Source organism: Luteimonas sp. TWI596, from assembly GCF_039674105.1.
Taxonomy (GTDB): domain Bacteria; phylum Pseudomonadota; class Gammaproteobacteria; order Xanthomonadales; family Xanthomonadaceae; genus Luteimonas.
The window spans coordinates 1-43,572 of sequence record NZ_JBDJMU010000024.1; the positions used below are offsets into that span (position 1 = coordinate 1).

The 43,572-nt window shown below is 64.6% G+C and carries 34 protein-coding genes and 2 pseudogenes; 12 read left to right on the top strand and 24 right to left on the bottom strand.

From position 1 onward, the window contains the following. Positions 1-379: 379 nt before the first annotated feature. The 3 genes from ABE487_RS15120 to ABE487_RS15130 are packed head-to-tail and all read right to left on the bottom strand — an operon-like array spanning position 380 to position 3,042. Entirely contained in the window at positions 380-790 is a 411-nt protein-coding gene (locus tag ABE487_RS15120) for a response regulator (RefSeq protein WP_346448762.1), read from the bottom strand. 6 nt (positions 791-796) lie between these two features. Beyond that, positions 797-1,237, bottom strand: coding sequence for a response regulator (locus tag ABE487_RS15125; RefSeq protein WP_241944399.1), 441 nt, complete (start codon positions 1,235-1,237; stop codon positions 797-799). Continuing rightward, the gene (locus ABE487_RS15130) at positions 1,234-3,042 is read right to left on the bottom strand and encodes an ATP-binding protein (protein ID WP_346448761.1); all 1,809 of its coding nucleotides are present in this window, start codon (positions 3,040-3,042) and stop codon (positions 1,234-1,236) included. The genes ABE487_RS15125 and ABE487_RS15130 overlap by 4 nt, the downstream gene beginning before the upstream one ends. Positions 3,043-3,318: 276 nt before the next feature. Between ABE487_RS15130 and aceE the strand changes: the two genes are divergently transcribed. The 3 genes from aceE (at position 3,319) to ABE487_RS15145 (ending at position 7,458) form a co-directional block, all read left to right on the top strand. Next, positions 3,319-6,084: a pyruvate dehydrogenase (acetyl-transferring), homodimeric type gene (gene aceE, locus ABE487_RS15135; protein ID WP_346452545.1), complete on the top strand. Its 2,766-nt coding sequence runs from the start codon at positions 3,319-3,321 to the stop codon at positions 6,082-6,084. A 21-nt stretch (positions 6,085-6,105) separates the two neighbouring features. Then, the gene (locus tag ABE487_RS15140) at positions 6,106-6,534 is read left to right on the top strand and encodes a hypothetical protein (protein ID WP_346452547.1); all 429 of its coding nucleotides are present in this window, start codon (positions 6,106-6,108) and stop codon (positions 6,532-6,534) included. 132 nt (positions 6,535-6,666) lie between these two features. Further along, positions 6,667-7,458: a hypothetical protein gene (locus ABE487_RS15145; RefSeq protein WP_346452548.1), complete on the top strand. Its 792-nt coding sequence runs from the start codon at positions 6,667-6,669 to the stop codon at positions 7,456-7,458. Here ABE487_RS15145 and ABE487_RS15150 read toward each other — a convergent pair. After that, positions 7,445-9,247, bottom strand: a complete 1,803-nt coding sequence (locus ABE487_RS15150; protein WP_346452550.1) for an N-6 DNA methylase — start codon at positions 9,245-9,247, stop codon at positions 7,445-7,447. The two genes, ABE487_RS15145 and ABE487_RS15150, sit on opposite strands and share 14 nt — an antisense overlap. 810 nt (positions 9,248-10,057) lie before the next feature. Further along, entirely contained in the window at positions 10,058-10,300 is a 243-nt protein-coding gene (locus ABE487_RS15155; RefSeq protein WP_346452915.1) for a helix-turn-helix transcriptional regulator, read from the bottom strand. A 720-nt stretch (positions 10,301-11,020) separates the two neighbouring features. Here ABE487_RS15155 and ABE487_RS15160 point away from each other — a divergent pair. After that, entirely contained in the window at positions 11,021-13,330 is a 2,310-nt protein-coding gene (locus ABE487_RS15160) for a TonB-dependent receptor (RefSeq protein ID WP_346452552.1), read from the top strand. A gap of 40 nt (positions 13,331-13,370) precedes the next feature. Then, complete coding sequence (locus tag ABE487_RS15165) at positions 13,371-15,488, top strand: Atxe2 family lasso peptide isopeptidase (protein ID WP_346452554.1); 2,118 nt, start codon at positions 13,371-13,373, stop codon at positions 15,486-15,488. Here the strand turns inward: ABE487_RS15165 and ABE487_RS15170 are convergent. From ABE487_RS15170 to ABE487_RS15195, 6 genes are all read right to left on the bottom strand, one after another. Further along, positions 15,485-17,224 carry an asparagine synthase-related protein gene (locus tag ABE487_RS15170; protein WP_346452555.1) on the bottom strand — a complete coding sequence of 580 codons (1,740 nt, stop codon included), beginning with the start codon at positions 17,222-17,224 and terminating at the stop codon, positions 15,485-15,487. The genes ABE487_RS15165 and ABE487_RS15170 overlap by 4 nt on opposite strands. Then, positions 17,224-17,904 carry a lasso peptide biosynthesis B2 protein gene (locus ABE487_RS15175; protein ID WP_346452556.1) on the bottom strand — a complete coding sequence of 227 codons (681 nt, stop codon included), beginning with the start codon at positions 17,902-17,904 and terminating at the stop codon, positions 17,224-17,226. The genes ABE487_RS15170 and ABE487_RS15175 overlap by 1 nt, the downstream gene beginning before the upstream one ends. 49 nt (positions 17,905-17,953) lie before the next feature. After that, complete coding sequence (locus tag ABE487_RS15180) at positions 17,954-18,097, bottom strand: benenodin family lasso peptide (RefSeq protein WP_337244683.1); 144 nt, start codon at positions 18,095-18,097, stop codon at positions 17,954-17,956. Between the two features lie 163 nt (positions 18,098-18,260). Beyond that, positions 18,261-18,881, bottom strand: a complete 621-nt coding sequence (locus ABE487_RS15185) for a GntR family transcriptional regulator (protein ID WP_346452557.1) — start codon at positions 18,879-18,881, stop codon at positions 18,261-18,263. Positions 18,882-19,033: 152 nt separating this feature from the next. After that, on the bottom strand, positions 19,034-19,321 hold the full coding sequence (locus tag ABE487_RS15190; RefSeq protein ID WP_346452558.1) for a helix-turn-helix transcriptional regulator: 288 nt from the start codon (positions 19,319-19,321) through the stop codon (positions 19,034-19,036). Positions 19,322-19,431: 110 nt separating this feature from the next. After that, positions 19,432-20,049, bottom strand: coding sequence for a GntR family transcriptional regulator (locus ABE487_RS15195; protein WP_346445500.1), 618 nt, complete (start codon positions 20,047-20,049; stop codon positions 19,432-19,434). A 430-nt stretch (positions 20,050-20,479) separates the two neighbouring features. Here ABE487_RS15195 and ABE487_RS15200 point away from each other — a divergent pair, with 430 nt between their 5' ends. Further along, positions 20,480-20,638, top strand: a complete 159-nt coding sequence (locus tag ABE487_RS15200) for a hypothetical protein (protein WP_346452559.1) — start codon at positions 20,480-20,482, stop codon at positions 20,636-20,638. Positions 20,639-20,703: 65 nt separating this feature from the next. Here ABE487_RS15200 and ABE487_RS15205 read toward each other — a convergent pair whose 3' ends face one another. Further along, positions 20,704-20,871 (bottom strand): hypothetical protein, encoded by a 168-nt coding sequence (locus ABE487_RS15205; protein WP_346452560.1) that lies wholly within the window; start codon positions 20,869-20,871, stop codon positions 20,704-20,706. A gap of 85 nt (positions 20,872-20,956) precedes the next feature. On the opposite strand from ABE487_RS15205, the pseudogene ABE487_RS15210 reads away from it, so the two are divergent. Beyond that, a pseudogene (locus ABE487_RS15210) lies at positions 20,957-22,071 on the top strand (IS3 family transposase). Between the two features lie 21 nt (positions 22,072-22,092). Here ABE487_RS15210 and ABE487_RS15215 read toward each other — a convergent pair. The 4 genes from ABE487_RS15215 to ABE487_RS15230 form a co-directional block, all read right to left on the bottom strand. Further along, positions 22,093-22,725: a TonB-dependent receptor plug domain-containing protein gene (locus ABE487_RS15215; RefSeq protein ID WP_346452561.1), complete on the bottom strand. Its 633-nt coding sequence runs from the start codon at positions 22,723-22,725 to the stop codon at positions 22,093-22,095. A 43-nt stretch (positions 22,726-22,768) separates the two neighbouring features. Then, a complete protein-coding gene (locus tag ABE487_RS15220) occupies positions 22,769-24,193 on the bottom strand; it encodes a PepSY domain-containing protein (protein ID WP_346452562.1) in 1,425 nt (474 codons plus the stop codon). 1 nt (position 24,194) lies between these two features. Then, the gene (locus tag ABE487_RS15225; RefSeq protein WP_346452563.1) at positions 24,195-26,234 is read right to left on the bottom strand and encodes a TonB-dependent receptor; all 2,040 of its coding nucleotides are present in this window, start codon (positions 26,232-26,234) and stop codon (positions 24,195-24,197) included. Positions 26,235-26,358: 124 nt separating this feature from the next. Beyond that, positions 26,359-26,826 (bottom strand): DUF2946 family protein, encoded by a 468-nt coding sequence (locus tag ABE487_RS15230; protein WP_346448718.1) that lies wholly within the window; start codon positions 26,824-26,826, stop codon positions 26,359-26,361. A gap of 268 nt (positions 26,827-27,094) precedes the next feature. Here ABE487_RS15230 and ABE487_RS15235 point away from each other — a divergent pair, with 268 nt between their 5' ends. Then, entirely contained in the window at positions 27,095-27,253 is a 159-nt protein-coding gene (locus ABE487_RS15235) for a hypothetical protein (RefSeq protein WP_346452559.1), read from the top strand. 65 nt (positions 27,254-27,318) lie between these two features. Here ABE487_RS15235 and ABE487_RS15240 read toward each other — a convergent pair whose 3' ends face one another. Continuing rightward, entirely contained in the window at positions 27,319-27,765 is a 447-nt protein-coding gene (locus ABE487_RS15240; RefSeq protein ID WP_346452564.1) for a hypothetical protein, read from the bottom strand. A 475-nt stretch (positions 27,766-28,240) separates the two neighbouring features. On the opposite strand from ABE487_RS15240, the gene ABE487_RS15245 reads away from it, so the two are divergent. Further along, positions 28,241-29,719, top strand: a complete 1,479-nt coding sequence (locus tag ABE487_RS15245; RefSeq protein ID WP_346452565.1) for a SulP family inorganic anion transporter — start codon at positions 28,241-28,243, stop codon at positions 29,717-29,719. Positions 29,720-29,755: 36 nt separating this feature from the next. On the opposite strand, the gene ABE487_RS15250 is transcribed toward ABE487_RS15245, so the two are convergent. The 6 genes from ABE487_RS15250 to ABE487_RS15275 all read right to left on the bottom strand — a co-directional run bounded on the left by ABE487_RS15250 (position 29,756) and on the right by ABE487_RS15275 (position 38,897). Continuing rightward, the gene (locus ABE487_RS15250; RefSeq protein ID WP_346452566.1) at positions 29,756-31,792 is read right to left on the bottom strand and encodes a TonB-dependent receptor; all 2,037 of its coding nucleotides are present in this window, start codon (positions 31,790-31,792) and stop codon (positions 29,756-29,758) included. A gap of 215 nt (positions 31,793-32,007) precedes the next feature. Next, a complete protein-coding gene (locus tag ABE487_RS15255; RefSeq protein ID WP_346452567.1) occupies positions 32,008-34,149 on the bottom strand; it encodes a TonB-dependent receptor in 2,142 nt (713 codons plus the stop codon). A 12-nt stretch (positions 34,150-34,161) separates the two neighbouring features. Continuing rightward, on the bottom strand, positions 34,162-34,698 hold the full coding sequence (locus ABE487_RS15260) for a copper chaperone PCu(A)C (protein ID WP_346452568.1): 537 nt from the start codon (positions 34,696-34,698) through the stop codon (positions 34,162-34,164). Between the two features lie 38 nt (positions 34,699-34,736). Further along, complete coding sequence (locus ABE487_RS15265) at positions 34,737-36,140, bottom strand: PepSY domain-containing protein (protein ID WP_346452569.1); 1,404 nt, start codon at positions 36,138-36,140, stop codon at positions 34,737-34,739. 8 nt (positions 36,141-36,148) lie between these two features. Further along, entirely contained in the window at positions 36,149-38,380 is a 2,232-nt protein-coding gene (locus tag ABE487_RS15270; RefSeq protein WP_346452570.1) for a TonB-dependent siderophore receptor, read from the bottom strand. Positions 38,381-38,495: 115 nt separating this feature from the next. After that, complete coding sequence (locus ABE487_RS15275; protein ID WP_346452572.1) at positions 38,496-38,897, bottom strand: DUF2946 family protein; 402 nt, start codon at positions 38,895-38,897, stop codon at positions 38,496-38,498. Positions 38,898-39,548: 651 nt separating this feature from the next. Between ABE487_RS15275 and ABE487_RS15280 the strand changes: the two genes are divergently transcribed. Both ABE487_RS15280 and ABE487_RS15285 read left to right on the top strand, forming a co-directional pair. Further along, positions 39,549-40,016: a hypothetical protein gene (locus ABE487_RS15280; RefSeq protein WP_346452573.1), complete on the top strand. Its 468-nt coding sequence runs from the start codon at positions 39,549-39,551 to the stop codon at positions 40,014-40,016. Between the two features lie 85 nt (positions 40,017-40,101). Further along, positions 40,102-40,443, top strand: coding sequence for a hypothetical protein (locus tag ABE487_RS15285; RefSeq protein WP_346452575.1), 342 nt, complete (start codon positions 40,102-40,104; stop codon positions 40,441-40,443). 2,663 nt (positions 40,444-43,106) lie between these two features. Here the strand turns inward: ABE487_RS15285 and ABE487_RS15290 are convergent. Further along, positions 43,107-43,283: a hypothetical protein gene (locus ABE487_RS15290; protein WP_346452578.1), complete on the bottom strand. Its 177-nt coding sequence runs from the start codon at positions 43,281-43,283 to the stop codon at positions 43,107-43,109. Positions 43,284-43,307: 24 nt separating this feature from the next. Between ABE487_RS15290 and ABE487_RS15295 the strand changes: the two are divergent. Beyond that, a pseudogene (locus tag ABE487_RS15295) lies at positions 43,308-43,566 on the top strand (transposase); the annotation flags it as partial. Positions 43,567-43,572: the final 6 nt, after the last annotated feature.

Consider the following 43,572-nt stretch of genomic DNA (forward strand, 5'->3'; position numbering starts at 1 on the left):
GATGCCGACCCAAGCTCCCCCACGATCTGATCGATCAAAGGTCGGACGGTCTGGCACGGGGCGATCCGAAAAATGCCAACTCCCGGACCGCAAAAGCAACTTACAAGGTCGGCACGCGCCGCGTGCCGGGTGGGGGTAGGGGCGGTCAGCGGAATGCTGCTAGACCAGCGTCAGCGCCAGAAGCGCCCCCATCCCAGCCTTCCCCCCGCAGGCGGGGGAAGGAGCTAACCGCGTCGCGCGATCAGTCACCTCTCCCACATCGCGGGGGAAGGCGCCAAGTGCGTCGCGCGATCAGTTGCCTCCCCCGCATCGCGGGGGAGGTCGGCACGCGCCGCGTGCCGGGTGGGGGCAAGGGGCGTTCGCCCCAATCCCACCGCCCTCATTCCGCCTCGCCGTCCCCCGCCGCCAGCACCTGGGCCAGCGTGGCCGGCAGGCGGTCGAGCTGGTCCTTGTGGACCAGCGCATCGCCCTCGGGCAATTCGTCGCCCGGCAGGCCGTAGGCCGAGCCGGTCATGAACACCACGGGCACGCCCGGGCGCAGCTGCCGGGTGAGCGCCAGCGCCTCGGCGCCCGAGAACCCGGGCAGGTTGACGTCCGACAGCACCACGCGCGGGGCGAAGGCCTCCAGCGCTTCCACCAGCGCCGCCTCGCCGTGGACCCGTCGGGTCTCGACCGCCAGCCCCGCGTCGCGCAGGGCCAGTTCGGCCAGTTCGGCATCGTCGCGCGAATCGTCGACGATCAGCACGCGCAGGCGTCCAGCCCGCGCGCCATGTCCCTCATCGTCCGCCATGCGGGCTCACTCTTCCTCGGGCACTTCGTTGAGCACGGCCCAGAACTTGCCCAGCGTGCGTACCGCGTCGAAGAACTGGTCGACATCGACCGGCTTGACCACGTACGCGTTCACGCCCAGGTCCCAGCTGCGGGCCAGGTCGCTTTCCTCGCGCGAGGACGACAGGATCACCACCGGCATGCGCTTGAGCGTCTCGTGGTCACGCAGCTGCTTGAGCACTTCCAGGCCGTCCATGCGCGGCATCTTGATGTCGAGCAGCAGCACCGCCGGGTCGCCCTCGGCGCGGTCGGCGAACTTGCCGCGGCGGAACAGGTAGTCCACCGCCTCGACGCCGTCCTCGACATGCACGATCGGGTTGGCGAGATTGGCCTCGCGCAGCGCATCGATCGCCATCTCGGCATCGTGCGGGCTGTCCTCGGCGAGAAGGATGGTGCGGATTTCGCTCATTGCTGTTTTCCTGGTGAGGACAGAAGGCCCGGCTCCTGGGCGGAGGCGGGAAGGGTGAAGAAGAACGAGGCGCCCTGGCCCGGGGCCGACTCGGCCCAGATCCGCCCGCCGTGGCGGCCGAGCACGCGCCGCACGCTGGCCAGCCCGACGCCGGTGCCGGGGAACTCGCTGGCCGAATGCAGGCGCTGGAACACGCCGAACAGCTTGCCCGCGTACTGCATGTCGAAGCCCGCGCCGTTATCGCGGACCGAGAACTCGTAGCCGCCGTCGTCCAGCCGCCGGCAGGTGACCTCGACCGTCGCAGGTTCGCTGCCGCTGCTGTACTTGACCGCATTGCCCAGCAGGTTCAACCACACCTGCCGCAGCATGTTCTCGTCGCCGACCACGATCGGCAGCGGCGCGATCGTCCACTCGATCCGGTGGTCGGGCTTCTCGGCCTTCGCGTTGCTGTCGAGCATCGCGCGCGCATCGGCCACCATCGTCTGCAGGTCCACGCTCTGCAGCCGCAATGCACTGCGACCCAGGCGCGAGTACACCAGCAGATCGTCGATCAGCGTGGACATGCGCCGCGCCGAACCGCCGATGACATTGAGGTAGTGGCTGCTCTTCTCGTCGATGTTCTCGCCCAGATGGCGGCCGAGCTTGTCGGCGAAGCCGGCGATGTGCCGCAGCGGCGCACGCAGATCGTGGGAGACCGAATAGCTGAAGGCCTCCAGCTCGCGGTTGACGTCGGAGACCTGCTCGATCTTGCCTTCCAACTGCTGGTTGAGCTCGCGGATCTGCCGCTCGCTGATGCTCTGCGCGGTCACGTCGGACGCAGTGATCAACGCCACCGCATCGTCGCGGTCGGGCAGCGGCATGCGCCGGGCATTGAGCAGCATCGTGCGCTCCACCCCGTCGACCGTCGCCTGGCTCAGCCGGTAATCCCACAGCTCGCGGTTGCGGGCCAGCACGTCGTGCAGCCGGCGTATGGTCTCGGCGTCCTGCCAGGCGCCGTCGCCGATCTCGGCCAGCGCATGGCCGCGGGCGTCGTCGTCCACGCCGTAGAGCTCGGCGAACGCGGCGTTGTGCATCACCACCCGCTGCTGCTTGTCGACCAGCACGATCGGCTCGCGCACGCTGTCGAGCACCGCCAGCGCCCGGCCGCTCGCGCTCAGCGCCTGCCGCTCGGCGGCCACGCGGCCGGTCTGCTGGCGCAGCGCGAAGTAAATGGCGGCGGCCAGCAGCAGCAACTGCACCACCATCGCCACCCAGCTCGACAGCTCGGCATCGCGGTTGGCGCGCGCGGCCGCGGCCTTGCGGTCCAGCAGCAGTACCTCTTCCTCGGCCACCGCCTCGGTCACCAGCCGCTGGATCGGGTAAAGCACGATCATCTCGTCGATCTGCCGATTGGTCGCCGCCTGCTCGGCATCGATCACCTTGTCGATCCGCGCCAGACGCTGCTCGAGCATGTTGCGCAGCGCGCCCAGCCGCGCCTGCTGCGCCGGGTTGTCCCGGGTCAGTTCCAGCACCGCGGCCACATTGGGCATGATCCGCTCGCGCGCATCGCGGATGCGCTCGCGCAGCAGCGGCGAATCGATGCCGCGGGTCAGCGCGATCGCCGCCGCCTCCAGGCTGCGCGCGTCGGCCGAGATCGCCTGCACCAGGGTCTGCACCTCGCGCGTGTGCACCACCTCGACCGTGGCGTCCTCGGCCTCGCCGATCGCCGCGCGCATGATCAGGAATGGGCCGACCACGATCAGCACGATCGCCACCCCGAGCGCAGGCAACTGCCAACGGCTGGAACGCGAGGCGGTATGGGGCATCGGGATGGGCTCGGGCGCGGGCGGGGGGCGCCATCATGCCGCATCCTCCCCTGAACACGGGATCATGGCGGACGGCCGGGCCGCCCGCAATCGGGCAATGGCTGCGCGGCCCGGCCGCCCGTCCGACCGGCCGCCCGGACCGGGCCAGGTGCACCGCTGGAACGCGCTGTCCCCCGCCTGCGGACCGGCCCGCCGGGCAGAACGCGCCTGTTAGAATCGACCGTTCGACAACGACCCCTTGCACGCGGCCGCGCGCGCCGCGCTGGAGCACATCTGATGAACTGGTTGAACGACGTCCTGCAGAACGACCCCGATCCGACCGAGACCCGCGAGTGGATCGAGTCGCTCAAGGCGGTCATCGACGTCGGCGGCCCCGAGCGCGCGCACCAACTGCTCGAGAACATGGTCGAGCTGACCCGCCGCGCCGGTGCCCACCTGCCGTTCGCGCCGACCACCGAATACGTCAACACCATCCCGGCCCACCTCGAGCCGAAGATGCCGGGCAACAGCGACCTGGAATGGCGCATCCGCTCGATCATCCGCTGGAACGCGATGGCGATGGTCGTGCGCGCCAACCGCAAGCCCGGCGACCTGGGCGGCCACCTGGCCAGCTTCGCCTCCAGCGCCACGCTCTACGACGTGGGCTTCAACCACTTCTTCCGCGCGCCTTCAGCCGATCACCCCGGGGATCTGATCTGCACCCAGGGCCACAGCTCGCCGGGCATCTACGCCCGCTCGTTCCTGGAAGGCCGCATCAGCGAAGAGCAGATCGACCACTTCCGCATGGAAGTCGACGGCAAGGGCGTCTCGTCCTACCCGCACCCCTGGCTGATGCCCGACTACTGGCAGCTGCCGACCGTCTCGATGGGTCTGGGCCCGATCGCGGCCATCTACCAGGCCCGCAACTGGAAGTACCTCGAAGCCCGCGGCCTGATGCCGCGCACCGACCGCAAGGTCTGGTGCTTCCTGGGCGACGGCGAGACCGACGAGCCCGAGAGCCTGGGCGCGATCTCGGTGGCCGGCCGCGAAGGCCTGGACAACCTGGTGTTCGTGATCAACTGCAACCTGCAGCGCCTCGACGGCCCGGTGCGCGGTAACGGCAAGATCATCCAGGAGCTGGAAGGCCAGTTCCGCGGCGCCGGTTGGAATGTCGTCAAAACGATCTGGGGTAGCTACTGGGACCCGCTGCTGGCCAAGGATAAGGACGGCATGCTCAAGAAGCTGATGATGGAGACCGTCGACGGCGAGTACCAGAACTGCAAGGCCTTCGGTGGCGCGTATACGCGCGAGCACTTCTTCGGCAAGTACCCCGAGACCGCCAACCTCGTCGCCAACCTCAGCGACGACGACATCTGGCGCCTCAACCGCGGCGGCCACGACCCGCACAAGGTCTTCGCCGCCTACCAGAACGCGATGGACACCAAGGGCCAGCCCACGGTGATCCTGGCCAAGACCGTCAAGGGCTACGGCCTGGGCAGCGCAGGCGAGGCGCTCAACCCGACCCACAACACCAAGAAGCTCGATGACGACGCGGTGCGCACGTTCCGCGACCGCTTCAAGATCCCGGTCTCCGACGCCGCACTCAAGGACGGCGACATCCCGTTCTTCCACCCCGGCAAGGACTCGGAGGAAGTGCAGTACCTGCTCGAGCGCCGCGAAAAGCTGGGCGGCTTCCTGCCCCAGCGCCGCCGCAAGAGCACCGAAAGCCTCAAGGCGCCCGAGCTCAAGGTGTTCGACCGCCTGATGCAGGACACCGGCGAACGCGAGATCAGCACCACGATGGCCTTCGTGCAGTCGCTCTCGGTGATCCTGCGCGACAAGCAGGTGGGCCCGCGCGTGGTGCCGATCGTCGCCGACGAAGCCCGCACCTTCGGCATGGAAGGCCTGTTCCGCCAGTTGGGCATCTACGCCCCGCAGGGCCAGAAGTACAAGCCGGTGGACCGCGACCAGCTGATGTACTACCGCGAAGACGCGGCCGGCCAGGTGCTGGAAGAGGGCATCACCGAAGCCGGCGCGTTCGCCAGCTGGATGGCCGCGGCCACCAGCTACAGCACCAACGACCTGCCGATGCTGCCGTTCTACATCTACTACTCGATGTTCGGCTTCCAGCGCATCGGCGACGCCGCCTGGCAGGCGGCCGACATGCGCGCCCGCGGCTTCCTGCTGGGCGCCACCGCGGGGCGCACCACACTCAACGGCGAAGGCCTGCAGCACGAAGACGGCCACAGCCACCTGCTCTCGGGCGCCATCCCCAACTGCCGCAGCTACGACCCCACCTTCGCCGGTGAGGTCGCGGTGATCCTGCAGTACGGCATGCAGCGCATGCTCGACGAACAGCAGGACGAGTACTTCTACATCACCCTGATGAACGAGAACTACCCGCACCCGGCCGTCACTCCCGAGGCCGCCGAGGGCATCATCAAGGGCATGTACCTGCTCTCCAGCACCGCGGACACCTCCCCCGCGAGCGGGGGAGGTCGAAGCGGCACCGCCGCTTCGGGTGGGGGTGCTTCGGCTGGGGGCAAGAAGAAAGCCTCCAACCTCCCCCACGTCCAACTCCTGGGCTCGGGCACCATCCTGCGCGAAGTCATCGCCGCCGCCGAACTGCTGGACAAAGACTTCGGCGTGACGGCCGACATCTGGTCCTGCCCCAGCTTCACCGAGCTGCGCCGCGACGGCTTCGACGCCGAGCGCTGGAACCGCTTCAACCCCGAAGCCAAGACCCGCCGCAAGCCCTACGTGACCGAACAGCTGGAAGCCCGCCAGGGCCCGGTGATCGCCGCGACCGACTACGTGCGTGCCTTCGCCGACCAGATCCGCGCCTTCGTGCCGCACACCTACACCGTGCTGGGCACCGACGGCTTCGGCCGCTCCGACACCCGCGCCAACCTCCGCCGCCACTTCGAAGTGGACCGCTACTACATCGCCCAGGCGGCGATCGACGCGCTGGCGAAGGACGGCAAGATGACCGGCAAGGATGTAGCGAGGGCGATCAAGCTGTATAAGATCGATCCGGAGAAGGCGAACCCGGTTGGGGTTTGACGGGATTTCTAGGGGGCAAGGATGAAGTATCGCTGGTACAAAACTATGAGCCATGCGGATGCTCAGCATCCGCGCGGTACCGGGACTAATCGGACAGGTCACCTGACGCTAGTACAAGCGAATCACAATATCGACTCTGCAGTTTGGTTTAGGGATATTTTGTTTGGCGGGCTTGCTTGGGCTGGTGGGCCGGAAAAGGAGCGAGTTGCTGTCTCGATGAAGGTAGAGATTCTGGGGCAGAAGTTCGGCTCAGTTGATCTCGATATTACGAACACGCCTTCATTTGAGTCGGATCAAGGGAATAGGGTTACAGTTCTTCACTGGGGTACATTGTCCAAGCATATGCAATCAACGGATTACTCCGGGAAGATCGTCACCATTGAGCGGAACGCCAATGGCTGTTTTTACTTGACGATAGACGACTCTCCAACCGGTCCTGCAATAGTCTGAATTAGCACGAAGCAAGCTGAGTCGAGGCTACTGTGAGGTTGGTTAATAGCATTCTGCCTGATGTATACATATCTATCGGAGAGAAGTAACTTTCCAGAGATTGCTAATAAACATGGAGTGGTGGATTAATAAATGACTTGGACACCTGCACAGCGCGCTGATGAGTTCCTAGCTGTACTGCGGCGAATGAAGGTAATTTTTGAGCTAAATCCAGAGGCTGCTGTTAGAAGCCAAGAGTTCATCAAAACGTTCCATAGTTTCATCGCTAGAGATTTAGGCTCGTTCATTACTCCTAAAGCGCGTCGGGCGGGTGTTAAAGTGCTTGAGGAGGCTCCTGTGTACGGCTCCTACAAGTCTAAGAATGTTGACGTTGCGGTTATTCATCCAACAAATGGACCCTTGATCTTGGTTGGAGTCCGGAGTCAGATGAGCTCAGTCGGAAAGAATGTCCTGACTTATTATCAGGATATCGTCGGCGAAGCTATTTCCTTGCAGGAAAGATTTCCGATGTGCACGACAGGCTACGCCTACCTTCATCCGCTTGAGGTGAGGCCGTGGCAGAAGCGAAATGGCGAATGGACTCGCGCAGAAAGGCCGAATCACCGGCGATATGCGCGTCTTTATGCTGCGATTGGGCAGCGAGACGATCGAATCTATAAGCATATGACGGGCGCTTATGACCATTTTGCGTATTGCGTCGCTGATTTCCACTCCGATCCAATTGCGGTTAGAGATGACATCGTTGCAAGTGCGGTTCCTGGCCTCGATCTTTCATTGCAGACGTTTGTGCCTAGGCTAATTGGTACGTTTCATTCTCGAAATCTGTGGGTTCAGGACATTTTTGAGCCCACAGAGACTGATGACTTCCCGGATGATGAGGCTGACGATGGAGGCCTTGACGAAACACTTGTTACGCGGGTGTGACTTGGGCCTTTCGCCAAGCGATAAGTGTCTCAATGCCCTTGTCTAGAGTGCTCGCGCCGTCGTGGCCAATGAGTTTGGCGATTGATTTGGAGCCTATGGCATAGGCATCCTCAATTTTTCCTGCCCGTAGTGCAGCATCCAACTGACGCCGGTTTGCTCTAGAGGTGAACTCCGATTTGAGCATTAAAACAGAATCCGCTTCTCGAGGTACTGCCACCATTACACCACCGCCTAACGAGTGAATCTCTATCTCTGCGCTAAGAAGTGTAAGAGGTGTATACCAAGAGTCGACAAAACCTTCGACGTCATTATCTGGTCGCAGGAATCCACCTAGGACGCTATTCGAGGCGGTCCAATCAGAGTCATTAAGGTGAAGGCGAGGTAGATCGCTAAAGGTCGTTAGAAATACGTCCGGTGTCTTCACGCCTGGAACAACGTACCACGGCTTTCTGATGCGGCATTTGAAACCCATGTCTACGCCATCTTGCTCACCTCTGGTGATGTAGGAGTGCTCGCCCTTGGTTAGCTTGCCGCGAGGAAGCCACAGGTGTGCGGACGCATCCATTTGGCTTGTGCGAAGTGGCTGGCGAGAGAAGCTCCGGGACGAAGCTGCAGTCGGGACCAAAGATCGCGATGGCAGCTTAAATTCTCGTACTACTTCGTCGCTTGGATGGAAGTATGTTTTATTGCCGGACACATAGCCGATATTAAATTTAACTCGATTGAGTGCGGGAGACGCATAAGGGGCAAGTAACGCAAGCGCACTTCTTGTTTCATCAGGAAGAAGAGCGTACTGAAAGATCCTCTCGCCTCTGATGACTGACTCAATGGGTATCCTAATCCCATCTTGATCAAGATTATTATCTAGATCTGCGAGTCGCTCCCGAGCGATTAGCTCAACGTAATCAGTATTCTTTCCCTTATCTTCCGCTAAAAGAATGAGTACATTCTGGAGTATGTCTGGAAAGACGCGCTCTCGGAAGCGTACGATGCGTAAGCGTCCAAAGAGCCTCGCAAGGTAATCCCAAAGTGGGCGAGCATATCGGACGTAGGTGAAGTCGAGTGGTAAGACAAGCGCCAATCGTCCATCTGCTTTCAGGTGCTTTGTCGCTTTAACGACAAAAGGCATCCAAACGCTGCCTGCAGGGTCAATCGCTTCGCCGAGAGCATCACTCGCGGCAGCGACTGCATTTTTCCGCAGACTGGCATCTAGCTCTCTCAGTCGGACGTATGGCGGGTTACCTATCACCGCATCAACCTGAGGGATGCGATCCTCTGCAAGAAAATCGCCAACGTGTAATAGATTTGCGCTTACGGCGCCAGAGGCTACAGCCTGCGCTGCTGTCTGAGGGTCGAGCTCGCATCCATGTAGTTGGAGCGACTTCCAATGATTAGCCGCAGCCAACGCATGAACGGCATGTGCGAACCGTCCATCGCCCACGCTAGGTTCAAGGATGACGTCCTGGGATCCCCTAACCGCCCAGGACACCATCATCTGAGCGGCGCTCTCTGGCGTGAAGTAAGCGCCCAGTCCACGCTCTCTAGTTCTTGGCGGCCGTCGGCTCATAGCCAGAAGCCGGCCGAACTCTTCGATTTCAGCCGCTAGATAGATTTGCCCGTGCATCTTAGCTACCGGTTTGGGCATTGCCGCTGCGACTCCACCTTTCCCCTCTTGGGATCGGTTCGCCCACACCTTGAAGACGTTAACTGATACGCCCAGCATCGCGGCCGCGCGGCGCGCGTCTACCAAGCCATTGATTGGGGCCATGTCGTCGGGATGATCGTTCATGAGCGTAGTGTAACAATAAATTACACTCCGTCTCGAGTTATGACCAATTGCGTACTTCGTTCAGGGAAGGAGCTGCCCCAAGCAAATGGATGGCAGCAGCTGCGGGGCCGCCTAAGAGATTTGTCATCGTTGAATCTGCGCCAAGGGTCCCGAAGCGCAGCACCTGCTTGCGTAGTGCGCTGCGGCTGAACCTAGGTGTCCAGAGGAGCTTGGGTGGCCTCGAGGCTGCGGCTGAAGAGGAAATCCTCCGTCCCGCATCTGTCTTTCGCGGAATCTCCGTGGCCTAGCTCGACTTCGCCGGAAGCCCATAGGGTGCCATGATCATAATGCAGGCCCGGATGAAGCGAACGAGCGGGTCATGGGGCCTGCCGGCGGCCAGTACCGAGCACGCACTCTTGGGACGCGCCCCGCCTTCAGATATCAGCATTCATACCACCGCATCATGCCGTCGTTTGGTGAGCGCGTGAGTGCCTTGGACAGGCAACGCGCCGTAGCGAAACGGTTGGCTGCGCCTTATGGTCAAACTCCGGGCAGCCATTATGGCAGGGTACGACAAGCCGAAGCTTTCGCGTGGTTACCAGATGCCCGGCTCACCGGGGCAACGGTATGAGAATGTGGGCGCCAGCGGCCGGGGTGCTCCGTTCCCTGGCCCGCGTGTCTGGCGACCCGCCCGTAGACGGGGATCACGCGTTGCTGGCGTGATGGAAGAGTGCGCTCTTCCTCCAACCCTTGGTATCAGCGCCTTCCGCTGATGCATGTCAGGAATTTCCTACAGCTGGGGCCCGGCTCGCTTCATACGCGGGGCTCCACTCAGTCTGGGGGCTGGAGCAAATCGACGATGTCCACGCCCAGCACATCAGCTAACCGCTCAAGCCCATCGATTGAGATGTTGGTGACACGCCGTTCAAGCTGCGAAACATAGGTCCGATGGAAATCGGCCACATCAGCGAGTTGCTCTTGGCTCAGACCCTGCGCCGTGCGCAGGCGGCGGATGTTCACTGCAACTCGCTCGCGCGCGCTCGGTTTCGCTGGGGATGACGGCTTGGAAGGCATGCCTCCCAGCCTGATCATCTACCGGCTTAGGTTCTACAGATTATATATCTACTCTTTATAACTCTACATTGCGACAGCTGCTGCGTTGAGCCCGCGTCCTGGGGCGGCTACGGCGGGGGCAGGAACAAGTCGGCGATATCCACGCCCAGGACCTGAGCGAACCGCTCAAGGCGGTCAACTGAGATGTTCGTCTTCGCTCGTTCTAACTGGGACACGTAGCTGCGATGGCACTCCGCCATCTCCCCGAGCTTCTCCTGGCTGACCTTCCCCTTCATTGCCTTGCGAAGGCGACGGATGTTCGCCCCGACACGGCTGCGGGCACTCGGGAGTGATGCGGATGAGGGCTTGGAAGTCATGCCCCAGCCTGACCCTCTACCGCATTGCAATCTACAGAATATAAGTCTACTGTTTATTACTCTCGTTTTGGTCGGGCCGGGTGGGCGGGAGCTTCCGGCCGGCGTGACCAAGGCGGTCGTACCTGTTGCGGGCTGACCTAGTTGCGTCGGCCGTTCATGGAGGCAGTGCATGTCTAGCCACACGCTGTATGTATCTACCAATCCGTGCGCTTCCGAGAGCGTCACGCGTGCCTCGAAGGCGAACGGTGAGCTTGATTTAGCCGAACAACAAAGTGCGCTGATGTGTGGCGCTACGGGGCAGTCGTTAAAGGTCTCGATCCCTGGCATCGCAGCCCACATGTTGGGTGCGGCAGTGATCGCCTTCTTGCCTCTGACTTGTGCCGTTGCGCAGGAGGCGGGTCCGGCCCATAAGCCCGATTCACATACGCCCGCCCAGGACACCGACGCCGCCGCCACCCAACTCGACACCATCCAGGTCACCGGCACCCGCATCCGTGGCGGCACCACGCCGTCGCCGGTGATCGCCTTCGGTGCCGAGCGGATCCGGGAAGAGGGCTTCCGCGATCTGGGCGAGGTGATCCGCAGCGTGCCGCAGAACTTTGGGGGTGGGCAGAATCCGGGGGCGGGCAGCGGTGGCTTCTCCGGTGCCGGGTTTGCCAACCAGAACGTCACCGGCGGCTCAGCGCTGAACCTCCGGGGCCTGGGGCCGGACGCCACGCTGACGCTGCTCAACGGGCGGCGCATGGCCTACAGCGGCTTCGCGCAGGCGGTGGACATCAGCGCGATCCCCGTCGATGCGGTCGAACGCATCGACATCGTGGCCGATGGCGCCTCGGCCATCTACGGCTCAGATGCGGTGGGCGGCGTGGGCAATGTGGTCCTGCGCCGAGACTACGACGGTGCAACGCTCGGCGCCCGCTATGGCGCTGCCAAGGGCGGCGGTCTGGAGACACGCGAGTACACGGCCACGGCCGGTACGTACTGGGCCAGCGGTGGCGTCATCGCCACGTTCAAGGAGGCTTCTGTCGACCCGATCTATGCGGCCGATCGCGCTTACACCCGGCACCTGGGTCCGCCGACCACGCTCTATCCCGGCAGTGACCTGCGCAGCGGCCTGCTCAGTGCGTATCAGGGGCTGGGAGACGCGCTGGAACTGCGCCTGGATGTGCTGCGGAGTTGGCGCCACCAGCAGACCTTCTACGAGTACATGGGCATCAACCGCCTGACGCCGGTCACCACTACATCGCTGGTGTCGCCCGGGGTCGAGTTCCGGCTGCCGCGCGATTGGTCGCTGTCCCTGAGCGGGGCTTGGGCCAAGGACGAACACCACGAGCGCCAGACGCGGGAAGCCCCGGCAACCGGCGCCGTCACCCCGGTTGTCGACGATTGCTTCTGCAACGCAAGCCGCAGCTTTGAAGCGAGCGTGGAAGGGCCATTGCTGGCACTGCCTGCCGGCGAGGTGCGGCTTGCGGCGGGGGTGGGCTACCGGAGCAATGAGTTCCGGCAGTCCGCGTGGGGCACAGGCGTGGTGGCGACGCAGGGCGAGGAGCGTGCGCGCTTTGGCTATGCGGAAGTCAGCGTGCCGGTGGCCGGCGCAGGGCAGGGCGTGCCGGGCGTGCACCGGCTTGAGGTCACCGCGGCCGTGCGCAGCGAGGACTACAGTAGCTTCGGCGGCGTCACCACGCCCAAGCTTGGGCTGATCTACAGCCCCAATGCCGACTTCACGGCCAAGGCCTCGTGGGGCCGCTCGTTCAAGGCGCCGACGTTGTTGCAGGTCAATCAGGGCCAGTTCGGGCAGTTGGGCTTTGCGCGCGATTACGGCGGCACGCCGGAGGGTGGGCGCGACATGGCGCTGCGGGTGGGTGGCGGCAATCCGGACCTGCAGCCCGAACGTGCGCGCACGCTCTCCGCTTCGCTGGCGTACCACCCGGAGGCGTTGTCCGGGATGCAGTTGGAGCTCACCGCGTTCCGTATCGACTACACCGACCGCGTGGTGCAGCCGATCACCGACTACTCGCAGGTGCTGGCCAATCCCGCGTTCGCCCAGGTGATCGACCGGCAACCCACGCTGGAAGAGCTGACGCGCATTGCCAGCCTGGCGCGATTCTTCAACTTCACTGGCCAGTCCTTCGATCCGGACCGCATCGGTGCAGTGATCTACGGCAACTACGTCAACGTCGCCCGGCAAGAGATCACCGGAGCGGATCTTTCGGGCTCGTATCGACTGGCGTTGGGGGACCACACGCTGACGTTGCGTGGTTCGGCCGCGTGGCTGGACAGCAGGCAGCAGAACACCGGCGCTCAGGACTTCTTCGATCTCTCGGGCACGCTGTTCAACCCACCCAAGCTGTCCGGCCGGGCAGGGGTAGTTTGGGAGCGGGGCGCCTTCACCACGTCCGCGTTCACCAACTACCGTGGCGGCGTGACCAACCCCGTGGATGGCCGGAAGACGGCCTCGTTCACCACCTTCGATGCGACGTTGCGCTATCAGCATGCGCGCAGCGACGGGCCGTGGGCCGGCGTGGAGGTCTCGCTCTCGGCGCAGAACCTGTTCGACCGTGCGCCGCCGTTGTACACGCCGACCTCGTTTGCCGAGTACGCGCCGCCCTACGACGGCACCAACTATTCGGCCATCGGGCGCTTCATCAGCCTCGCCGTCTCCAAGCGCTTCTGAGGTGGCCATGCATAGCCTGGGTCGATTTGGATGGTGGGGCGTGCCTGCGGTACGGCGTTCGGGCGTTGCCGCGGGGTGGCTGCGTGCGTTGGTGATGGGCGCGCTGCTGATGCAGGCCGGCATCGCTGCGCATGCGCATGCCATTCCGCCGCGTCTGTTGCTGAAGGTCGTGGATTTCGGTCCGCCGGTGGTCTCGCCCGACGGCCGGTATGTGGCCTTCCGGATGGAGCAGGCGTCCATCGAACGCAACAGCTATGACTCGGCATGGTACGTGCAAGCGATGGACGGCGCCGAGCCGCCGCGCCGCGTGGCGGACGGCGGTGTGCCGTTGCGCGATGCGGCCGGGGTTGCGGTGCCGGTGGCCGCCAGTTGGTCGCCGGATGGGCGCTGGCTGTACTACACGGCGTTGCTGGATGGCAGGGTCGATGTCTGGCGTGCGGCGGCGGACGGGTCTCGCGCCGAACCGGTGGCCCGCGACGCGGCCGATGTGCGCGGTTTCGTGCTGGATGCGGATGGACGCCGGCTGTTCTACCGCGTCGGCGCGACGCGCGAGGCGGTCGCCGAAGCCGAGCAGCTCGAGTACGACCGCGGTATTCGCATCGATGGCGACGTGCCCATCGGCCAGGGGTTGTTCCGCTCGATCAACGTCGAGGGGCGATGGGCGACGCAGCGCTATGCCGGCATGTGGTTCGGCCGCGCGCCGCTGCTGGCCGATGCGCCGGACCGCTGGAAGGTGGTGGACCTCGCCAGCCTGCAGGTTCGCGACGCGTTGGCGGCCGAGCGGCCGCCGGTCCCGCCTGCGATCGCCGACCTCGACGCTGCGTTGCCGCGGCCCTGGGCCTTGGTCGCCGAGCGTGATGGCAGTCGCCTGGCGATGCTGACGCGCTCGGCCCCGCCGCCCGGCTTCCGCCATGGGCTCGACAGCACCTTGGCGATGTTGCCCGGAACGACGGCGCGCCGGCCCGTGCCATGTACGGCCAGTGCGTGTGTGGGCAAGGCCCTTGGCGCGCCGCAGTGGCGACCGCAGAGCGACGAGGTGGTGTTCACCGTCACCGACCCACTGCAGGGATTGGCGCAGTCCATCCATCGATGGAACGTGCGCAGCGGCGTTGTTCATCCCATCGTGGCGACACGCGGCACCATCGGCGGCGGTCGTGGTGGCGGCCCTTGCGGCGTGTCGGCTCACGCGATGGCCTGCGTCGTCGCCGAGCCCGATCGCCCGCCGCGGCTGGAACGGGTCGACCTGGAGAGCGGCCGACGGGAGGTGCTGTTCGATCCGAATACGGCCCTGGCCCGTGCGTTGTCCGCGGTGGCGCCGGCCGAACTGCTGCGCTGGGAGAACCCGGACGGGCAGACGTATACGGGTCAGTTTCTACCGGCCCGCGCCGTCGACGGGGCACCGCCACCGCTGTTCGTCACCTACTACAACTGCGCCGGGTTTCTGCGCGGTGGCGTCGGGGACGAGTGGCCGCTGGCCAGCCTGGCGGAGCAGGGGATTGCCGCGCTGTGCATCAACGATCCGCCGGGATACGTGTTCGACGCGATGCAGCGGTACGGCCGCGGCGTCGCCGGTGTGACCGCGGCGGTGGCGCAGCTTGCCGCGGCGGGGCGCATCGATCCAGCCAAGGTGGGCATGGGCGGCTTGAGCTTCGGCAGCGAGGTCGCGCTGTGGGCGGCCATCCAGACCGATGTGCTGGCGGCGATCTCGGTGACGTCGCCGACGGTGGAGCCCAACTACTACCTGTTCAATACGCTGCGCAGCGATGCGTTCTTCGAGGAAATGAAGAACGCCTGGGGCCTGGGCGCGCCCGACCAGACGCCCGAGCGCTGGCGCTTGCTGTCGCCGGCTTATCAGGTCGAGCGCATCCGGGCGCCGGTACTGTTCCAGATGCCTGAGCAGGAGTACCTCTACGCCTTGGGCGTCTCGCTGCCGCTGGTCAGAGAGCGGCGCGCGGACCTGTATGTGTTCCCCAACGAAACACATCAGAAATTCCAGCCGCGGCACAAGCTGGCGGCCTATGAGCGCAATCTCGACTGGTTCCGCTTCTGGCTGCAGGGGCACGAGGACACGCACCCGGCCAAGGTCGCGCAGTACACGCGTTGGCGGGCAATGCGTGCGGGTTTGGCTGGCACCGGAGGTGAGCGCGCGGCTCGTTAGCGTTGATGCCGCAGCCAGTTCTCGACCATGCACAGGTCGAAGATCCGCATGAACGCGGTGTCGCGCGGGTGCAGGTTCGTCGCGAAGAATGCCTCCAGGGCAGAGGCGTCCAACAGGCCTTGGCGCCGTAGCTGGCCGTCCATCAGGTAGGCGCGCATGTCGTGCTTCTTGCGCTGGTAGATGGCGCCCGAGTAGCTGACGAAGGTGCCTTTGCTGCGACGCTCCAGCACGGCACGTGGCAGCCGGTCGGCAAACGCATCGCGCGCGAGGGCGCGGTTCCGGCCCCCGGCGATCCACATCCATGTCGGTGCTTTGAGGCAGGCTTCGACGACTGGTTGGGAGAGCAGGGGGAGCCGGAGCCAGTGGGTTGCGCCACGGGGCGCGCCTTCGCGGAACACCTGGGTCCCCGCGAGCTCCGCGATGCGTTCCAGATCGCCGGGCAACACGCCTTCGGGTCGTGCAAACCACGGATGGGTAGGTGGCGACAGTGACGCTGCGGATGGGGCGAGGAACGCGGTACTCGGTTTGCACGGCGTGCGTGCGCCATGCGCCAGCTTCTTGAGCGTCAATCGGCCGGCCTTCCAATAGGTGCAGTCGTGCAGGGCGGACAAGTCGTGGACGGCGCGCATGCCTGCACTGAAGCCGCGCTCCTTGAACGCATCGGCGGCGGGCACGGCGCCCGAGGAGTAGCAGAACACGGTGTCGCCGCCGCCACCGGAGAAGAAACTGTTGGTGCCGTGGATCGACGCCACCGCGGCCATGGCGGTGTTCGCTGCCTGCTGCAGGACCGAGACGCGGGGCCTTGTCGTCTGGACTGGCAGGTCGAAGTCGATCCCGACCGTGTCGATATCGAGCAGTGTCGAATGCAGGGGTGTGCCGAGCGCGTCCGCGACCGGTTGCGCGTAGCGGCGCTCGTCGGCGCCGGGCACCGGCGTCACCAGGGTGCTGCAGGTCACGTTCGCCGATGCGTCCTGCAGACACATCGCCACGACGGAAGAATCCAGCCCGCCCGACAATTCCATCAGCACGGTCTTGTCTGTGCGGGCCCAGGTCTCGACCACCGTGCGGAGGGCGGTACGGATGTCAGCGATGGCGCGCTCCGGGCTGCGGTGCCGATGCGGTGGCTGTGCGAACCGCCAGGGCGACCAGGCGGGCTCTACGATCTCGGTTCGGTCATGGAGTGTGTGCGTGCATCCGGGCAGTAGTTCCCTGACCCCATCGAGTGCCGTCGCCGCTGTGTTGACGTGAGTGTAGGCCAGCATCCAGGCGATGGCGTTCCAGTCGACCTGCCGGCGATACAGGCCGAGACCGATGGCGAGCGAAACATCGGATGTGACAACCGTGCCGCGTTCTCCGGCGAGGTAGAAGCAGGGCACGCCGCCGGATGGCTCGCGCAACAGCGCTACACTCTGCGCAGGCGGCGTGGCGCTGCGGATCAGCAAGTACTCGCCCCAGTACTCGCTCAACAGCTGCGCATCGAGTGCGTGCCGCCCGGCCATGCTGGCGAATGTGCTGGCATCGAGCGGAGTGCCTTCGCGCGAGAACACATGGCCGATCACGACACCGGCCGGCACAGCAAGCGCGGGCGTTTCCTCGCCGACGAAGAGTGTCATCGGCCAGGGCGCATCGACTGGGTGCATGCCTTGGGCGCGCAAGGAGGCAATCTGTGCGGGCGACAGCGCCACCCCGTCCTGCGAAGGCTCGATCGGCAGGAGGGCAAGGTAGCGATAGCCCATCAGATCACCCGGATCGGGGTGTGCGCCAGCGCATTGCCGACGGTGTCGTTGAGCATCCAATCGCCGTTCTGGACCCAGCAGTGGGCCGCGAACGGCCTGTTTGTCACGCCGAAGACGAGGGACGCCCAGAGGCCGTGCCGGGCGAGAAAGACGACAAGCGAGATCGAGTCAAGCAGGCAGCAGGTTTCGATCGGGACATACGGGCGAGCCCGGCGGAACTGGTGTATGGCCCGCACCATCTTTGGATCGGGCGCCTGGTCATGACGCTCGGGCGCTTTCTGGGCGCTGCGGCCTCGGTGGGTGGCCATGGCACCCAGCACGCGATCGAGCGTGCGCGTCTTGAGCTGCAGCTGCACGCTGCAGACAAGGGCGAGCACTTCCATCAGCGCGGTTTGCCTTTGGTGGGGCAGCACATAGGCGTGCTCGACAAGGCTATGCGAGGGGGCGGTCACGGATGTTTCAAGCGCGCCGACCGCGTCCGTGAGCGCGGGAACCAGAATGTTGCGCTGAAGAAGCGCCTCCAGATCGGCCGCGCAATGGCAATCACCCTGCTGGTGCTGGAGAAAGGCTTGTTCGAGCCGAGACCCCAACCGAAAGTAGCGATCGGCTTTGAGGTCCAGAAAGATGAGGCCGTCGTCGACACGGCAGAACGACAGGCCTTCGCGGAGTCCGTAGCGCATGGCGAGCACCTCGGGGTGCGAGGCGCGCCTTTCGGCGCGCCCCGGCTGCTCACTCCTCGGAGATCCCCGGCGTGATGTTCAGCCCCATTACTTCGCCGGGGTTGAACGCGCCGCCCTGCGTCTCGACGCTCGCAACGCCGAGCTCGATCACGTCGTCCTGCACCTGGGTGCGGGTGTTGTCGGTGGTGCTCATGACTTGCTCCTTTGCGATGCCATGGACATCCATGGCAGCACCAAGCTAGGAGCCGAATGCGTTGATTCTCAAATGATTTCTGTTGATCACGTGGTGATCATTTCGGGTCTGTGACCGCGGTCGCGAATGCCGGCGTGTTGGACCGGTGCGATGCCGCAGTCAGTCAGTGCAAGGCCGCCAGCTTCTGGCGCAGATGCGAGACGATCTTCGGCGCCATCACCACGCGGCGACGGTGGTAATCGCGCAAGCCGGCCTTGAGCGACGTGAGATCGCGCGCCGCCCAGCAGGCGTACAGCGCGGCCAGTTCGTCGTGTGCGTCGTTCAGCAGCGCTTGCTTGGCGTGCCGCACCGGCGCGAGCTGGTCGTTTGCCTGCTTGAGCGGTGCGCGCCGCTCGTCGTTGTCGGTGAGGTCGGCGATCGCATCGAACAGCCGCCAGGTCGCGTTCGGTGTGTCCTGGGGGTCTGGCACGGCGGGCAGTGCCGTGAGCGTATGCGCCGCGTTGCCTCGGTCGATGACATCGCGCAGAAGACTGCCCAGCCAGCGGTAGCGTGCGCCCAGGTGGAACTGGTCAAGCATCGGCACGTAGAAGCCGCGGCCGGGATTCCAATCGATCAGGCCAGCCCCCGACAGCCCGTGTAACGCGTATTGAACAGGCATGGTGCTGGTCTGGAATGCGCGCGCCAGCGCGAGCATCTTGAGGTGCTCGCCAGGCAGGAAGCGGCCTTCCCGCAGGCCGCCTTGGATGCCGTCGCAAACAAGCACGTACTTGGGCGGTGTGTTCATCGCAGACCTCCGTTTCGACTTGAAAACTGCCTCCTGCGTGGAACAACTACCGCGACGCGCCGGGGCGATCTGTGACCGCGGTCGCGCAACACCCATTCCGTTGCGTTCGGTGCGCCGCGCTACGGCCGCATGCGCGGCCGCCCGGCCTCGCCTTACGACAGCCTGCGGCTCTGCCCTGTGCCGGATGGCGGCGGCGCGGTCATCGCGTTCTCAAAGCGCCGGACGACGTGCGTCAGCGTCTGGTCGCAGGCCTGGCAGTAGGCATGCAGTTGCAGCAGGTCGAGCCGGCGCGTGCCGCGCTCGACGTCGCTGACGTAGGACTGCGGCCGTGCCAGCAGGCCGGCCAGTTGGGTCTGCGTGAGGCCGGCGGTGTTGCGCATCTCGATCAGCAGCGCCAGCAGGCGCTGGTACTCGGGCTTGTGGATCGACTTGCCTGACATTTCGATGTTCCGGTGGTACAGGTGCACACGGTATCTGAAAAACAGGTTGATCGCGACACGGTATGACGGCGGCTCGTCCTGGCCATGCTTGGATGACGCCGACGGCGCTGCTACCGCAGTGCACGCCGCGCCCGCAGGGTCTTCACGATCCGTGAGGCCAGTAACTTGCGGCGTTCGAAGTAGATGTGCATCTCGGCCTTGAGGCTTGCCAGGTCGCGCTGCTGCCAGAGGCGACACAGTTCGGCGAGGTCGGCCTCGGCGTTGGGCAGCAGGTCGATCTTGGCATGCCGGATGGGCGCCAGCCGATCGTTCGTCAGCCGGATCGCCGCGCGCATGTCCTTCAGGTCGATGGCCTCGGCGATGCTGTCGAACAGCGCCCAGGTCTGGGTGGCGATGTTCGTGCTGTCCGGCGCGGGCGCCGATGGGGCCGGCGCGGTGGGGCGCACGTGCATGTCGCAGGCCATCATCGTCAGCCGTTGCATCCACTCATAGCGCTGCCGTAGCTCCGACTCATCGAGCAGCGGTACGTGCATGCCTTCCCGTTGGTGGTCCTCGATCAGCCCTTCGCCCAGCAACCGCTGTAGCGCCGCACGGATCGGAACGCCGCTGACGCCGTATTCGTCCGCCAGTGCCGCCACGTCCAGGTGTTCGCCCGGTGCGTATCGGCCAGCGCGCAGTGCGCGCTTGAGCGTCCGATACGTGTAGATTCTCTTCGAATCCGCGTTCATCGCAGAAATCCCTTCGGCGTGAGGCGTTCAGGGATCCTACAACGATCTGGCGGGCGAGGCTGTTTTTGGGAAAAGGCGGGCACGCACGCATTGACGACGCGGTCTCATTTGGAGCGGCTGATCGCTGGGCGATCACCGCTCCAGCACGCGCGGGACGGTCGGCGCACCCAGTGCGCCGGGTGGGGCACGAGCTCGTCACGGAGAAGCGCCTTCCCAAGTGCATGCAGCTGCCGCGCACGCAGTGCAGGCATGCGCGCCGCCCCATGAACGCGCGCTTCACCGCTTGGCAGGTGCGACAAACTGTCGCGCGGAGGCGCGAGACGGGCCGCCTAAAATACGACCTTGCGATGCCATTGCGCCGCTGACGCGGCATGACGAGGTGCGAATCCGTACCTCACCTCAGGTGGCATCGAGGCCTGGACATCCTCCCATGTACGACTGGTTCCCCATCGTCTTCATCATCTTCAAGGTCGGCGTGCTCGGCGTCGGCATGTTCTACGCCATCAAGTGGCACCACGACCAGGCGAAGAAGGACGAGCAAGAGAAGAAGGGCGCGCTGGAGCGGCAGCGGGAGGCGGGTGAGGGGTAGGGCCGCTGTGCGCCGCCTGGGCGCGGCGGCGATCGCGGCCGCATCTGAGATGGCGATTGGCCTGATCACAGGTATCGGGCCGGCTGCGGCAGCACGAGAAAGAATGGGCCTTCGCACAGCGCCCTGTCCTCGGCGGACACGGTTCGTGCTGCCGGCTCAGCGTCAAGCAGTGCGCCCCCGATCTCGACCGGGCGTCCGTCGGTCAGAACCGATTCGTCGTTCGCATTGAGCACGCTCAGTCGTCCGTCAACCGTACGGGTTCACCCCCGTTATCCCGGACACTTGCGAGAAGGCCGATCGAGGCCGTGAGGAGTGTTCATGTCGAAGCGAAGGAAGTTCAGTGCGGAGTTCAAGCGTGGTGCGGTTGAGCAAGCCAGCCGGGCGTCAGTTGCGCGCAGGTGGCGCGGGAACTGGGGATCGGTGACAACCTGCTGACCCGCTGGAAGCGGGAAGCCCAAAGCCAGGGCAAGGTGGCCTTTGGCGGCACCGGAACGCCGCGTGAGGAGGAACTGGCGCAGCTCAAGCGCGAACTGACCCGGGTGAAGAAGGAACGGGATTTTTTGCGAGAAGCGGCGACGTTCTTTGCCAAGGGATCATCCTGAGGTATCAGGTGATCGAACGTTGCCGCGACGAATTTCCGATTCGGCTGATGTGCCGCTGTCTGAAGGTATCGGCCAGCGGCTACTACGATTGGAGCAAGCGCTTGCCCAGCAGCCGTGAGCTCGACAACCAGCGCCTGCTCGGGCGGATCCGTGAACTGCACGAGGACAGCCGGGGCACCCTAGGGGCCGGTCGCATGCATGAAGACTTGGCCGATGAAGGCGAGTCAGCCAGCCTGAACCGGGTGGCCCGGTTGATGGCGGTCGATGGGTCGATGGTCTGCAGGCTTTTGGCCACGGCCGAAGCGTCGCGGTCAACGCGCTCAGCAGACACTGACGCCGCCAGGCGTACGCAACCTGCTGGAACGCGACTTCACCGCACTGGAGCCGGAGACCAAGTGGGTAACGGACATCACCGAGCTCAGGACCGGCGAAGGCAAGCTCTACCTGTGCATCGTGCTGGACCTGTTCGACCAGCGGGTCGTGGGCTGGTCGATGCACCACCGGCAGGGTCGGCAGATGGTCATTCGGGCGGTGCAGATGGCGGTTTGGCAGCGCCAGGGTAGCGCCCTAGCGATCCTGCATTCGGACAGGGGCAGTCAATTCCGAAGCCGCGACTACCAGAACTATCTGAGGGACAACCGGTTGATCTGCTCGATGAGCGCCGTCGGCCACTGCGGCGACAACGCCGCCTGCGAAGGCTTCTTCGGCGTGCTCAAGCGCGAACGGATCTACCGCACAACGTACCCGACACTCGATGCAGCAAGGGCCGATGTGTTCGAATACATCGAGCGGCGCCACAACCCAAGGATGCGGCGAAGGACTGTCAGGTAGGATTCGAAGTTTTCCACCCTTTCACAACTGTCCATGGTTTCGGGGTAAAACCCCAGGTGGAGAAGCTGCCCCCCGCACGGCGATGGTGCCGCTTGACGCTGTCGGATCGGGGCGCTTGCTCTCGATGTTGATGACGCCGCCCAGCGGCGTGCCCAGGCCGCCGCCGTAGAGCGTTGCGCTTGGCCCCTTGAGCACACTGATCGTAGAAATCCCCACTAGGCCGGGCGGGTCATAGGCTTGCTGGTTGCCTGCAAACAGCGGCAGGCCATCGAGGTAGACCTCGGCCGGAAAGCCGCGAACGATCGGCGGAATGAACAGGGTTTCGTCCGAGCGAGTGGGTGTGATACCGGAGACGTTGACCAGCGCATCGCCGAGCGTCCGCCGGTCCTGTTCGCACAGCAGGGTACTGGTGATGATCTGCACCGATTGCGGCACTTCGGTGAGTGGCGTTTCGGTGCGGGTGGCCGCAGAGGTGGCAGATGCGGCGTAGCCGCCGCGCTTGGTGGTGACCTTCACGGGGGCCAGCGTCCAACTGGGCACCTCATCCGGCGTAGACGGTGCCTGATGCGCGGCGTCGCTTTGGGCGTAGGCCACAGGTGTCATGCAGGCCAGCGCCAGTGCGATGGTGCTGCTGCTCAGGGTCTTGTGGGTCATGGCAAGTTTCCAGATTCGATGAGAGTGAGGAAAGCCGTGCGCATCAGGCGGCTGGCGGTGAACGCCAGCCCCGAGTGGCGAGGGCATCGAGAAGTCCCACCAGCAGCAGGGATGCCCCCACCAGTGGAAAGAGCAGGCCGCCGACGCACAGCAATGCGAACACGCCGGCAACACTGTGGCCCTGTCGCGGCAGTGGAGGTACACCCAGGCCGCCCAATGGACGACGCTTCCACCACATGGCTGCACCGCTGACGCACAGCAATACGATCGCCATGCAGGCAATCAAGAGGAGCAGACGGTTGGCCGTGCCGTACTCCTGCCCGAGGTGCACGTTGATGCCCCATTCCAGCGCCCGCCCCAGCGGCCCGTAGTCGGCGTAGCGCATGTCAAGCAGGACCTCTCCGCTGTACTGATCCAGATGCACGACGCGCTGCTGGTCCAGTACTTCGGGATAGACCGAAGCGCTGTAGACCCCGAGGGCGCCGCGCGGCAGGCTGACGCTGTAGCCGGGCGCCAGGCCCAGACGTTCAAATGTCCGGATGGCGGCATCGATGCCGATGGCGCCCGGCTGCAGCGCCAACTCCCCCGGCCCGCTTCCGCCGTGTCCCTCGTGGCCATCATGCTCGGGCTGCGCCGTATGCCGGGCATGCGACGCACCCGAGGCCGGAAGGTGGGCCTGCTGCAGCGACCAGGTGGGGACGGTGGTGTCGGCCAGTCGCTGGCGCGACATCGGCACTTCCACGCGCACGCCAGCGGGGTAGCCATCGTTGTGGCCGTTTGCCCAGGCGTTGACCTGCTTGCCCCATACCAGTGACCACGGCATGCCGGTCAGCGCAAGGAACAGCAGCACCAGGCCCACCCATACGCCCGTCACCGCGTGCAGATCCCGCCAAAAGAGGCGTTGGCCGGGTTGCCCGCGGACGGTGGTCACGCCTCCCTTCTGCCCGCGCGGCCACCACAGGTAGACGCCGGTCAGCACGAGCAGGATGGCCCAGCCGGCCGCGATTTCGATCAGTGCGCTGGCGTAGCTGCCCAGCAGATCCAAGCTGTGCAGCCGCCGGACCACACCGGAGAACGTCCCCTTCTCAGGTAGATGGCCCAGCACATGCGATCTCGCTGGATCCACGTAGTACACGTGTCGGTGTCCATCTGCATCGATGACGCCGATTTCCACACTGCTGTCGGCACGCTCCGGTGTGCTGTAGCGAAAGACCTCGCCTTGGGTCACCGCGCGCACGGCGGTGATGTGGGCACTGGGCAGCGCCCTGCTCACGCTGTCCACCTCCACTACTTTCAATCCATGGTGAATCCAGCGGTCGATCGGCTTCTGATAGAGGTAGACCGCGCCGGTCAGTGCCAGCCATGCGATGAAGGGCAAGACGAGCAGCCCAGCGTAGAAATGCCACCGCCACACCGCGCGATAGAAGCGCAGGCGATCCGCATTGGCCGGTGTGGCAGTGGCCGTCATCTCAGAGCTCCCGTGTCCAGGTCAGGTAGAGCGCGCGGCCATCGCCGGGCGAATAGCCCGATGAGCCGCTGTCGTACCAGGCGTAGAGATAGGCGCGATCGGTGGCGTTCTTCAGTTGCAGCGTCAGTTGGCTGCGCGTGTCGAAGCGGTAAGCGGCGCTCAGGTTGAGCAGTGCATAACCGCCATAGCGCCCCAACGTGTTGGTACGTTCCACGTAGTAGTCACTTTGGCCGTTGCCCCAGGCGCTGAAGGTCCAGTCGTCGGTTGGACTGAACTCCATGCCTGCGCTGACCAGCCAGTTCGGCACATTCTCGATCTGCCGCCCCGCCGTGGCTGGCGCGCTCGGATCGGGCACTTCGATGGTGGCCTTTTGCCGTGAGTACGAAGCCCAGGTGCGCCAGTGCACGGTAGGTTGCCAGTTGGCCTGTAGATCCCAGCCACGGCGCCGCGTCTGGCCGACGTTGCTGACTTCATTGCTGCCGACCGACCCGTTCACACCCAGGATGGTCGCCACTTCGTCCGATGCGGTCTGTTCCCAGATCGCGATGCGAGTCTGCAGATGCGCAGCCGGGGCCCACTTCAGTCCGGCCTCCCAGCCTTCATTGATGGAAGGCGCCAGGTTGCCTGTCTGTGTGCGATAGGCGGCATTGCCGCTGCCGATCTGAAACGTGCGCCCCCAGTTGGCATAGCCCACCACCGCCGCGCTGATGGCATACGAGGCACTGAACTTGGGTTGCTTGATCAGCCCGTAGTCGTAGACCGGCGCCGTGGTGTCGGCCACCACATTGGTGAAATCACCGTAGATGCGGTCCACGCGGTAGGCCGGCACCAGTTTCAGACGGTCGATCGGGCGGATCACGGCCTGCACGTATGCCCCGCGGGTTTCGAGGTCGAAGTCCCAGTCGCGCAGCGTGGCTTGCCGTTGCCGCCGCACGGTGCGAAAGCGCTGGGCGATGTTGTGCTGCCACTGCCCGTCTACGCCGACGTCCATCACCAACTCGGCAAGGCGGGTGTTTGGGCGCCAGGTGGCTTTGAAGATCAGGCCGCGATGGGTTTCATCGTTGAGTCGTTCTTGCTGCGCGCCACCCTCGGTGAAGGTGACCCAGCGCTGGTTGCGGTAATCGTTCTGGTAGGCCTTGGCGGCCCAGGTCCACTCCGCACCGATGCGACCGTCGAAGTGCAGGGCGGTCTGCAGGGTTTCGCGTTCGCTGCGGTCATCCTTGGCATAATCGGGGGACTGCTTAGGATCTGACCTGATTTCCGGATAGCTCAGGTAACCAGCCTCCAGCGCCGCGTTCTTGTAATAGCGAGTCGTCAAACCGCCGCGCCAGGCGTCGTCGGTGGCCGTGTAGAACCATTTGCCCGCGAAGCTGCGCTGGGTCGAATCGGCATGATCGCGCTCTCCGTCCGACTGGCGCCAACCAACGAAGTAGTTCTGCGTCCAGGGGCCATACTCGAAGCCCTTGGCCAGTTGCACATCCTGCGTGCCGAAGCTGCCCGCGGTCAGGCTGAGCTGGCCGTCATTCCCACCTTCGCGGGTGAAGACGTTGACGTCGCCGGCAATGGCATGCAAGCCATAACGCGCATCGTTGGTGCCCCGCACGATCTCCACGGCGGTGATGTCCAGGGGCCACACCGCATCCAGGTATGGCATTCCGCCCGCGTTGTCGTTGCTGGGGATGCCATCGATCAGAAGTTTGACGGCATTGATGCGGCCCTCGCCGTTGAACCCGCGGAACGAGAATCGTCCAGCATCGGTACCCATCTTGAATTGGGTCACCTGCACGCCGGGCGCGTTCATCAACAGTTCCCAGCTGTGCTCAACACGCTGGGACTGCAGCAGGTCTCCGCCGATGACGTCGACCGAACTGAATATCGAGTGGGCAGTGCGCTCTCGAGAGCCCTCGGTCGTCACTTGGATGGTGCCGAGGGTGAGTGCGGTGCCTTCTTGCGCGTACGCGCCGGTTGGCAGGCAGGAAAGGAAGCCAAGCGCAGTGGCCAGGCTGAGGAACAGCGAGGTGTGGGTCGGTTTCTGGGTCATGGTCACGGCAAGCAGCCCCCCGGCATACGTCGGGGGGGGAATTTGAAGAACGTCGGCACGCCCGCGCAGTCACGCGTGGGCATGGGGCGATATCAGGAGGCAATCCGCGCTGTGGCGCGGAGCATCAGGCGCGCAGTGGCGGCCCCCGGGCTCCAAGGTGCCCGACTGTGGGGCCGGCGACCCCATGCAACGACCAGACGCGCGCGTAGCGTGGTGGGCGCCAGCCGATCAATGCGATCAGCACCGCCACCAGCAGAACGACCAACCGCGCTGCGATCAGACAGTACTCGCAGCAGTCCACGCCCATGTCATGGTCGGCATGGCCGTCCTTGCCGGTCGGACTGATGTCGTCGTGTGGGCCATGAGCGGCGGGAGTTTCGACCGTCGCATGATGAGGGCGGTCGCCCGTTGTCCTCAACGCAAGCGCGTTGTCACTGTCGTGAAGATGATGACTGCTGCTTCGGCCGGCCTGCATTACAGCGTTGTGCTCGACGAGGTGCGCCTGTTGGCCATGCGTCGCGCCCCCGCAGTGCGCGATCCATCGACTTACAAATGGAGCGACGACAATGAGCAGCATGGCGATGATCGCCATTATGGTGAAGCTGCGGTGAAAGGGCACAGGGCGCACCGGCGGCATTGTAGGGCAAGGCGGCCTGGCGGCCCCAGTGCGACCTTGTGTCGCACTGGCTACTCATGAAGGCGCGCCTCACCGCCTGGCAGGTGCGACAAACTGTCGCGCAGAGGCGCGAGACGGGCGACCTAAAATACGACCTTGCGATGCCATTCCCCCGCCCACGCGGCATGACGAGGTGCGAATCCGTACCTCACCTCAGGTGGCATCGAGACCTGGACATCCTCCCATGTACGACTGGTTCCCCATCGTCTTCATCATCTTCAAGGTCGGCGTGCTCGGCGTCGGCATGTTCTACGCCATCAAGTGGCACCACGACCAGGCGAAGAAGGACGAGCAAGAGAAGAAGGGCGCGCTGGAGCGGCAGCGGGAGGCGGGTGAGGGGTAGGGCCGCTGTGCGCCGCCTGGGCGCGGCGGCGATCGCGGCCGCATCTGAGATGGCGATTGGCCTGATCACAGGTATCGGGCCGGCTGCGGCAGCACGAGAAAGAATGGGCCTTCGCACAGCGCCCTGTCCTCGGCGGACACGGTTCGTGCTGCCGGCTCAGCGTCAAGCAGTGCGCCCCCGATCTCGACCGGGCGTCCGTCGGTCAGAACCGATTCGCCGTTCGCATTGAGCACGCTCAGTCGTCCGTCAACCGTACCCATACGGTGGTCGTGCGGATAGACGAGCACGACAGTGCCCCGATCTGTGGATTCCAGGCTCAGGCATTCTCGCTCCACGGTGACCGTGCCGCGAAGGGGCGCGAAGCCATAGGTAATGGGTTCCTTCGAAGCGGGCGTACGCGCGAGCCGCACGTCTGCTGGGGCAATCGAAGACTCGACGTGACAGCCGGACATCATGACGACCGCGCATAGCGCGATCGTCATCGATCCGCTGCAGGGCGTTTTGCGGCTCATGGTGTGACCAGAATGTAATGCCCGGTTGCCGGGTACACCCGGTCGGCGGCCATGTAGATCACTTGGTACTCATTGCCGACCTGTCTCCCACTGACCTCCTCCCTGTAATTTGGACCAGCCAGAAGTAGAAAATTCGCCTTGGGTCGAGGGGTGAAACGTGCGGCTGCGCGCCGCATCTTATTTTCGCTAGGGCCTCAGTGTAACGAGATGTCGAGCACGCGGTTGGCGGCGCGGGGCTGGGGAGGGGTGGCAGCGCCGAATTCAGTGCTGACGCTTGCTGCGCACAACCGCCAGGTTGTGCTTGTGAACGTCCCCGCCATAGAATGCGCGCGCCCTCGCGCTTTCATGCACCGAATGACGCCGCCCTGACCCTTCGACGAGCTTTGCATTGCAGCCGCCAGTCGGCTGATGGGTCTTGCGCCAATCTCTCTATTGTTTGCGTGCCGCCATCGAGCGGGTGCGCGCGGAGTCATTCATGTCTGTTTCCTATCCGCTGCGCGCGCAGTGGTTCGGCAATGTCCGCGGGGACGTGCTGTCGGGTCTTCTGGTTGCCCTTGCGTTGATCCCTGAGGCGATCGCGTTCTCCATCATTGCCGGCGTCGATCCGAAGGTCGGCCTGTATGCCTCGTTCTGCATCGCCGTCGTCACGGCGATCGCCGGGGGACGGCCCGGCATGATCTCGGCCGCCACCGGGGCCATGGCCTTGGTCATGGTGGACCTGGTCAAGGACCACGGCCTGCAGTATCTGTTTGCGGCCACGATCCTGGCGGGCTTGCTGCAACTCATTGCAGCGGCCCTTCGGCTCAACACGCTGATGCGCTTCGTCTCGCGATCGGTGGTGATCGGCTTCGTGAATGCACTGGCGATCCTGATTTTTCTGGCGCAGTTGCCGGAGCTCATCGGCATGCCATGGGCCGTGTTTGCGGTCTGCGCTGCGGGCCTGTGCATCATCTATCTACTCCCGAGGGCCACGCGCGCTGTGCCATCGCCGTTGGTCGCTATCGTGGTGCTGACGCTTGTGTGCGTCTGGCTGGGTGTCGATATCCGCACTGTCGGCGACATGGGGCAGTTGCCCGACAGTCTGCCCACGTTTTTCATTCCGGACATCCCGTGGTCGCTGGAGACACTGAGGATCTTGCTGCCGGTCTCCGCAACGTTGGCAGTCGTTGGCTTGCTGGAGTCGCTGATGACGGCGCAGATTGTCGAGGACATGACGGATACCCCGACCGATCGGCGTCGTGAGTGTGCCGGTCAGGGGATGGCAAACGTTGCGACGGGTTTCTTCGGTGGCATGGCGGGATGCGCGATGATCGGTCAGTCGGTCATCAACGTCAGCTCGGGCGGCCGTGGCCGCCTGTCTTGCCTCGTGGCTGGCGTGGTGCTGCTTCTGCTGGTCGTCTACGCGGCGCCCTGGGTGTCATTGATCCCGATGGCGGCTTTGGTCGCCGTCATGATCATGGTCAGCATCGGCACGTTCCATTGGAAGAGCTTTGCCGAGCTCAGGACGCACCCCAGGGGCGCCAATCTTGTGATGATCGGAACGGTCGTCGTCACCGTTGCGACGCACGATCTGGCAAAGGGCGTCCTGACCGGTGTGCTCTTGACCGCGCTCAATTTCTCGCGCCGTGTCAGCGCGATGCTGCGCGTCGAAGATGAGGCAGGCGCAGAAGGTGATCGTATCTACCGCGTCCATGGCCAGGTGTTCTTCGCCTCGGCCATCCAGTTCGTCAACAGCTTCGACTACCTCCATGCCGAGGGCCGGGTGACAATCGACCTGACGCACAGCCATTTCTGGGATCCAAGTGCGGTGGCCGCCCTCGACAGGGTCATCGTCAAGCTCAGAAGGCATGGCGCCGTCGTCGAGGTGGTCGGTCTCAACGAAGCCAGCGCATTTCTGGTCGACAGGCTGGGCAATCATCGCAAGCCGGCACCCACGCTGGATGCCGGCCACTAGCGCAGGGAGCGCGCGTCGCGAGGCGCGCAGTTTCCCCTACAACTTCACCGTCACCGAAACGAACGCACTCCGCCCCGCCGATGGCGAGAACATGGGCCGGGCCTCCTCCCAGAAGAAGCTGTCGTACCAGGCGTAGACGTACTCGCGACCGGTGACGTTGCGGAGCTGCATGTCCACGCTGGCGCGTGGGGTGAGCCGGAGCTTGGCGCTCAGGTCCAGCACTGCGAAGCCGCCGAACTTGTCGGTGAGGTTCCGCTCTTCGAGGTAGTAGTCGCCTTGCGCGCGGCCCTGCAGCCCGAACTGCAGGGCATCGGTGGCGCGATAGTCGAGGCCGAGGTTGCTGATTGTGCGGGGCGTCGCGGCGACTTCGTTGCCTTCGATCGACACGCCGGGCGCGCGGCCGTCGCGCTCGATCTTCGCCTCCTGGTAGGCGTGCGAGGCCCACAGCGTCCAGCGCTCGCCGATCTGCGCATCGAGCTGCAGGTCCACCCCGCGGCGGCGGGTCTTGCCCAGCACCACGGTGGTGCCGGTGGCGGGCATGTTGGAGACTTCGTTCTCGGCATCCTGCTGCCACACCGCCACGCGCCCGCGGGTGCCGGCGAATGGGCTGAAGCGCAGGCCAGCCTCCATCCCGGTGTTGGTGGAGGGGCGTATCGCCGCCTGTCCGGGCGTGAGGTAGGCCGGTGGCGTGCTGCCGGTGAGCACCTGGAAGGTGCGCCCCCAGTTGGCGTAGAGGTTGGTGTCGGCATCGAACCCGTAGACCACGCTGAGCTTGGGCTGGCCGATCGTGCCGTAGTCCTGCAACGGCGCCCGGACGCCGCCGGGCAGTTGGGTGGCGCCGTCGAAGCGGTCGACGCGATAAGCCGGCACGATCTTCAGCGACGTAGCCGGCTGCCAGATCGCCTGCACGTACGCGCCTGCGTTGTCGAAGCTGTGGCGGTCGTCGTTCTGGACGCGTGCGGGCGTGGCTTCGAAGTCGGTCGGCAGGCTGTAGGCGAAGCGTTCGCGCACGTAGCCGTTGTGCTGCTGCTCGTAGTTCGCGCCGGCTTCGAGGGTGAGGGCCGGGTGGGCGGCCCAGGTAAGCGTGGCGAGCAGGCCCGATTGCGCCTCGTCCCAGACGCGGCGCTGGCGCGGGGCGTTGCCGGTGGCCAGGTCGCTGAAGGTGACGCGGCGGTCGTCGTGGTAACGGTTGTGGTAGAGCTTGGTGCCCAGCACCAGCTGGTCGGTCAGGGCCAGGTCCATGTGCAGGCCGAACTGACGCATGGTGCGGTCGTCGCCGTCGTGGGCATTGCGTCGTGCCGAGCGCCGGCGGCCGGCCTGCAGTTCTTCGGCGGTCATGAAGCCGGGTTCGTCGGCCTGGTGGCGGTAGGCGCGTGCGGTCAGGCCGATGCGCATGCCGTCCTCGAGGCTGCCGTAGAACCATTTGCCGCCCAGCGTGTACTTGTCCGAGCGGTCGTGGTCGCGATAGCCGTCCGAGGCCTGGGCGCCGACGAAGTAGTTCTGCGAGACGTCGCCGTGTTCGCGGCCCACGGCCAGTTGTGCCTGGCGGGTGGCGAAGCTGCCGTAGGTCAGCCGGGCATCGGTGTAGGTGCCGCCCTGGCGCGTGCCGAAGTTGATGTTGCCGCCGATGTTGTGCAGGCCGTAGCGCGGGTCGTTGGTGCCGCGCACGACTTCGATGTAGTCGATCTCCAGCGGAAACAGCATGTCGATGAAGCGCTGGTTGCCGCTGTTGACGTTGCTCGGGATGCCGTCGATCAGGGTCTTGATGGCATTGAGATAGCCCTCCCCGTTGAAGGCGCGGAAGCTGACCTTGCCCGACTCGGCGCCCTGGCGGGTCTCGGTGAGCTGGATGCCCGGCATCTGGCCGAGCAGTTCCCAGCTCTGCGCCACGGTCTGCTCTTCGATGCGTTCGGCACCGAGCACGTCGACCGACGTCAGCACTTCGTGTGCGGTCAGCTGCCCGCGGGTCTGGTGGACGTGCAGGGTGCCCATCGTGGTGTCGACCGATTGGGCGTGGGCGGCGCCGCTCGACAGGGCGGCGATCAGGGTGAGGCGTGGGAGGGTGACGGGCATGGGACTCGTTGCAGGCGGGGAGGCAGCGCCGGTGCGGGGCCGGAGTGGGGTCGCCAATTTATCATGTAATAACATTACAAAATAGACGCGCCGCGGTGTGCGGTGACCGCCCCGGCGTTGCGCTGGGCCGAGGCGTTGATCTGCCGATGGCGGCAACGAACGGATCGGGGCCGCAGCGCCCGATCCGTGTTGCGAGCCCTTGCGAGCGGGCCGATTCAGAACCGCCAGCGAACCCCCATGTAGGCCGATCGCGGCTCGCCCGCCTGTAACAAGGCGTCGCCCGGATCTGCGCGATCGCGAACGGTCAATTGCCCGACGTAGGCTTCGTCGGTGAGGTTGCGCAGTTCGGCGAATGCCGACCAGCGCTCGCGTTCGATGCCCGCACGCAGGCCGAGCAATTGGTAGGCACCCACCCGATAGTGGTTGCTGAAGTCGGCGTAGCGCGCGCCGATGAGGTCGAACGTCGGGCCGGCGTGGAAGCCACTGTCATGGCGGTACATCAGTTCGCCGCGGACGACATAGCGGGGCGCGGCCGGCAGCGTGTTGTCGCCGTAGCGTGGGTCGTCATCGAACGAGAACGCGTTGTAGGCGGCGCTGATGCGTGGCTCGATGTGGTGGTGGTCGCCAGCGGCAAAGCGCGCGGCGATCAGCGCCTCGAGGCCGGCGTGCGCGGTGCGATCGATGTTGGACGACAGGCTGGTGCCGGGGGCGCGGGGGTCGTCGATCGAGAGGATCGCATCGCGGATGCGCGCGTAGTACATCGAGACGTCCCAGTGCCACTGCGCTGCGCTGCTCGACGACGTCGTTCGGCCACGCAGGCCCAACTCGGCGACGGTGCCGTGCATGGCGTCGAGCGTGCTGCCATCGCCGCGGACATCGTCCTCCAGTTCGAAGGTGGTGGGTGCTTCGTAGAGGCGGCCCAGGCTGGCATAGGCCTCGCCGAGCCCATCGAGGTGGCGAATGAGGCCGAGCCTGGGGTTGAAGGCGGTGTAGTCGGCGCGTGGGTTGCGCACGATCCCGTTTGCCAGGTCGGTGTTGCGCACGTCCCGCCGGGTGAACACGCCCTGGCCCCCGTAGACCAGCGTCCAGTCGTCGGCAAGCCGCCAGCGGTCGACCAGGAAGACCTCGACGCTGTCAGAGCGGTTGTCCACGGCTGTCGACATGCCATTGCGGCGTCCGCCGTCGTTGCGGTAGAGGCCGCCGGTTTCATTGGTCGTCGCCAGGTTCACGCCGGCGAGCAGGTCGTGATTGCCCAAGTGGACGTTGTAGCGCGCCATGCCGGCGACGGTGCGCTGATCGGTGTTCTTGAGCAGGCTGAAGACCTCGATCGGCGGTAGTGGGCCAGGGCCGTCGAAGTCCACCATGACCTTGTCCACGATCGGGTGGTAGAGGTGCTGGTCGTCGTAGGAGAGGCCGAATGTCAGATGCTGTCGGTCGTCGATTCGCCAATCGCCTTTCACGGCCAGCCGGCCAGTGCGCACGTTGAGTTGATAGTGTCCGGTGACGGCAGCGGCTTCTGCCTGGTAGGGATCGTCGGCGAACTGCGCTCGGGTCAGCGGGCCGGCGAGCGCTTCATCGCTGTCGCTATAGGTCGCGAACGCCCGCAGTTCGAAGTCGTCGCGCGGTTGCCACCCGGCGTTGGCATAGACGCCCGTGCGGTCCTGGCGGCTGTGCGCGCGATAGCCGCGGCGGGTCTTGTCGTCGAGGGTCAGCTGTGCATCGAAATCGCCGGAGACGCCCCCCAGGGTCAGCCTGCCGTAGCGCAGCCCATGGCTGCCCGTGGTCAGCATCAGTTGGTGACCGGGGCTGTTGCGGGCAGTGGGCGAGGTGAAGTCGATGGCGCCGCCCAGATTGCTTGCGCCGTAGGTCAGGGCGTTGGCGCCACGTGCGACCACCACCTGTCGCGCCGACATCGGGTCGAGCGCCCGGTTGTGGTTGTTACCGTCGGCGGTGGTCACAGGCAAGCCGTCCTGGAACAACTTGATGCCGTTGCCGTCGTAGTGGGTCGCGTCCAGGTTCGATCCCCGGCTGGAGAAGTAGACGGCATCGCCGCCTGTGGTGCTTTCGGTCCAGATGCCAGGGACGAAGCGCAACGCGTCGGCCATGTGATTGACGGCTCGGTCGTGGAAGTCGTCGCCGTCGAGTACGGTGACGCCTCCGGGCGTAAGCGACCGTTCGGTCTCCAGGCTGTTACGAACGCCACGGACCTCGAGCGCGTCCAGTGTCGTGGCCGGCTGCGGGGGATCGCCGGATGTCGCAGTGGCGGATTGTGCAGTGGCATCGCAGATGCCGATCAGCGATGCCGCGATGGCGAGGGTCAGCGGGATCTGCCGCGGTCGGTGTGTCGGGTTGAACATGTCGGCTCCGCGTCAGTGACCGGTATGCGTGTCGGGGGTGTGCGGGGGCGGCGCGTCGCCATGGGCGTGGTCGCCTGCCGACTCGCCTCCCAGGCTGTGCACCGGATAGGGAATGGTCTTGGCGCCGCCATGTTCGAAGACGAGCGTGATCGGGATCTCGCTCGCCTGCGCAAGCTCCGGCTTGGGCGACATGAGCATGAGATGCAGGCCGCCGGGCGCAAGCGCGACGTCCGAGTTTGGCGGTAGCGCGATGCCGTCGGGAAGATGGCGCATCTGCATCATCCCGTTCGCCATCCGCATGGTGTGGATCTCGATGTCGTCGGCAAACCGCGTGTGCGCCGAGACCAGATGGTCGGCCGCGTCACTGTCGTTGTGGATGGTCATGTAACCCGCGGCGACGGGCGCGCCGGGCGGAGGTTGCTTGACCCATGCGTCGTGGATCGTCAGGTGATTGGCGCCCGGCGGCGGGACAGGCGTGCGGTCCGCGCATGCGGCGAGGACGAGCGATCCCAAGGCGGTGGCCAGTGCGGTGGCGCGAAAGGACGTCATAACGGGTCTCCTGGGTGGCGGGGTAGGTGAGGGGCGGTTCATCGCAGCCAGCGCAAGGCCGTGACGCGTGGGCGCAGCCAGCGGTCGAAGGCGAGCACCACGAGCAGTGAGGCGGCGAGCAGCGGCAGCGCGATGGCCGAGATCAGCAGCAGTGCGAGCAGGGCGCGGGTCGGGATGCGTGCGCTTGCGCCCGGTGCGCCGATGCGGCCGGGCGGGCGCCGGCGCCACCACATCGTGGTGCCGGTCGCGACCAGCACGACGACGCCGACGCAGGTTGCGAGCATCACCAGTTGGTTGAGGCGCCCAAAGTAGTTGCCCATGTGCAGCTGCACGCCCAGTTCGATGGCCTGGGCGACGACGCCGTAGTCGTCGAAGCCGGTACTGACCAGGAGCGTGCCTTCGCGGTCGAAGTGGTAAGTGACCTGCCCTTGCGGCCGTCCGGGATAGGTGTAGGCCATCAACGCGCCGCGCGCCTCGCTGGGCAGGAACACGCGCAACTCGTCGTCGGTGCGGGCGGCGCGGATGTGGGCGATCGCGCGTTCCAGGCCGACTGTCGTCCAGTGCCTCGCGCCGGGTTGCGGTGCAGGAGGGGCATGGCCGTGGTGGGCCGATGTCGTGTCGGCGGCCGGCATCGGTGCGTGCTGCAGTGTCCACGGCACGTCGTTGAAGGCGTCGCCGACCTGCGGCGCCTGCGGCGCGGCATAGCGCCGGTAGACCGCCGGGTAGCCTTCCCCAACGAGCTCGGCGCCGCCGCGAATCCAGCCGCTCCAGAACACCGCCCAGGGCAGGCCGGTCGCGACCAGGAACAACACCAGCAGCGCGACCCAGAGCCCCGTCGCGCGATGGATGGATTTCCAGAGCATGCGTCCGCGGCTGCCAAGCTTCGGCAGCCCGGCACGCCACCAGCGCTCGTCCTGCGCACGCGGCCAGCCCAGGTACAGGCCACTGACGATCAGCAACACCGTCCAGCAGGCGGCGAGCTCCATTACGTAGCGGCCAAAGGTGCCGAGCATCAGCGACCCGTGCAGCCGCTCGGCGATGCCGACCAGCGTGCGCGCGGGTGCGAGGACGCCGAGCACGCTGCCATCGCCGGGGTCGACATAGGCGATGCGGCTTGCGCCGTCGGCCAGCTGCAGATGCACCTGCGAAGCGCGGCGGTGATCGGCCGGCAGATCGATGCGTGTGGGCGTGGCGTCGGGCGTGTTGGCCTGGGCGGCGTCGATCATCTCGCCCAGCGGCACGCGCGCGGTCCAGGGCGCAGAGGTGAAGCGTAGTTGTGGGTAGAGCGCGTCGTTGAGTTCGTCGTTGAACAGGTAGATCGCGCCGGTGACCGCGAGCACCAGCAGGAACGGCGCCACGAACAGGCCGGCATAGAGGTGCCAGCGCCAGAACAGGCGATAGCGGTCGTTAGCGGCGCGCGGGGTGGGGGTGGAGTTGTCCATGGGCGTGCTCAGAACCGTGTGTGCAGGGTCATCTCGACGCTGCGCGGTGCGCCGAGGTAGACATGGGTGGCCGGGTAGCCGGAGTACTCGCCGTACAGGGCGTCGCCGACGTTGCGCATCCGCAGCGCAAGCGACACGCGGGGCCAGTCGTAGCCGGCCCAGGCATCGAAGGTCGTGCGGCCGCGCACGTAGTAGGTGTTCGCGTTGTCGGTGTAGAAGCCGCCGACGTGGCGGCCGCTGGCGCCGAGCGAAACCGGCACGGCTGGGAAGCGATACGTGGCTGCGAGCGAGGCGGTGCCATTGGGCACGTTGCTGGGGCGCTTGCCACGGCGATCGGCGCCGCCGGCCTCGATCAGTTCGTCGAAGCGCGCGCGGCCCCACGTGGCCGAGGCCTCCAGCCGCAGGCCGCGCGTGGCCTGCAGGTCGGCTGCCAGCTCCAGGCCCTGCGAGGATTGGCGACCGCCCTGCACGCTGATCATCGGGTTGGCCGGATCGCGGGTCAGGATGCCGTCGCGCTCGATGCGGTACGCGGCCGCAGTCAGCGACAGGCGGCTCTCCCAGGCCTCGGCCTTCAGCCCGACTTCGGCTGCGCGTGCGTCGGTCAGGTCGAAGCGGCCCGACGCGGTCTGCAACGTGAGCATGCTCGAGACCGGGCTGGCCGCAGTGGAGACCTGGCCGTACAACTGCAGGTGGTCGCGCAGGTCGAACACGCTGCCCAGGCGCCACGACAGCGGTGTGTAGCGCGGCGCGAACGTCGTCCGGGCGCCTTTGATGCGGTCGTCGATGCTGCGGTCGAGGTCGATCCGCTCGTAGCGCACCCCGCCGACCAGCAGCCAGCGCGGCGTGAGGTTGACGGCGTCTTCCACGAACAGTGCACGCGTGCGCAGCCCGGTCCGGAAGACCTGGTCGCTGGTATAGGCGCCTGAGTCGGCGCTGGGAAATGTGCCCAGTGCGGGGGCGTTCGGCGTGACCGGTGTGGTGGCGCCACTCTGGCGTGGATTGACGAAGTCGGTGTCGTTGATCTCTACACCGATGGTGAAGCGGTTGCGCCGCCCCGCAAGCGGGCCGTCGTAGGCCAGGGCCAGCCGCTCATTCCAGAAGCGGTGATCGTGGAAGACACGCTGCACGCCGCGGGCGTAGAGGCCGGTGCTGCGGTCGTAACGCCAGTCGTCGGAGTAGACGAAGTCGCGATTGGCGCGGTAATGCGCCAGGTCGTTGCGCAATTGCCACGTCGGCGACAGCGCGAGTGTGGTGTTCCAGCGCAGCAGGTCGCTGCTGGCGCCGCTGTAGGCGCCGATCGGGTTGTAGTTGGTGTGGCGGGTGGCGCGGTCGATCACCAGGCCATCGGCGCTGCGCACGACGCGCGATGGCGCGATCGCGTCCTCGATGGCAATCATCGGCGCGCCCTGATACGTACCGGTGCTCTTGTCCTGCGCGTGTTGCCAGGACAGCAGCATCGACAGCGTCTCTTGTGGCGTCCAAGCCGCACTTGCCGACAACGTGGACGTCTCGACCGCGTTGCGCTCGATGTCGTAGAGACTGTCGGCGCGCAGGCCACTGGCGTCGAGCCGAACCGCGAGCGTGTCGGAGACCGGCTGGTTGAGGCCCAGGCCGGCACGGCGCGTGCCGAAGCTGCCGAGGCCGAGCATGCCGTCGACCGCGGCGCCATCGGTGCTGGGCCGGCGCGTGACCAGGTTGATTGCGCCGCCCATCGCGCCTTCGCCGTACAGCACCGAGGCCGGGCCGCGCAGGACCTCCACGCGGTCCAGCGACCAGGTGTCGACATCGCGGGTGACGAAGGTCGACGCGCCCAGGCGCACACCGTCGTGCAGTACAGAAACGGTGTTGCCGCTGAAGCCACGGAGGGTCACAACCGCGGGATTGCCGGGCACGTTGCCGACCATTGCGCCCTGGGCCAGCGCGAAGGCCTCGCGGGTGGTGCGCGCGCCCCTGCGGGCGATCTCTTCGCGGTCGATCACCTGCAGCGAGGCCGGCGTCTCGCGCTGGGTCAGGCCCAGGCGGCTGCCGGTCTGTTGCGGCGCATCGAGCGTGCGCAGGCGTTCGCCGCGTACCTGCAAGGCGTCGAGTGTGGTGGGCGAGCGATCGGACTGGGCACGGGCTTGGGCGAGCGCGGGCGGCGACAGCGCCAGCGCCGTCAGCACGGCGAGCGGCGCATACGATCGAAAGACGCACGGCGCGTCGGGGGCCGACAGTGGCCCGAACGGGGTGGAACGAAGCATGGGCAGGATCCGGTGTTGCGTGCGGCGCGGCATGACCACGCGCGCGCGCACGACGCCGCGCAATGCGCGGTCGTCGCAACGAAGGAGGCGACCCCTCAGGTCGCGGCGGCTTGGATCAGGCCGCCAGCGGTGGTCCGCGTGAGCCCAGGCCGCAGGGATGCCGTGCCAGAACGCGTCGCGTGCGCAGCGTGGGCAGGGGCGAGGCGATAGGCGGTGCCAGCGACCACGCCAGCCACAGCACCGCGATCAGCGTGGTCGCAAGCAGCGGGCAATAGGCGCAGTTCGGCATGTCGCCGTGGTCCATCGGCGCGGGCGGTGGCGTCTCGAGCAGCGCGAATGGGTCGACCATGCTGACGAGCTTGTCGCTGCCCGTCGTGCACAGCTCCATCAGGACCGTGCGCGGCGCCTCATGGAGCGTGGCGGCGAGTCGACCGACCGACGGCAGCAACGCGAGCAGCAGCGTGGCCGTCAGCGACAGCCATGCGAATGCGCGTTTGAAGCGGCGGCCCCCGGACATGGTGGAAGTCTACCGGGGTGCGTTCGGGGTTGAGAGGGGGGTGTGCGAGAAGCAGGTGCGACTGTTTGTCGCAGTGCTGGGCGCGTGTGAGCGCATCAACGCGCGGTGCACATGACCAATGATCCTTAGAGGTATCGGCTGCCCCACCATATGGTGTCGCGCGTCTGGTTGTCGTATCGTCGACGAAACGCACTGCGGTATGTCGGTTCACGACGGCGCCGGGCGACGAGGCGATGCTGTCTCATAATGCATTATCGCGTCCCGGGGGCTTCGCGGTGTGATCGGATGTTGTACGTGAGGGGCAGGAGAATCCTGGTCGGGCAGGTTGGTTGATCGGGGAATTGAGGGGCTCGATCTAAAGTTCATTGGACGCACCTCGGGCATCTATGGGGTGACAAGTAGCGCATGATGCAAAGGGTTTTTGGCTTCGTAAGCCTCTTGTTGTTCTCGTTTCTCTTCATTCGGGTTGCTCTGTAATTCATCAAAAAGGTGCTGGATCAATCCGAATTCATGGGCTCCGACATCATGGTGAGGGATTTGGATTGATGTTCGGTTTCGTTGCTGTCATGCAGCGGCTATCGCTCCGCGGTAGGAAGATGGATCATTGATCCGGGGCAGGATCGCGGAGTTCAAGGGGAACAGGGGGGGCGGATGTCGAAGGACAGCGATGCCTTTGCGCGGGCTTGGCAGTTGATGGAGGAAGGCCATGTCGAGCGGGCGTATGAGCACTTCTTGCAAGCGGCTCATGCCGGGGATTCTGACGCGAACTTGGCGATTGGATATCTCATTGAGTCTGGAGATTTTTCTTGGTTGGAGGAATCCAAGGCCGATGAGTTCTACACAATGGCAGCTGAGCAGAACAATGCGTATGCGCTGTTCAATCTCGGGCTGAACAGGCTCGATTCCGGAGATAAGACCGAGGCAGCCGAGCTGATGACCAGGTCGTATCGCGCTGGTGAGCCGGACGCTATGGTCTACTTGCTGGAGCTCTTCCAATTTCTGAAGGTAGAGTCTATTCAGAGATCGGAGCTTGAGGCGGCGCTGGGGATCGCGCTAAAGCGCGGGGACCTATCCGAGCTTCTCGAAAGCAGGGCAGTGGCTCTGCTGCGTCAGATCTAGGTCTCGTTGATTTCTTCGATACCGAAGTTGGCATGTGATAGCGAGTCAAGGAGGGCGAGTGGTTTCTGGACATCGAGGCCTAGTATTGATCGTGCTGCTATGGGCAGTGATGTCGTGCGCCAGTACCGCTCGTAGTGCTGATGGTGTTTCCGTCGCTAAGGCAGCTGCTGTTGCTTATGCGCGATTTGAGGCTGATCTCGAAAGGGAGTATTCAGAGCATCCGATCTCCGAAGACACGATCAAGCTTCTGGCGTTCTCCCGCAATCCAGGCAACTATGACCTGGGCGTCAGTCAGACGGATGAGCTGTATGTCGTCGTCTTCTTGTCGAGGCGTGTCCCGCCCTTCGAGAATGTCACTGGCGGCGGCGGGAAGTATTGGGTCAGAAAGAGTGATCTGTCTGTAGTCAGGTCAATTGGCTACAAGTGAACCTAGCTAGGAGTAGGGATAGTGCGCTGGCGTTACCCGTGCGGTGGCGCTATCCCGAGAGCCCTGCCGATGTGTGTACCAGACCTCAATCTTGCGGGTAGCGTTATGGAGAGAGTCGTCATCTTGTTCCTGGTCGGGCTCATGGCTGCCTATCTGTTCTCGTGTTCTTCGGTGTCCAAGCACAAATCGCGTGCATTTGGATTAGTAAGCTTGGGGGATGATCGTCATGCGGTTGTCCAAGCGCTAGGCGCCCCTGATGTGGCCGAGCCGCCGAGAAAGCTGTTCACTCGCTATGCGTCAAGGCCTTGCAGCGGCAGTTGCAAAGAGCGTCTATGGTTCGAGAACAGGCTCAGTCTTGGAATTGAAGCTTGGTCGGTCGAGCTTGGTGAGGATGGGAGGGTGGTCCACAAGGCCCATTGGCATTCGCCCTAGGCGCTGATGATCCTCTGGGCTCAAGGGGGGCGTTCGCGCACTCAGTGGAATGCGGGGTGTATCGGAATGATCAAGCACGTTGTTTGCATAGCTGGCGCTTTGTGGCAAACCTGCAGGCGTCGAGCGCTTCGATCGGATTCGGCGCGTCGAAGTTCGCTTTCGGCATCTTCATGTGCTTTTCGAACTGCCTCTACCATTCCGGCGTTGGCCATGGCCGTGTGCGGTCAAAGCCCGAGCTATGAACAATGTGTAGCAATCATCGAGAGGGAGGCCGAGTTCAGGGCGTCGCGTTTCGGATTGGAGGCGAACGACGAATATATCGAGTCATCAAGACGTAGAGGAATATCTCATTGCGTGGCTGGGCGCACCTATGATCGCGATGGCTATATTTGCATGAGAGATGCTCGGAATGATGATGAAGTAGAGCGGTGTATGGGGCGGACTCACGAAACCTCGAGATTATGGTGCGTCATAGGTCCTCAACGGTGGCTCTCATCTGGTGACTGATGATGCACGTACTCCGCATTCTGTTGATCGTCGCATCCGTTGGGCCTGTGATATGGGGGTGGGCGCGTGCTGCTGGCAATCCCCTGCTAGAGGAGATGGAGATGCTGGTCGGCCCTAACGCTCGAGCATGTGGCCTCGTCCCTCTGGGCGGTGCGACAGACGTATCCTGGGCGTGTGCTCAGGACGCGGAGGCGAGGGGTGCGCCCTATTGGATTGCGATCGAACGTGCTGGTGTGGATTCGGAGGTATGGGTCGCCGCGCTTCGCACACCCTCGGGTGGGCGTTACATTCTCAAATATGATTCAGATTATCTCGGAAGAGGTGAGCGCAGGCCAAGGTTTTTAAGGGAGCTGTGTGATGGGTATGTCGTTCTCGATATGCACCGCGACCAATTCCTCCAATTTTCAAGGAGTGATCAGGCGGCAGGTTGATAAGCTAGATAGCCTGAAGTAGTTGCATGGCTCAATTCGAAAGGGTGGTACTAGCGCTGGACTTGAAACTGGAGGGCGTGATTTGGGCAGGCAGGCGAAGTGGTGCTTCGGCGCATTCGGAATAGCGGTGGCTGTGGTTCTGCATCTGTTCTTGCCGAGCTGGGTGTCGATCTTCATGTTCTTGCTTGTCCTGGCTCTCTTCGCTCTGTGCTTCGTGGTCGGGATAATTTCTCGTTCTGGGTGCAGGAATGAGTCGTTAGGCAAAGCGGTCCGGGACTTCTTTTGGGGGCTGTGATCGTCCCTTCCGGCATCAGGCTGCCTGGAGCAGATGAGTTGGTGGAGCGCAATGGAAAATCAGTCGGACGACTTCGATCTCGTCGAGGGGCTGTACCTTGGGCAGATGGCAGCGCGGGCAGATGGCGGCATGTCGAGCTTGTCAGCATGTGAGCGCGCAGTTGTCATTGCTTGGTGGGCTAAGGGCGTGATAGACAACGGTGGGCTCTCATACCTGTACGAGTTTTCCGTTGACATAGATGATGTCGAAGCCGCGTTCCGGGAGGTTGGCGCGGCTGTTGCGGCGGAAGCGTGTGTTAAGTCCAAGTCGGAATTTCTGCGCCGCCAAGCGTTCAAGGAAGACTCGAACAGTGTTGCGGCACTTTGCGCGGAGAACGCCTCATGCGGGCATCTAACTTTTTTTTGGGGGCGGGCGGCATCGTGCGAAGGAGATTTGGTCATAGCCATCTCGCGTCGTGATTGGAGTACTTATGGATTGCATGATGCGCGCGCTTGCTGTTCTTGCGTGGCTTATAAGCCTGGTCCTTGTTGTCAGGCTCTTGCGGAGCGGTCGCAGTGCTGTCGAGAAGTTGATAGGCGGCTTGTTGCTTGTGGTCCCCATCCTTGGGCCACTTCTGTACCAGTTTTTCATTGAGCCGCCGCCGCCCCAACACCCCAGTCTGCGTGCGGGTGGCGCTAGAGGGGATTACACGCATCGATGGATTATGCTCAGGCCGGTTATGGAGCGAGGCTTGGCGCGTAGCGCAGAAGTCCGTGAAAATGAGGGTGCGGCCGAAGAGAACGTGTCGACACAAGCTCGGGATCGAGGCGCGTGATCGCTGTTGCTCTGAGTTCTTATTGGCGTGCGCCTCGTGACGCTGGTTGAGTTGCCCGTCAAGCTATTTGCAAGAGATGTACGTAGGCCGTTCGCGGGAGGAGACGAACTGCTGGCGCGTGAGTTGATCTTCTGACGAGAGAAGAAGCCCCGCCACAGGCGGAGCCTCCGCTACGCACGTAGCCCTACGGCTCCAACACCCAATCGTTATGCCCCGGGTGATAGGTCGGGTGCTCCTTCATGTAGGCCTTCACTTCATCCATGGCATCGGCTTCGCGCTTGAAGTCCGCCTTGCGCTTGTCGGGGTCGAGGAAGGTGACGCCCCCCCCCGCAATTGAGTAGCAGGCTACTTTGGAGTCCAATCCCCAACGCGAAGGAGATTGGACGTGAAGAAGCGTTTCAGCGAAGAGCAGATTGATCGGCTTCCTGCGTGAGGCCGAGGCCGGTCTACCGGTCAAGGAACTGTGCCGCCGGCATGGCTTCAGCGAGGCGTCGTACTACCTGTGGCGCAGCAAGTTCGGCGGCATGAACGTGTCCGAGGCCAAGCGCCTGAAGGAACTGGAGACCGAGAACGCGCGGTTGAAGAAGCTGCTGGCCGAGCAGGTCCTCGAGAACGAAGTGATCAAGGACGTGCTGCGAAAAAAATGGTGA

Excerpts from the sequence above, each read along its gene's own strand:
- ABE487_RS15170 (WP_346452555.1), bottom strand. The coding sequence starts at position 17,224 with ATGGGCTATCGCTACCTTGCCCTCCTGCCGATCGAGCCTTCGCAGGAC.
- ABE487_RS15260 (WP_346452568.1), bottom strand. The coding sequence starts at position 34,698 with ATGACGTCCTTTCGCGCCACCGCACTGGCCACCGCCTTGGGATCGCTC.
- aceE (WP_346452545.1), top strand. The coding sequence starts at position 3,319 with ATGAACTGGTTGAACGACGTCCTGCAGAACGACCCCGATCCGACCGAG.
- ABE487_RS15130 (WP_346448761.1), bottom strand. The coding sequence starts at position 3,042 with ATGCCCCATACCGCCTCGCGTTCCAGCCGTTGGCAGTTGCCTGCGCTC.
- ABE487_RS15145 (WP_346452548.1), top strand. The coding sequence starts at position 6,667 with ATGACTTGGACACCTGCACAGCGCGCTGATGAGTTCCTAGCTGTACTG.
- ABE487_RS15245 (WP_346452565.1), top strand. The coding sequence starts at position 28,241 with ATGTCTGTTTCCTATCCGCTGCGCGCGCAGTGGTTCGGCAATGTCCGC.
- ABE487_RS15175 (WP_346452556.1), bottom strand. The coding sequence starts at position 17,904 with ATGCGCTACGGACTCCGCGAAGGCCTGTCGTTCTGCCGTGTCGACGAC.
- ABE487_RS15225 (WP_346452563.1), bottom strand. The coding sequence starts at position 26,234 with ATGACCCAGAAACCGACCCACACCTCGCTGTTCCTCAGCCTGGCCACT.
- ABE487_RS15270 (WP_346452570.1), bottom strand. The coding sequence starts at position 38,380 with ATGCTTCGTTCCACCCCGTTCGGGCCACTGTCGGCCCCCGACGCGCCG.
- ABE487_RS15250 (WP_346452566.1), bottom strand. The coding sequence starts at position 31,792 with ATGCCCGTCACCCTCCCACGCCTCACCCTGATCGCCGCCCTGTCGAGC.
- ABE487_RS15255 (WP_346452567.1), bottom strand. The coding sequence starts at position 34,149 with ATGTTCAACCCGACACACCGACCGCGGCAGATCCCGCTGACCCTCGCC.
- ABE487_RS15215 (WP_346452561.1), bottom strand. The coding sequence starts at position 22,725 with ATGACCCACAAGACCCTGAGCAGCAGCACCATCGCACTGGCGCTGGCC.
- ABE487_RS15125 (WP_241944399.1), bottom strand. The coding sequence starts at position 1,237 with ATGAGCGAAATCCGCACCATCCTTCTCGCCGAGGACAGCCCGCACGAT.
- ABE487_RS15265 (WP_346452569.1), bottom strand. The coding sequence starts at position 36,140 with ATGGACAACTCCACCCCCACCCCGCGCGCCGCTAACGACCGCTATCGC.
- ABE487_RS15200 (WP_346452559.1), top strand. The coding sequence starts at position 20,480 with ATGTACGACTGGTTCCCCATCGTCTTCATCATCTTCAAGGTCGGCGTG.
- ABE487_RS15240 (WP_346452564.1), bottom strand. The coding sequence starts at position 27,765 with ATGAGCCGCAAAACGCCCTGCAGCGGATCGATGACGATCGCGCTATGC.
- ABE487_RS15150 (WP_346452550.1), bottom strand. The coding sequence starts at position 9,247 with ATGAACGATCATCCCGACGACATGGCCCCAATCAATGGCTTGGTAGAC.
- ABE487_RS15180 (WP_337244683.1), bottom strand. The coding sequence starts at position 18,097 with ATGAGCACCACCGACAACACCCGCACCCAGGTGCAGGACGACGTGATC.
- ABE487_RS15120 (WP_346448762.1), bottom strand. The coding sequence starts at position 790 with ATGGCGGACGATGAGGGACATGGCGCGCGGGCTGGACGCCTGCGCGTG.
- ABE487_RS15155 (WP_346452915.1), bottom strand. The coding sequence starts at position 10,300 with ATGCCTTCCAAGCCGTCATCCCCAGCGAAACCGAGCGCGCGCGAGCGA.
- ABE487_RS15275 (WP_346452572.1), bottom strand. The coding sequence starts at position 38,897 with ATGTCCGGGGGCCGCCGCTTCAAACGCGCATTCGCATGGCTGTCGCTG.
- ABE487_RS15140 (WP_346452547.1), top strand. The coding sequence starts at position 6,106 with ATGAAGTATCGCTGGTACAAAACTATGAGCCATGCGGATGCTCAGCAT.
- ABE487_RS15280 (WP_346452573.1), top strand. The coding sequence starts at position 39,549 with ATGTCGAAGGACAGCGATGCCTTTGCGCGGGCTTGGCAGTTGATGGAG.
- ABE487_RS15195 (WP_346445500.1), bottom strand. The coding sequence starts at position 20,049 with ATGAACGCGGATTCGAAGAGAATCTACACGTATCGGACGCTCAAGCGC.
- ABE487_RS15190 (WP_346452558.1), bottom strand. The coding sequence starts at position 19,321 with ATGTCAGGCAAGTCGATCCACAAGCCCGAGTACCAGCGCCTGCTGGCG.
- ABE487_RS15220 (WP_346452562.1), bottom strand. The coding sequence starts at position 24,193 with ATGACGGCCACTGCCACACCGGCCAATGCGGATCGCCTGCGCTTCTAT.
- ABE487_RS15185 (WP_346452557.1), bottom strand. The coding sequence starts at position 18,881 with ATGAACACACCGCCCAAGTACGTGCTTGTTTGCGACGGCATCCAAGGC.
- ABE487_RS15230 (WP_346448718.1), bottom strand. The coding sequence starts at position 26,826 with ATGGCGATCATCGCCATGCTGCTCATTGTCGTCGCTCCATTTGTAAGT.
- ABE487_RS15235 (WP_346452559.1), top strand. The coding sequence starts at position 27,095 with ATGTACGACTGGTTCCCCATCGTCTTCATCATCTTCAAGGTCGGCGTG.